Annotated in this window: 48 protein-coding genes and 2 pseudogenes (1 of these 50 cut by a window edge); 13 read left to right on the forward strand and 37 right to left on the reverse strand. The window is 69.2% G+C overall.

Translation table 11 applies throughout. From position 1 onward, the window contains the following. The 5 genes from NLI01S_RS08205 to rpsB form a co-directional block, all read right to left on the reverse strand. Window positions 1–315, reverse strand: the beginning of a protein-coding gene (locus tag NLI01S_RS08205; RefSeq protein ID WP_067601772.1) for a phosphatidate cytidylyltransferase. Its footprint begins 624 nt before the window's first position; 315 of the gene's 939 nt are visible here — the first part of the coding sequence; its start codon is at window positions 313–315; its stop codon lies off the left edge, out of view. A 3-nt stretch (window positions 316–318) separates the two neighbouring features. Then, a complete protein-coding gene (gene frr / locus NLI01S_RS08210) occupies window positions 319–876 on the reverse strand; it encodes a ribosome recycling factor (protein ID WP_067601775.1) in 558 nt (185 codons plus the stop codon). Window positions 877–962: 86 nt separating this feature from the next. Beyond that, window positions 963–1,706, reverse strand: a complete 744-nt coding sequence (gene pyrH / locus NLI01S_RS08215) for a UMP kinase (RefSeq protein ID WP_067601899.1) — start codon at window positions 1,704–1,706, stop codon at window positions 963–965. Window positions 1,707–1,880: 174 nt separating this feature from the next. Then, window positions 1,881–2,717 (reverse strand): translation elongation factor Ts, encoded by an 837-nt coding sequence (gene tsf / locus NLI01S_RS08220; protein ID WP_067601778.1) that lies wholly within the window; start codon window positions 2,715–2,717, stop codon window positions 1,881–1,883. 151 nt (window positions 2,718–2,868) lie between these two features. Next, the gene (rpsB, locus tag NLI01S_RS08225; RefSeq protein ID WP_067601902.1) at window positions 2,869–3,825 is read right to left on the reverse strand and encodes a 30S ribosomal protein S2; all 957 of its coding nucleotides are present in this window, start codon (window positions 3,823–3,825) and stop codon (window positions 2,869–2,871) included. 297 nt (window positions 3,826–4,122) lie between these two features. On the opposite strand from rpsB, the pseudogene NLI01S_RS25135 reads away from it, so the two are divergent. Beyond that, a pseudogene (locus NLI01S_RS25135) lies at window positions 4,123–4,518 on the forward strand (peptidoglycan DD-metalloendopeptidase family protein); the annotation flags it as partial. 184 nt (window positions 4,519–4,702) lie between these two features. On the opposite strand, the gene NLI01S_RS08230 reads toward NLI01S_RS25135, so the two are convergent. The 18 genes from NLI01S_RS08230 to NLI01S_RS08315 all read right to left on the reverse strand — a co-directional run bounded on the left by NLI01S_RS08230 (window position 4,703) and on the right by NLI01S_RS08315 (window position 22,223). Then, the gene (locus NLI01S_RS08230) at window positions 4,703–5,587 is read right to left on the reverse strand and encodes a tyrosine recombinase XerC (protein WP_067601781.1); all 885 of its coding nucleotides are present in this window, start codon (window positions 5,585–5,587) and stop codon (window positions 4,703–4,705) included. Next, window positions 5,584–5,943 (reverse strand): RidA family protein, encoded by a 360-nt coding sequence (locus NLI01S_RS08235; RefSeq protein WP_067601784.1) that lies wholly within the window; start codon window positions 5,941–5,943, stop codon window positions 5,584–5,586. The genes NLI01S_RS08230 and NLI01S_RS08235 overlap by 4 nt, the downstream gene beginning before the upstream one ends. 80 nt (window positions 5,944–6,023) lie before the next feature. Beyond that, the gene (gene dprA, locus NLI01S_RS08240; protein WP_067601787.1) at window positions 6,024–7,139 is read right to left on the reverse strand and encodes a DNA-processing protein DprA; all 1,116 of its coding nucleotides are present in this window, start codon (window positions 7,137–7,139) and stop codon (window positions 6,024–6,026) included. 114 nt (window positions 7,140–7,253) lie between these two features. Beyond that, window positions 7,254–8,771 carry a YifB family Mg chelatase-like AAA ATPase gene (locus NLI01S_RS08245; RefSeq protein ID WP_067601790.1) on the reverse strand — a complete coding sequence of 506 codons (1,518 nt, stop codon included), beginning with the start codon at window positions 8,769–8,771 and terminating at the stop codon, window positions 7,254–7,256. Further along, window positions 8,771–9,145 carry a YraN family protein gene (locus NLI01S_RS08250; protein WP_084392397.1) on the reverse strand — a complete coding sequence of 125 codons (375 nt, stop codon included), beginning with the start codon at window positions 9,143–9,145 and terminating at the stop codon, window positions 8,771–8,773. Before NLI01S_RS08250 ends, NLI01S_RS08245 begins: the two co-directional genes overlap by 1 nt. Window positions 9,146–9,227: 82 nt before the next feature. Beyond that, window positions 9,228–9,560: a DUF2469 domain-containing protein gene (locus NLI01S_RS08255; RefSeq protein ID WP_067601793.1), complete on the reverse strand. Its 333-nt coding sequence runs from the start codon at window positions 9,558–9,560 to the stop codon at window positions 9,228–9,230. Window positions 9,561–9,804: 244 nt separating this feature from the next. Beyond that, complete coding sequence (gene lepB, locus NLI01S_RS08260; protein WP_067601796.1) at window positions 9,805–10,674, reverse strand: signal peptidase I; 870 nt, start codon at window positions 10,672–10,674, stop codon at window positions 9,805–9,807. Between the two features lie 71 nt (window positions 10,675–10,745). After that, the gene (gene rplS / locus NLI01S_RS08265) at window positions 10,746–11,105 is read right to left on the reverse strand and encodes a 50S ribosomal protein L19 (RefSeq protein ID WP_067601799.1); all 360 of its coding nucleotides are present in this window, start codon (window positions 11,103–11,105) and stop codon (window positions 10,746–10,748) included. Between the two features lie 271 nt (window positions 11,106–11,376). Continuing rightward, window positions 11,377–12,135: a tRNA (guanosine(37)-N1)-methyltransferase TrmD gene (gene trmD, locus NLI01S_RS08270; RefSeq protein WP_067601802.1), complete on the reverse strand. Its 759-nt coding sequence runs from the start codon at window positions 12,133–12,135 to the stop codon at window positions 11,377–11,379. 46 nt (window positions 12,136–12,181) lie between these two features. Further along, the gene (gene rimM / locus NLI01S_RS08275) at window positions 12,182–12,700 is read right to left on the reverse strand and encodes a ribosome maturation factor RimM (protein ID WP_067601805.1); all 519 of its coding nucleotides are present in this window, start codon (window positions 12,698–12,700) and stop codon (window positions 12,182–12,184) included. A 160-nt stretch (window positions 12,701–12,860) separates the two neighbouring features. After that, entirely contained in the window at window positions 12,861–13,103 is a 243-nt protein-coding gene (locus tag NLI01S_RS08280; RefSeq protein WP_067601808.1) for an RNA-binding protein, read from the reverse strand. A gap of 2 nt (window positions 13,104–13,105) precedes the next feature. Then, the gene (gene rpsP / locus NLI01S_RS08285) at window positions 13,106–13,561 is read right to left on the reverse strand and encodes a 30S ribosomal protein S16 (protein WP_067601811.1); all 456 of its coding nucleotides are present in this window, start codon (window positions 13,559–13,561) and stop codon (window positions 13,106–13,108) included. 236 nt (window positions 13,562–13,797) lie between these two features. After that, window positions 13,798–15,402 (reverse strand): signal recognition particle protein, encoded by a 1,605-nt coding sequence (gene ffh, locus NLI01S_RS08290; protein ID WP_067601814.1) that lies wholly within the window; start codon window positions 15,400–15,402, stop codon window positions 13,798–13,800. A gap of 150 nt (window positions 15,403–15,552) precedes the next feature. Further along, window positions 15,553–16,776 (reverse strand): hypothetical protein, encoded by a 1,224-nt coding sequence (locus tag NLI01S_RS08295; RefSeq protein ID WP_067601816.1) that lies wholly within the window; start codon window positions 16,774–16,776, stop codon window positions 15,553–15,555. Between the two features lie 381 nt (window positions 16,777–17,157). Next, window positions 17,158–18,510: an ammonium transporter gene (locus tag NLI01S_RS08300; RefSeq protein ID WP_067601818.1), complete on the reverse strand. Its 1,353-nt coding sequence runs from the start codon at window positions 18,508–18,510 to the stop codon at window positions 17,158–17,160. A gap of 256 nt (window positions 18,511–18,766) precedes the next feature. After that, window positions 18,767–19,957 carry a signal recognition particle-docking protein FtsY gene (gene ftsY / locus NLI01S_RS08305; RefSeq protein WP_067601819.1) on the reverse strand — a complete coding sequence of 397 codons (1,191 nt, stop codon included), beginning with the start codon at window positions 19,955–19,957 and terminating at the stop codon, window positions 18,767–18,769. Window positions 19,958–20,033: 76 nt separating this feature from the next. Continuing rightward, entirely contained in the window at window positions 20,034–21,068 is a 1,035-nt protein-coding gene (locus tag NLI01S_RS08310) for a FecCD family ABC transporter permease (RefSeq protein ID WP_067601820.1), read from the reverse strand. A gap of 159 nt (window positions 21,069–21,227) precedes the next feature. After that, a complete protein-coding gene (locus NLI01S_RS08315; protein ID WP_067601822.1) occupies window positions 21,228–22,223 on the reverse strand; it encodes an ABC transporter substrate-binding protein in 996 nt (331 codons plus the stop codon). 642 nt (window positions 22,224–22,865) lie between these two features. On the opposite strand from NLI01S_RS08315, the gene NLI01S_RS08320 reads away from it, so the two are divergent. Further along, entirely contained in the window at window positions 22,866–25,520 is a 2,655-nt protein-coding gene (locus NLI01S_RS08320) for a S8 family serine peptidase (protein ID WP_067601825.1), read from the forward strand. A 140-nt stretch (window positions 25,521–25,660) separates the two neighbouring features. Then, entirely contained in the window at window positions 25,661–26,017 is a 357-nt protein-coding gene (locus NLI01S_RS08325; RefSeq protein ID WP_067601828.1) for a ribosomal protein L7/L12, read from the forward strand. Between the two features lie 24 nt (window positions 26,018–26,041). On the opposite strand, the gene smc is transcribed toward NLI01S_RS08325, so the two are convergent. The 8 genes from smc to coaD form a co-directional block, all read right to left on the reverse strand. Continuing rightward, complete coding sequence (smc, locus tag NLI01S_RS08330; protein ID WP_067601831.1) at window positions 26,042–29,590, reverse strand: chromosome segregation protein SMC; 3,549 nt, start codon at window positions 29,588–29,590, stop codon at window positions 26,042–26,044. 419 nt (window positions 29,591–30,009) lie between these two features. Further along, on the reverse strand, window positions 30,010–30,201 hold the full coding sequence (locus NLI01S_RS08335) for a hypothetical protein (RefSeq protein ID WP_067601834.1): 192 nt from the start codon (window positions 30,199–30,201) through the stop codon (window positions 30,010–30,012). A gap of 357 nt (window positions 30,202–30,558) precedes the next feature. Beyond that, window positions 30,559–30,846 carry an acylphosphatase gene (locus tag NLI01S_RS08340; RefSeq protein WP_067601838.1) on the reverse strand — a complete coding sequence of 96 codons (288 nt, stop codon included), beginning with the start codon at window positions 30,844–30,846 and terminating at the stop codon, window positions 30,559–30,561. A gap of 118 nt (window positions 30,847–30,964) precedes the next feature. Next, window positions 30,965–31,819 (reverse strand): bifunctional DNA-formamidopyrimidine glycosylase/DNA-(apurinic or apyrimidinic site) lyase, encoded by an 855-nt coding sequence (gene mutM / locus NLI01S_RS08345; RefSeq protein ID WP_067601841.1) that lies wholly within the window; start codon window positions 31,817–31,819, stop codon window positions 30,965–30,967. Between the two features lie 3 nt (window positions 31,820–31,822). Next, window positions 31,823–32,608 (reverse strand): ribonuclease III, encoded by a 786-nt coding sequence (gene rnc / locus NLI01S_RS08350; protein ID WP_067601843.1) that lies wholly within the window; start codon window positions 32,606–32,608, stop codon window positions 31,823–31,825. 350 nt (window positions 32,609–32,958) lie between these two features. Then, complete coding sequence (gene rpmF, locus NLI01S_RS08355; protein ID WP_067601846.1) at window positions 32,959–33,135, reverse strand: 50S ribosomal protein L32; 177 nt, start codon at window positions 33,133–33,135, stop codon at window positions 32,959–32,961. 131 nt (window positions 33,136–33,266) lie between these two features. Further along, window positions 33,267–33,815 (reverse strand): YceD family protein, encoded by a 549-nt coding sequence (locus tag NLI01S_RS08360; protein WP_067601849.1) that lies wholly within the window; start codon window positions 33,813–33,815, stop codon window positions 33,267–33,269. A 210-nt stretch (window positions 33,816–34,025) separates the two neighbouring features. After that, the gene (coaD, locus tag NLI01S_RS08365; RefSeq protein WP_067601852.1) at window positions 34,026–34,514 is read right to left on the reverse strand and encodes a pantetheine-phosphate adenylyltransferase; all 489 of its coding nucleotides are present in this window, start codon (window positions 34,512–34,514) and stop codon (window positions 34,026–34,028) included. A 246-nt stretch (window positions 34,515–34,760) separates the two neighbouring features. Here coaD and NLI01S_RS08370 point away from each other — a divergent pair. Beyond that, window positions 34,761–35,928 (forward strand): annotated as a pseudogene (locus tag NLI01S_RS08370) (RNA-guided endonuclease InsQ/TnpB family protein). Between the two features lie 126 nt (window positions 35,929–36,054). Here the strand turns inward: NLI01S_RS08370 and rsmD are convergent. After that, entirely contained in the window at window positions 36,055–36,621 is a 567-nt protein-coding gene (gene rsmD, locus NLI01S_RS08375; RefSeq protein ID WP_067601908.1) for a 16S rRNA (guanine(966)-N(2))-methyltransferase RsmD, read from the reverse strand. Window positions 36,622–36,685: 64 nt separating this feature from the next. Further along, window positions 36,686–38,905 carry an ATP-dependent DNA helicase RecG gene (gene recG / locus NLI01S_RS08380; RefSeq protein WP_067601855.1) on the reverse strand — a complete coding sequence of 740 codons (2,220 nt, stop codon included), beginning with the start codon at window positions 38,903–38,905 and terminating at the stop codon, window positions 36,686–36,688. 602 nt (window positions 38,906–39,507) lie between these two features. Here recG and rpmB point away from each other — a divergent pair. Beyond that, a complete protein-coding gene (gene rpmB / locus NLI01S_RS08385) occupies window positions 39,508–39,693 on the forward strand; it encodes a 50S ribosomal protein L28 (RefSeq protein ID WP_013151263.1) in 186 nt (61 codons plus the stop codon). A gap of 188 nt (window positions 39,694–39,881) precedes the next feature. Here rpmB and NLI01S_RS08390 read toward each other — a convergent pair whose 3' ends face one another. Both NLI01S_RS08390 and NLI01S_RS08395 read right to left on the reverse strand, forming a co-directional pair. Further along, window positions 39,882–40,529 carry a cellulose binding domain-containing protein gene (locus NLI01S_RS08390; protein WP_067601858.1) on the reverse strand — a complete coding sequence of 216 codons (648 nt, stop codon included), beginning with the start codon at window positions 40,527–40,529 and terminating at the stop codon, window positions 39,882–39,884. Window positions 40,530–40,669: 140 nt separating this feature from the next. After that, complete coding sequence (locus NLI01S_RS08395; RefSeq protein ID WP_067601862.1) at window positions 40,670–41,665, reverse strand: thiamine-phosphate kinase; 996 nt, start codon at window positions 41,663–41,665, stop codon at window positions 40,670–40,672. A 148-nt stretch (window positions 41,666–41,813) separates the two neighbouring features. Between NLI01S_RS08395 and NLI01S_RS08400 the strand changes: the two genes are divergently transcribed. Both NLI01S_RS08400 and NLI01S_RS08405 read left to right on the forward strand, forming a co-directional pair. Next, on the forward strand, window positions 41,814–42,047 hold the full coding sequence (locus tag NLI01S_RS08400; protein ID WP_067601865.1) for an Lrp/AsnC family transcriptional regulator: 234 nt from the start codon (window positions 41,814–41,816) through the stop codon (window positions 42,045–42,047). A gap of 32 nt (window positions 42,048–42,079) precedes the next feature. After that, a complete protein-coding gene (locus NLI01S_RS08405; RefSeq protein WP_067601868.1) occupies window positions 42,080–42,559 on the forward strand; it encodes a DUF3515 domain-containing protein in 480 nt (159 codons plus the stop codon). Between the two features lie 94 nt (window positions 42,560–42,653). On the opposite strand, the gene NLI01S_RS08410 is transcribed toward NLI01S_RS08405, so the two are convergent. Further along, on the reverse strand, window positions 42,654–43,406 hold the full coding sequence (locus tag NLI01S_RS08410) for a DUF3105 domain-containing protein (RefSeq protein WP_067601871.1): 753 nt from the start codon (window positions 43,404–43,406) through the stop codon (window positions 42,654–42,656). A 90-nt stretch (window positions 43,407–43,496) separates the two neighbouring features. Between NLI01S_RS08410 and NLI01S_RS08415 the strand changes: the two genes are divergently transcribed. The 6 genes from NLI01S_RS08415 (at window position 43,497) to NLI01S_RS08440 (ending at window position 51,520) form a co-directional block, all read left to right on the forward strand. Beyond that, window positions 43,497–44,219, forward strand: a complete 723-nt coding sequence (locus NLI01S_RS08415) for a DUF305 domain-containing protein (protein ID WP_067601874.1) — start codon at window positions 43,497–43,499, stop codon at window positions 44,217–44,219. Between the two features lie 281 nt (window positions 44,220–44,500). Then, entirely contained in the window at window positions 44,501–45,946 is a 1,446-nt protein-coding gene (locus NLI01S_RS08420) for a cytochrome ubiquinol oxidase subunit I (protein ID WP_067601876.1), read from the forward strand. Window positions 45,947–45,959: 13 nt separating this feature from the next. Then, window positions 45,960–46,994: a cytochrome d ubiquinol oxidase subunit II gene (gene cydB / locus NLI01S_RS08425; protein ID WP_067601879.1), complete on the forward strand. Its 1,035-nt coding sequence runs from the start codon at window positions 45,960–45,962 to the stop codon at window positions 46,992–46,994. Window positions 46,995–47,168: 174 nt separating this feature from the next. Further along, entirely contained in the window at window positions 47,169–48,896 is a 1,728-nt protein-coding gene (gene cydD / locus NLI01S_RS08430) for a thiol reductant ABC exporter subunit CydD (protein WP_067601882.1), read from the forward strand. Between the two features lie 98 nt (window positions 48,897–48,994). Next, window positions 48,995–50,692, forward strand: a complete 1,698-nt coding sequence (gene cydC, locus NLI01S_RS08435; protein WP_223809165.1) for a thiol reductant ABC exporter subunit CydC — start codon at window positions 48,995–48,997, stop codon at window positions 50,690–50,692. Between the two features lie 9 nt (window positions 50,693–50,701). Next, a complete protein-coding gene (locus tag NLI01S_RS08440) occupies window positions 50,702–51,520 on the forward strand; it encodes an EI24 domain-containing protein (protein WP_067601888.1) in 819 nt (272 codons plus the stop codon). A gap of 65 nt (window positions 51,521–51,585) precedes the next feature. Here NLI01S_RS08440 and NLI01S_RS08445 read toward each other — a convergent pair. Next, a partial coding sequence (locus NLI01S_RS08445; RefSeq protein WP_067601911.1) for a Uma2 family endonuclease occupies window positions 51,586–52,005 on the reverse strand: 420 nt, incomplete at its 5' end.

Below are 52,005 nucleotides of genomic sequence, written 5' to 3' on the forward strand. Positions count from 1 at the left end.
GACCACGGCCAGGGTCACGCCCTTGCCGCCGAACGCCCGGTTGAGTTCGCGGAGACCGATCAGCGTCCCGAGGGACGTGATGATCGTGAACAGCTGAGGCCAGGGGAAGACCGAGAAGAAGACGAGTGCGCCCAGGACGCACCCGCTGGCGATGGCCACCGGGAGGTTGCGACCGGTCTTGACCGGGCCACCTCCCGGCTTGTGCAGCACGAAGCGCTGCCCGGCGGACGTATCCGTCTTCGAACGAGGACGGTCGTCGGGTCTGTGCTCCGGCGAGTGGTCATCGCCTCCGGAGCCGTTCGAAGGATGGGTCACCGACTAAACCTCGAGAAGTTCCGCTTCCTTGTGCTTGAGCAGCTCGTCGACGGTGCCGACATGCTTGTGCGCAAGCTCGTCCAGTTCGGACTGGGCACGGTGGGCCTCGTCCTCACCCAGGTCACCGGACTTGACGGCCTTCTCGAAACCGTCCTTGGCGCGGCGTCGGACGTTGCGGATGGCGACCTTGCTGTCCTCGGCCTTGGTGCGAGCGACCTTCACGTACTCCTTGCGACGCTCCTCGGACAACTCCGGAAAGACCACACGGATGACCTGTCCGTCGTCGGAGGGGTTGACGCCCAGGTCACTGTTGCGGATCGCGTTGATCATCTCGGTGCGCGCGCTGACGTCGAACGGTGAGATGACGACCATGCGCGGCTCGGGCACCGAGAAGGAGGCCAGCTGGTTGATCGGCGTGCGAGCACCGTAGTAGTCGACGGTGATCTTGTTGAAGGTGGCCGGGGTGGGACGACCGGTACGGATCGTCGCGAAGTCCTCCTTCGCCACGGTCACGGCCTTCTCCATCTTCTCCTCGGCCTCAAGGAGGGTTTCTTCGATCATTGTGGGCGCTCCCGGATTGTCGGCTGGGTGTTCGTGGCTTGGAGTGCGTGGCCTCGGCCACGCCGCAGGACGGTCTCCCGCCCTCGTCAGTCGGAGGTCGGACCGACGATGGTGCCGATCTTCTCACCGCGGACGGCGCGCAGGATGTTGCCCTGGCTCATCAGGTCGAAGACGACGATGGGCAGTCCGTTGTCCATGCACAGGCTGACCGCGGTGGCGTCCATGACCTTGAGGCCGCGGGTGAGGACCTCGTTGTAGTTGAGCTTGTCGAACTTGACCGCGTCCGGGTTGCGCTGCGGGTCGGAGTCGTAGACCCCGTCGACCTGGGTTCCCTTGAGGACCGCCTGGGCGCCGATCTCCAGGGCTCGCTGGGCGGCGGTGGTGTCCGTGGAGAAGAAGGGTGCACCGAGACCGGCACCGAAGATGACCACTCGGCCCTTCTCCAGGTGACGAACGGCCCGACGCGGGATGTAGGCCTCGGCGACCTGGCTCATGTGGATCGCGGTCTGCACACGCGTGTCCACGCCCAGACGCTCGAGGAAGTCCTGGAGGGCGAGGCAGTTGATGACGGTGCCGAGCATGCCCATGTAGTCGGCGCGACCGCGCTCGATGCCGCCCTCTGTGAGCTGGGCGCCGCGGAACATGTTGCCGCCGCCGACGACCACGGCGACCTGGATGCCCTCCGACACCGCTTCGGCGATCGACTCCGCCACGTACTGGACGACCTCGGGTTCGATGCCCAGACCACCACCGCCGGCGAACGCCTCCCCCGAGAGCTTGAGCATGACACGCTTCCAACCGGAATCGTGCATGGGCGTTTCGGTGGTCATGGCTTCGTTCTCCGACACGGCCTGCGGCCTCCCTTGTTGTTCCCGAGTGGCACAGGGTCCCCCGAGTGCTCCTGCTGCGGACGGCCCGAACAAGATCTGCCCGCAACCCGCCCATATCCACCGAAAGTGCCGGGGAGATTCCGCCTCCCCGGCACTTCCATCATGTCAAAGCCCCTAGGCCTGGCCGACCTTGAAGCGGACGAAGCCCTTGACCTTCACACCGGCCTCGTCGACGACCTTCTGGACGGTCTTCTTGTTCTCCTTGACGAACGGCTGCCCGAGGAGGGTGATCTCCTTGAAGAAGCCGTTGAGACGACCCTCGACGATCTTGGGGATGGCCTGCTCGGGCTTGCCCTCACCGCGGGTGGTCTCCTCGGCGATGCGACGCTCGTTGGCGACGACGTCCTCGGGGACCTGGTCCTTGTCGACGTACTGCGGGGCCAGCGCGGCGATCTGCTGAGCGAGGTCCTTACCGACCTCCTCGTCCACCTTGTCCAGCTCGACCAGGACACCCATGGTCGGGGGCAGGTCCGGGTCGGACTTGTGCAGGTAGGAGGCGACGTAGGCACCATCGAGCTTGGCGATGCGCCGGAGCTCGAGCTTCTCACCGATGACGGCGCTCTTGCCCTCGATGAAGGACTGGAGGGTCTTGCCCGACTCGATCTCGGCGGCGGCGATGGTCGCGAGGTCATCGCCGTCCTGGGCGGCGACGAAGTCGGCGACCTCGTCGGCCAGCGCGATGAACTGGTCGTTCTTGGCGACGAAGTCGGTCTCGCAGTTGAGCTCGATCAGGGTGGCCTTGCCCTCGCCCTGGCTGCGCAGGACGACGGTGCCCTGGGCGGCGGTGCGGTCCGCGCGCTTGTCCACGGACTTGGCGCCCTTGATGCGCAGGGCCTCGACGGCCTTGTCGAAGTCGCCGTCGGCCTCGGTCAGCGCCTTCTTGCAGTCCATCATGCCCGCGCCGGTGAGGTCACGCAGCTTCTTGACGTCCGCGGCGGTGAAGTTCGCCATGACTGTTCTCGGATTCCCTAGTGAAGTCTGGTCTGGAAGTGGAGCGAGCCGGCGAACACCCCGCAGGCCGCCCCGCCGACGAAGGGCGGGGCGGCGCTCAGGCGTCGGTGCGCACCGGAAAGGTACTCAGCGGCGAACCGCTGATTCCCTACTAGGCCTCGGGGGCCTTCTCCGGGGCGTCGACCGGGGAGTCGGCGGCGGTGGCCTCGGCCGGAGCCTCGGCGGCGACCTCGTCGGCCGGGGCCTCGGTCACGGTCTCGGCCGGAGCCTCGGCCGCGGCCTCGTTCTTCTCCTCGGCGGCGGTCTCGACCGGAGCCTCGGCATCGGTCTCGCCCTTGTTGCCCTCGAGCAGCTCGCGCTCCCACTCGGGCATGGGCTCCTCGACGGCCTTCTCCTCGGTCGCGCCGGAGGCACCGGAGCGGACCAGGAGGCCCTCGGCGACGGCGTCGGCGACAACGCGGGTGAGGAGGCTGACGCTTCGGATGGCGTCGTCGTTACCCGGGATCGGGTAGTCGACCTCGTCCGGGTCACAGTTGGTGTCGAGGATGGCGACGACCGGGATGTTCAGCTTGCGAGCCTCGCTGATCGCGATGTGCTCCTTCTTGGTGTCCACGATCCACACGGCGCTGGGCACGCGGGACATGTCGCGGATACCGCCGAGGGTGCGCTCGAGCTTGTCCTTCTCACGACGAAGGTTCAGCAGTTCCTTCTTGGTGAGCGTGGAACCGGCGACGTCGTCGAAGTCGATCTCCTCGAGCTCCTTGAGGCGCTGGAGCCTCTTGTGCACGGTGGAGAAGTTGGTGAGCATGCCGCCCAGCCAGCGCTGGTTGACGAAGGGCATGCCGACACGACGAGCCTGCTCGTCGATGGCCTCCTGCGCCTGCTTCTTGGTGCCGACGAACAGGATGGTGCCACCGTGGGCGACCGTCTGCTTGACGAACTCGTAGGCGCGGTCGATGTACGCCAGCGACTTTTGGAGGTCGATGATGTAGATGCCGTTGCGCTCGGTGAAGATGAAGCGCTTCATCTTGGGGTTCCAGCGACGGGTCTGGTGCCCGAAGTGGACGCCGCTCTCCAGGAGCTGGCGAATCGTCACGACTGTGGCCATGACCTGGTCCTCCTTGCGGTGGCGGAACGCGGGTTCCGCCGTCGGTTGTACCTGACGCCCCGCCCGCACCACCACACCGCGCGAGGCGGTGTGGACCGTGGGCACAGGCCCTCCCCGAGGGAGGCAGGTGGGCGTGCGAATTATGGTTCGACCCTGGTGGGCCGAGAACGATTCTATCCTCCGCCGAGCACACCCCGGAACGGCTCCGTGTCCAGGGACGTCATCGACGTGGCGAAGGTTGTCCACAGGCTCGGATCGGCTCTGGCGGAACACGTCCGCCGCACGCACCCTGGAAACATGACAGACCCCCGGCTCTGGGTACTCCCGCTGTTCCTCACGCTCCTGCTGTTCCCCGTTTGCCCGCTCCGAACCACACCGGCCGTCGCGTCCGTCCAGGGCCCATGGCGGTGGCCATTGGATCCTCCGGTGGAGGTGCTGCGCGACTTCGATCCGCCCGAGGAGCGCTGGCTGCCCGGGCACCTGGGTGTGGACCTGGCCGCCGAGCCGGGGCAGAGCGTGTACCCGGCGGGGCCGGGCCGGGTACGGTTCGCCGGCGGTGTCGCCGGGGTGGGCGTGGTGAGTGTGACCCACGGAGAGACGCACACCACCTATTCGCCGGTGGAGGCCTCCGTCGCGCGAGGTGATCCGGTCGACGCCGAGCCGATCGGTGTGGTGGCGGCCGAACCACGTCACTGCGCGGAACGGACCTGCCTGCACTGGGGTCTACTGCGCGACCGTGCCTACCTGGATCCGCTCTCCCTGCTGGGGCGCGGTGAGGTCCGCCTCCTGCCCGTGCCGGCGGCGGCGACCCGGACCGTGTCCGTACGGGGCCGGGACGGGCGCGGGGTCGAGGGCGTACGCGAGCACTACCACAGGGTCAGGCGCGCGGGTGGGCCTGTCGGTAGGCGTCACGCAGACGATCCACCGAGACGTGCGTGTAGACCTGGGTGCTGCGCGGGCTGGCGTGGCCCAGGAACTCCTGCACGCTGCGCAGGTCGGCGCCGCCGTTGAGCAGGTGGGTGGCGGCGCTGTGCCGCAGCCCGTGCGGGCCTGCCTCCACCCCGGCCGCGCGCAGGTGTGCGTACACGTCCTCTCTGGCCTGGCGTACGCCCAGACGTCCACCGCGGGCACCGAGGAAGAGCGCGTCGGCGCTGCGGGGGCCGGCCATGTCGGGTCGACCACGGCGGATCCAGGCGTCGACCGCGTCCAGGGCGGGACCGCCGACCGGGACGGTGCGTTCCTTGTCGCCCTTGCCCAGAACCCGGACGGTGTCACGGGCACGGTCGAGGTCGGCCCGGTCCAGGGCGCACAGTTCGGCGACCCGGATCCCGGTGGCGTAGAGCAGTTCGACGACGGCGTGGCGGCGCAGCTCCACGGGGGTCTCCGGGGCGGGCCCGGACAGCGCGGAGCGCGCCTGTTCCTCGTCCAGGACCGCCGGCAGGTGTCGCTGCTGGGCAGGAGTGGAGAGCCGGACCCCCGGATCCACCGCCAGGACCCCCTCCCGGTGCAGGTACCGGGTGAGGGCGCGCACGGCCGCCACTCGACGGGCGATGGTGGAGCGGCCCGCCCCCGCCTCTCGTGCCTTGGACAGCCAGGCCCGGATCAGGGGGACGTCGAGGTCGGCCGGGCCGGCGTCGTGCTCGTCCAGGTGGGAGAGGAGGCCGCGCAGGTCGGACAGGTAGCCGCGGACGGTATGGGGTGAGCGCCCCAGTTCTCCGCTCAGGTGCCCCGCCAGCCGTTCCAGCGCCTGTGGACCGGTCAACCGCGATCCCGGGGCAGGCAGGCGACGGCGTCGATCTCCACCAGGTAGCGGGGGTGGACCAGACCGCTCACCTCCACCAGGGTCGCCGCGGGCAGGTGACCGTCGGGCAGGCATTCCAACAGCGCGGCACGGAAGTCTTCGAGGTCGGTGATGTGGCGCAGGTAGTACGTCAACTTGACCAGGTGGTCCGGCCCCGCCCCGTGCCGGTCGAGGATCTCGGTGAGGTTCTGGAAGATCTGCCGGGTCTGCCCGGTGATGTCGAGGGCGATCTCGCCGTCGGAGGCCTCCGGGATCTGTCCGGAGACGAACAGGATCGGCCCGTCGGCCAAGAGGGCGTCGCTGTACAGTTCTGCCATGTCGAAACCGTACCCGGGCGGATGCCCGAGTACCCGTCCGGGCGGGCTTCGGCCACGGCGCGGCTTCGGGCCGGGGTGACTCATCCGCCCTCCGTTCCGGTGGGCAGGCGCCAACCGTGGAGGCAGCGTTCGACCATCCCGGCCGCGGCGAGCAACCCCAGGGAACGCATCGTCCCTTCCAGACCCTCCCCGCAACGCCTGGCGACCTCGGCGGTGCCCATACCGCGTCGGTCCACCGCCGAGAGCACCCGGGCCGTCTCCGGATCGAGGTCCGCCGGACCCGGCAGTGAGGTCTCCCCCACGGGAACGATCTGCTCCACAACGTCACCGACCCCGGTGACACAGGTGGCCCTCCCCTCCTTCAGTAGCCGGTGGCAGCCCACGGAGGTCGCCGACGTGACCGGCCCCGGCACCGCCATGAGGATCCGGTGCAGATCGTTGGCGTGCGTGGCGGTGTTGAGCGCCCCGCTGCGCCGACCCGCCTCCACCACCACGGTTCCCGGGGTGAGCGCCGCGATGAGTCGGTTGCGGATCAGGAAGTCCTGCGCACGCGGTGCGCGGCCGATCGGGCGTTCGCTCACCAGCGCCCCGGCCCGGGTCACGTCCGCGAACAGGCCGGCGTGTCCGCGCGGGTAGTCCACGTCCAACCCTCCGGCCAGGACCGCGACGGTGTGTCCGGCCGCCAGCGCGGACCGGTGCGCGGCCCCGTCGATGCCGTAGGCGCCTCCGGAGACCACGGTGAAGCCGCGTTCGGCCAGCCCATAGGCGAGTTCGGAGGCCACGTGCTCCCCGTAGGGGCTGGCCGCCCTCGCGCCGACGATCGCCACCGAGCGCAGGCACAGGTTGCGCAGGTCCCCGTGGCCACGGACCCAGAGCCCGTAGCAGTCCCGGTGCCCGGGTAGGTTGTCCAACCGCCCCGGCCATTCGGGGTCTCCTGGAGCGACGAACCGCACCCCGGCCTCCGCCGAGTCCGAGAGCAGACGATCGACGTCCACACGGACCGCCCGCCGGGCCCAGACCGCCCATCGGGGCGGTGGTTCGCCGTCCCATCCCGGCGGCGGCGTCCCGGCCACCAGATCCGCCCACACCCGCTCCGCCCCGTACTCGGCCAGCAACCCTGCCAGCCAGAGGTCACCGGGCCGGGCCACCGACGTCAGTCCGGCCCGTGTTCGAGCCGCTTCCTCGTTCTCGCTCATCCCATGCCCCTCCCGCCTTCGTCCGTCCCTCGTCCACACCCGTTTCCACCGCTCTTCGTCCGTCGCCCCCCACCGCTCCTCGGTCTTCGCTTCCGCCGCCCGTGGCCGGGGCGATCACCAGGCGCGACCGGACCAGAGGGCGTACGCGTAGGCGGTCTCCTCCTCGCCCGGTCGGTCGCGACCGGCCAGGTCGGCCAGGGTCCAGGCGACTCTCAACGCGCGATCGACGCCTCGGGCGCTGATCTGTCCGCGGTCCATGGCCAGGCCCAGTACCCGCAGGGCGTCGGGGGCCGGCGGGAAGTCGCGGCGTAGTCGGGCGCCCGGGATGGTCGCGTTGGTGTTCCACGGGGTGTCGGCCAGACGGGCGCGGGCACGTGCACGGGCCGACGCGACCCGTTCGGCCACCACCTCGGAGGACTCGGCGAAGGCCCGGTCGGCGAACAGTTCGGCCCTGGCCACCGGCTGGAGTTGCACCTTGAGGTCGATCCGGTCCAGCAGGGGGCCCGAGACACGGGAGAAGTATCTCCTGCGCTCCCCCGCCGGGCAGGTGCACAGGTTGCCCGGTTTGGCGCAGGGGCAGGGGTTGGCGGCCATGATCAACTGGAAGCGGGCGGGGAAGGCGACGGTGGCGGAGGCCCGGGCGATGACCACCTCGCCTCGTTCGAGGGGTTCGCGCAGGGAGTCCAGCACCCCACGACCGAACTGTGGCGCCTCATCGACGAACAGGACGCCCCTGTGGGCCTTGGACACCCAGCCCGGCCCCGGGTTGCCGCTACCACCACCGATGATGGCCGCGCGGCTGGAGGTGTGGTGCGGCGCCGCGAAGGGCGCTCGGGTGACCATCGGGGCACCGGGCGGGAGCAGACCGGCCACCGAATGGATGGCGGTGGCCTCCAGCGCCTCGTTCCGGTCGAGTCGGGGCAGCACCGTGGGCAGCCGTTCGGCCAGCAGGCTCTTCCCCGTTCCCGGTGGTCCGAGCATCATCATGTTGTGCCCGCCCGCTGCGGCGATCTCCACCGCCCGGCGGGCCACCGGCTGGCCCAGCACGTCGGACAGGTCCGGGCCGTGGTCCTCGATGGCGGGCCCGATCTCCGCCGGTTCCTCGGGTGGGTCCAGGGCCTCACCGCGTAGCCAGGAACACACACCGGCGAGGTCGGCGACGGCGGTCACCTCCACGTCGGGGACCAGGCGGGCCTCCGCGGCGTTACCGGTGGCCACCACGAACCGGGTGAATCCCTGCCCCGCGGCGGAGACCACCGCGGGCAGGACCCCGCGGACCGGGCGGGCGCGACCGTCCAGACCGAGTTCGGCGATGAGCACCGTGTCTTCGAGTCGGTCCGCGGGCACCTCGCCGGCGGCGCACAGCACCGCACCGGCGATGGCCAGGTCGAACAGGCTGCCGGACTTGGGCAGGCTGGCCGGGGACAGGCTGATGGTGATCTGGCCGCTGGGCCAGTTCTCGGAACTGTTGACGACGGCCGCGCGGATCCGATCCCTGGCCTCGCGCAACGCCGCGTCGGGCAGGCCGACCAGGGTCACCCCGGGGTCGCCTCCGCCCAGGTGGACCTCCACCTCGACGATGTGTCCCTGCACGCCCAGCAGGGTGACGCAGTGGGTACGGGAGAGCGTCATCAGCGCAGCCCCCGCTCGTGCGACAGGAGCACCCGGCCCCGGTCGAACAGCACGCACACGCCGTCGACCCTGAGCGGCCCCGGGCGACGGCGGTGTGTCAGGGCCCAGGAGCGACCCAACGCCCGCAACCGGCGGCGTTTGCGTTCGTCGATGGCCTCCAGCGGGTGACCGTGGTGGAGGGAACCCCGGGTCTTGACCTCGGCGACCACCAACACGGGCCCTTCCCTGGCCACGATGTCGATCTCACCGGCGCCGTTCGGAGCCCGCCAGTTGCGGTCCAACAGACGCATCCCGGCCCGCTCCAGGTACCGGGCGGCGAGCTCCTCACCGCTCCGGCCCAGTGTGTGCCGGTACTCGGCCCACTGTCGTAGCAAAGCGACCACCTCCCGTTACCACGGTCGGTGATCGCTTCGCTTCGCACCAGAGGGAGTTTCCCGCCTGTGGACAACCCCGGGTTCACTCGCCGGGAGACGGTCCCTCGGTCGGAGGCATCTCCAGGTCGGACTTGGTGATCTCCTCGACATTGACGTCCTTGAACGTCACCACGCGCACGTTGCGGACGAACCGGGCCGGACGATACATGTCCCAGACCCAGGCGTCCTCCATCACGACCTCGAAGTACATCTCCCCGTTCTCCGTGGAGCGGGGTTGTAGGTCCACGTGGTTGGTGAGGTAGAAACGACGCTCGGTCTCCACCACGTAGCCGAAGAGGCCTACCACATCTCGGTATTCCCGGTAGAGCTGTAGCTCCATCTCGGCCTCGTACTTCTCCAGGTCCTCAGAACTCATCCGCTCGCTCGCTTTCGTCAGCACTCTCCGGTCGTCATGTGCCGGTTCTCCGACCGTGGACACCGCCACCCGACTCGTTCCCGTCGGGGAGGCCGGCCACGCGTTCGGAGAACGCCGATACGATCCCAGATCCATCATGCGTCACGGAACGCGCTTTTGCGCACCGTCGAACGGATTTCCTTCGACTCTTCGGTCACCCGACCCCGTCCGAAGGTCCTCTGACGTCGGGCCGGTGGGCCCGCACCTACTCGGATTCGAGTTCCTCGAAGGCCGGCGGAACGCTCAGCCCACCGGCCTGGCCGAACGGCCAGATGATGACGAACGCCCGCCCCACCACGTGGTCGATCGGGACGGAGCCGCCACCGGGGTTGTTCTGGTTGGCGCGCGAGTCGTGCGAGATGGCGCGGTGGTCGCCCATCAGCCACAGGTGGTCCTCGGGGACCTCGATGGGCCCGAACTCGGTGTGGCTCTCCACGCTGCCCGGGTAGAGGTAGGCCTCCTCATCGAGGGGCTCGCCGTTGACCAGCAGACGGTTCTGCTCGTCACAGCACTCCACCGTGTCCCCCGGCAGACCGATGACCCGCTTGATGTACTCCTTGCCGGAGGGCGCGGCCCCGAGTTGCTGCTGCACCCAGGTGAACGCGCCGCTGACCGGGTTGGTGGGCTCGGGGATCTCCACGGTGTTCGGATCGTCCCACGACCCGTCGCCGTTGAAGACGATGACCTCACCGCGCTCGATGTCCCGGATCTGGTAGACGACCTTGTTGACGAGGACACGGTCGCCGACGAGCAGGGTGTTCTCCATCGATGTGGAAGGGATGTAGAACGCCTGCATCAACCAGGTTCTGATCACGAACGCGAGGACCAACGCGATCACGATCAGAATGGGCAGTTCCTTCCAGAACGACCCCTTCTTGGCACTGCTCTGGGACTTGCTCATCGCCGCTTCCGCCCTCTCCTCCGACTCCTGGTCCTCGGCTTCGGAGACACCACTGGCTCCCAGACCATCGTGGGTCTGGGAGCCAGTGGCGGAGCCTTGCTCCTCCGGTCCGGGCCGGGCGGAATCCTCGTCTTGGACCCCGTCCGTACCGAGGCCCTTCTCGTCTTCGTCCATCGGCCGAAAGCCTATCCTGCCTCCCATCTGGGCGGCACGGTTACGGCCGGATGCGGTGACCAGAAGTGAGGTTACTTGGCGGCGGGCTCGCGACGCTCGCGGATACGAGCGGCCTTGCCGCGCAGCTCGCGCAGGTAGTACAGCTTGGCGCGACGCACGCGACCGCGGGCGGCGACCTCGTACTTCTCGATGGCCGGGGTGTGGATCGGGAAGGTACGCTCCACGCCCACGCCGTAGCTCACCTTGCGAATGGTGAAGGTCTCGCGGCTGCCCGCGCCCTGTCGGCGGATCACGACGCCCTTGAAGACCTGGACACGGGTGCGGCTGCCCTCCGTCACGCGAACGTGGACGTTGAGGGTGTCACCCGGACGGAACTCCGGGATGTCGGTGCGAAGCTGAGCCTTCTCAAGCTCCTGAATGGCGGTGTGCATCTCGCGAATCCTCATCGATAGCGCGCCGCGTCCTGCCCCCCGGCTGTTCCGAGGAGGGGGTTCGCGGGCGAGGCCCTGTTGGGTCTGAACTGTGGAACCACCCGGTGACCGACACAGAGGCCGACGTCGTACCGCCGGCATGCGGATGCCTTGGGGTCACCGAGGGGGAACCATCCCAGTTTGCCATATCCCTCGCGGCCACTCGAACCATCGGCGGTGTGGCCTTGGTGATCCTCCCGTAGACCCGCACGAATCCTCGCGGATCCGCCGCTCAGTCCTGCGTCGTCTCCTCGGCGAGCACCTCGCGGTCGCGCTTGTCGAGGTTCTCGTCGGGGGTGGCGGCGATCAGGTCGGGACGGTTGCGCCGGGTCTTGCGCAGCGCCTGGTCACGGCGCCAACGGTCCACCGCTCCGTGGTTTCCGGACAGCAGTACCGGCGGGACCTCCTGGTCGCGCCAGACGTGCGGTTTGGTGTACACCGGCCCCTCGACCAGCTGTTCCATGCCGCCCGAAGCGAAGGAGTCCTGGACATGGGACTCGCGGTTGCCGAGCACCCCCGGCAACAGCCGGGTGATCGCCTCCACGATGACCAACGTCGCGGACTCGCCCCCGTTGAGGACGTAGTCGCCGATGCTGATCTCCTCGACCGGCATCCGGTTCGCCGCGTCCACCGCCACCCGGGAGTCGATCCCCTCGTACCGGCCGCAGCCGAACACCAGGTCCTCCTCACCGGCCAGACGCTCGGCGTCGGCCTGGGTGAAGGGGCGGCCGCTGGGGGTGGGCAGGATCAGCCTGGCCGGCCGGTCCGCGATGACCTCGTCGAGCGCCTCCCCCCACGGATCGGGCTTCATCACCATGCCGGGACCGCCCCCATAGGGCGTGTCGTCGACGGTGTTGTGCCGGTCGTGGGTCCAGGAGCGCAGGTCGTGGACGCGCACGTCGAGAAGGCCCGCGGTACGGGCCTTGCCGATCAGGGACAGGTCCAAGGGGGCGAAGTAGTCGGGGAAGATGCTGATGATGTCGATGCGCACGGCGTACTCGGTCTCGTTCGCTCGGCGACCGGGCGGCTTCGGCCGCTCAGTCGTTGGTGTGGAGGTCGAGCAGGCCGGGCGGCGGGTCCAGCGTGATCCGCCCCGCGGCCACGTCCACCTCGGGGACGAGGGGGGCGACGAACGGTACGAGGACCTCGTGGCCTGCCTCCGCGGTGATCACCAGCACGTCCTGGGCGTAGTGGAGGATGTCGTCGACCCTGCCGATGGCCGTGCCGTCGGTGGTGACCGCGGTCAGACCGATGAGCTCGTGGTCGTGGAACTCGTCCGGGTCGTCCAGGGGCGCGATGTCCTCGGAGTCGACCAGCAGGGCGGTCCCACGCAGCGCCTCGGCGGCGTCGCGGTCGGCCTTGCCCTTGAATCGGACGAGCAGCCTTCCGCTGTGCCGACGGGTCGAGACGATGGTGAGCGGTCCCACCGACTCCGGGTCGGTGTTCAGGACGGCACCGTCGACGAATCGGGCATCGGGGTCGTCGGTGCGCACGTCGACGGCCACGTCGCCGCGGATTCCGTGCGCGCGGCCGATCCGGCCCACCACGAGTCGCATGAGTCCTTTTTCCTTCGATCGATACCGGCCCGGACGCTCGACCGGGCGCCTCGGTGGCGCCTCGGAGGGCTTCGGGGAAAACCGTGCCCGGACGCCCCACAGGGGTGCCCGGGCACGGGTGTGGGGCACCGGCCTCTCGGCCGGCGCCCCGGGAGGCGCGTCAGCGCACTTCGTGCAGGTCCAGCAGGTCCACACGCACGTAACGACCACCGGCGAGCGCGCCGATGATGGTACGCAGTGCCTTGGCGGTGCGGCCGTTGCGACCGATCACCTTGCCCAGGTCGTCAGGGTGGACCCGAACCTCCAGGACCTTGCCCTTGCGGAGCCGCTTGGCTCTCACCTGGACGTCCTCGGAGTTCGCAACGATCCCCTTCACGAGGTGCTCAAGCGCCTCTTCCAGCACGATCAGGCCTCGCCCTCGGACTTCTTCTCGGCCTCGGCGTCCTCAGCCGGCTTCTCGGCCGGCTTCTCCGCCTTCTTCTCGGCCTTCTTGGTCTTCTTCTCCTGGCCGGGGAGCACGAGCTCCTTCAGCGCGGCCTGGAAGGCGGCCTCCTTGGCCTCCGGGTCCTTGGCCTCGGCGACCTGGAGCGGAGCCGGAGCCTGCAGGCCCTTGAACTTCTGCCAGTCACCGGTCTTGCGCAGGAGGACCTTCACCGCGTCGGACGGCTGGGCGCCGACGGAGAGCCAGTACTGGGCCCGCTCGGAGTCGATCTCGATGAGACTCGGGTGCTCCTTGGGGTGGTACTTGCCGATCTCCTCGATCGCCTTGCCGTCCCGCTTGTTGCGGGCGTCGGCGACGATGACACGGTACTGCGGCGTACGAATCTTGCCCATACGCTTGAGCTTCAGTTTGACAGCCACTGGAGTGGTCTTCTCCCGAAAACGGTGTTAGCGCCTGACCGGCGACCCACGTGGGGTTGTGGAACCCGTCGAGGCAGGACATGAGCGGCGGACTAGTTAGAGGGCCGGTCCGCCGCCGTTAGTCGACTCCTCATTGTGCCAGACGCCGGCGGGTTCATCGGCCAGGACAACGGACGAGTCCGGTCACATTCGAAGGCGCGGCCGGTCCCCCTCGTGGGGAACGGCCGCGCCATCGATCACTTGTCGTCGTTCCTACCGAACTTGAAGTCCGAAAGGTCCGGCATGTTCGGTCCACCGAAGGCGGGCGGGAGGCTGGGCTGCTGCCCACCGCCGCCACCCAGGCCCGGGGGCAGCTGCGGTGTCTGCGGCCCCTCCTCCTGGCGGCGCTGCCGCTCGGCGGCGCGCTCGGCCTCCTGCTGACGGGCCTTCATCGGGTTGCCGCTGCGCTGCTTGCCCTTCTTCGGCTTCTTGCCCTTCTTGGCCTTCTTGCCGCCGCCCCCCGGCATGCCCGGCATCCCGGGCATCCCCGGCATGCCGCCGCCGCTCTTCATCTTGCGCATCATCTTCTGCGCCTCGAAGAAGCGGGTGACCATGCCGTTGACGTCGCCGACCTGAGTGCCCGAACCATTGGCGATGCGCAGCCGGCGCGACCCGTTGATCATCTTGGGGTTGGTGCGCTCGGCGGGGGTCATCGACTGGATGATCGCCTGGATGCGGTCCAGGGACTTGTCGTCGATGTTGTCGATCTGCTCGCGCATCTGGCCCATGCCGGGCATCATCCCGAGCAGGTTGCCGATGGGGCCGAGCTTGCGGACCATCTTCATCTGCTCGAGGAAGTCGTCGAGCGTGAAGTCCTCGTCCGAGGCCATGGTCGAGGCCATCTTCTCGACCTCGGCCTCGTCGAACGTGCGCTGTGCCTGTTCGATGAGGGTGAGGACGTCGCCCATGTCCAGGATGCGCGAGGCCATCCGGTCCGGGTGGAAGAGGTCGAAGTCCTCGAGCTTCTCGCCGGTGGAGGCGAACATGATCGGGCGACCGGTGAGGTGCCGGATGGACAGGGCCGCACCACCGCGTGCGTCACCGTCGAGCTTGGTGAGCGCGACCGCGTCATAGCCGACGCCGTCGAGGAAGGACTGCGCGGTGTTGACCGCGTCCTGACCGATCATCGCGTCGACGACGAAGATGATCTCGTCGGGCTCGACCGCGTCACGGATGTCCGCCGCCTGCTGCATCATCTCGGTGTCCACACCGAGGCGGCCGGCGGTGTCGATGATGACGACGTTGTGGTTGTTGCGCCGCGCGTGCTCGATCGACTCGCGCGCGACCCGCACCGGGTCGCCCACGCCGTTGCCGGGTTCGGGGGCGAACACCTGGGTACCCGCGCGCTCACCGACCACCTGCAACTGCGTGACGGCGTTGGGACGCTGGAGGTCGGCGGCCACCAGCAGCGGAGTGTTGCGGTCGTCCGACAACCACTTGGCGAGCTTGCCAGCCAGGGTGGTCTTACCGGCACCCTGGAGACCCGCGAGCATGATCACGGTGGGGGGCGTCTTCGCGAAGCGGATCTGCCGCGTTTGGCCACCGAGGATCTCGACCAGTTCCTCGTTGACGATCTTGATGACCTGTTGGGCCGGGTTGAGGGCCTTGGAGACCTCTTCGCCGCGGGCGCGCTCCTTGATCCGCGCGATGAACTCGCGGACCACGGGCAGTGCGACGTCCGCTTCGAGCAGCGCGAGACGGATCTCGCGCGCGGTCGCGTTGATGTCCTCTTCGGAGAGGCGCCCCTTGCCGCGCAGCGAGGAGAAGACCGATGTCAGCCGGTCGGAAAGCGTCTCGAACACGAGTTCAGCCAGTCCTTCGTCTCGGGAATGGCTTCCTAGCCTACCCGCACGTCGCCACCTGGGGCGCTGTGCGGGCGGGTGCGGCAGCCGGACGTGGGAGTGGGCGGGAACCTTCGATCCCCGCCCCGGTTCACGGGAGGGCGACGAGGGCTACTGCCCCTCCTCGCCCTCCCCGGCGCCCTCTTCCGCGCCTTCCTCGGTTCCGTCCTCGGCGCCCTCTTCGCCGGTGTCCTCACCGCCGGAGAGAGTGGCCTCACGCTGTTCGTTGACGGCGGCGATCATCTCCTCCTGCTGGGTGGAGGTCAGCCCACTGGTGGACAGGACGGCGTCGGCGTCGATGTTGTACTCCTCGGGGTCGGAGCTGGTGACGTCATAGTCGACCCCGCAGGACAGCTCCAGGGTGCCGCCGGCCTCCAGCGCGCCGGACTCCGAGCACTCCTGATCGCCGAGTTCCTCGTTGGCGAAGGTGACGTCCATGCGCACCAGCACGGTGCCGCTGCCGTTGTCACCGGCGTCGTGCACGGTGCCGGACCAGGTGCAGCTGGGCCCCTCGTCGCAGCTCATGCCGGCCTCGCCGTCCCAGGCCGCCTCGACCCGGGCGTCGCGAGAGGAACCGAGTTCTTCCTCCACGGCGGTGGCCAGGCCGGTGTAGAGCTCCTCCACCGCCGGTTCCTCGGCCTGGGCCAGGTCCAGGCGGACCTGCGGACCGCTCTCGGCTCCCTCGGGGACCAGTTCCTCGATCGCGATGCGCAGGATCTGGTCGGTCTCGGCGTCGATCCACAGCTGGTTGCGCTCACCGGCGAGGTCGACCCGGTAGGCACGCGTGCCGTCCAGGTCCTCCTCCACCGCATCGTCGCTCTCCAGCTCCATCGCCCCGAGGGTCTCGGCCAGAGAGGGCGGAGCGAGCGTGCTGGAGGGGTTGAGCCCGGCCTGCGCGGGCGAGGAACGCACCCAGTTGCCCTCGAAGGCGTCACTGTCGGGGCCGAAGACGCTGCGGTCCAGCCAGAACTCCTCGTCGGCGCGCAGGAACAGCTTGCTGTCCGCGGCGAGTACCTCGGCCTCGGCGCCGTTGACCTGGAAGGTGCCGCGGGTGGCCCCACCGTCGGCGACGGTGAGCTCGGTCTCCTGCACGTCCGCGCCGACACTGGCGGCGATCTGCCCGGTCGCGACCACGGCCGGGTAGTCGGCCAGGGCGGTCAGGGCCTCCTCCAGCAGGGGCGCGGCGTCGACGGGTTCCGCGGTCTCGGTGGCGGGCTCCTCCGCCTCGTCACCGCCACCGGAGCACGCGGCCAGTCCCAGCGCGGCGATGGTTCCCACCGCGGCGAGCGTGAACCGTCCGCCCCTGTGACCCCTATTTCGAGTAACCGGCGCCATCTTGCCTCCTGCCCCCATCGGCTGAGGGGTGCTGATACGAATCGGCGTTGAAGTGAGTCATCGGGGAGGGATCGGGCTCTTGGCGGCCCGGCCCACCGTTCCCCGGCACGTGGTGAATCGGTGCGCGTTCCATCGATGTCCCGGCGTATGCGGGAAGGGACCGTCGCACCGCTCCGAAAGGGTATCGAACCCGGACACGGGTCACTGCCAACAGTGCCACATGCTCACATACACATATCCGACGAACTGGGAGAACCGACGCCCGAAAAGCCCCGTCGCGCCCGTTTCGGCCACAGGGACGGGGCCGACGGGGTCGTGCCCGTCGGCCCCTGGACCACCTCACCGCGTCAACGGATCGAGACCACCACCTCGGCGTTGAGGTCAGGCGTCGACCCGCGGTGAGGTCGTCTCCTCTCCCGGAGGCGTCGGAGAGGAGACCGCTTGCGGCGTTTCCGTGGCCAACGCGTCGAGCTCGTCGAAGGCGTAGGCCGATTCGGCGTGCAACTCGTGATCGAGGCCGTTGGTCTCGACCTCCTCGGGAAGACGGAAGCCGATGATGAGGTCGATCACCTTGGCGATGCCCCACGTGAGGACGAACGTGTAGATCGTGACGCCGAGGACCGAGATGGTCTGGGCGGCCAGGAGGCCCGCGCCCCCGCCGGTGAACAGACCGGCGTCGCCGCCACCGGGCACCGCCGAGGAGGCGAAGAACCCGAGGGCCAGACAGCCGATCACGCCGCCGACCATGTGGAGCCCGACCACGTCCAGGGCGTCGTCGTACTTGAACCGGAACTTGAGGCTGATGGCGTACGCGCACACCGCACCGGACAGGGCACCGACCAGGATCGCGCCGACCGGGGTGACGTTGGCGGCCGACGGGGTGATCGCGACCAGACCGGCGATGGCGCCGGAGGCGAAACCGAGGGCGCTGACCCTGCCGTAGCGGAAGCGCTCGACGAGCATCCACGCGGCGGTGGCGGCGGCGGTGGCGACCTGGGTGTTGACCAGGGCCAGGGCGGCCTGCTCGTTGGCGGCGTAGGCGGAACCGCCGTTGAAACCGAACCAGCCGAACCACAGGAGCGCGACGCCCAGCAGGACGAACGGCAGGTTGTGCGGGCGCGTCGACTCCGAGCCGAAGCCCTTGCGGCGGCCCAGGACCAGGACCAACGCGAGCGCCGCGGCGCCGGCGTTGATGTGGACGGCGGTTCCACCGGCGAAGTCGATGACCTCGGGCAGCCCGGTCCACTCGTGCATACGCGCGACCCAGCCGCCGCCCCAGACCCAGTGGGCGACGGGGAAGTAGACCAGGAGCGCCCACACCGGGGCGAAGAGCAACCAGGCTCCGAACTTGGCGCGGTCTGCGATGGCCCCGCTGATCAGGGCCACGGTGATGACCGCGAACATCAGCTGGAAGCCGGCGTCGACGAGCAGCGGGTAGCCGCCCTCACCATCGGCGGCCGGCTCGACCTCGGTCATGATGTCGGTCAGGCCGGCGTGGTCGAAGCCGCCGATGAACAGGTCCAGGGCGCCGTGGCCGGGAGCGTAGGTCAGCGAGTGCCCGATGAGCACCCACAGGACGCTGACGATCGCGATGCTGCTGAAGCTCATGAGCATCATGTTGAGGACGCTCTTGGCCCGTGACATGCCTCCGTAGAAGAACGCCAGACCCGGGGTCATGAGCATCACCAGTGCGGCGCTCATCAGCAGCCACGCGGTATTGCCAGTGTCGATCATTTCGTCGCCTCCATGGGATGGACGGGGGAGGTCGTCTTTCGACGAGGGCGCCGGTCGGCGAGCGCGTCTTCGGGCACGTCTCGGATCACCACGGCGACAACGGTCCATCTCCGGTGTTTCCCATTGGAGCCCCGTGTGTTGCGCGGGCGTAAAAGGACCGCGTGCGGGGTTACGGGCCGGTGAATCGGATGCGCGAAGAGGCCGGCGCACCCGCGGGTGCGCCGGCCTCTTCGGTGGGTTCGTGCGGGTTCGGGGCTCAGCCCAGGATCGCGTCCACGAAGACCTCGGGGTCGAAGGGCGCCAGGTCGTCGGGGCCCTCCCCCAACCCGACGAGCTTGACCGGAACGCCCAGCTCACGCTGGACCTGGACGATGATGCCGCCCTTGGCGGTGCCGTCGAGCTTGGTCAGGGCGATGCCGGTGACGTTCACGACCTCGGCGAACACCCGTGCCTGGCGCAGGCCGTTCTGTCCGGTGGTCGCGTCCAGGACGAGGAGTACCTCGTCGACCTGGGACTTCTTCTCCACCACGCGCTTGACCTTGCCGAGCTCGTCCATGAGCCCGGTCTTGGTGTGCAAACGTCCGGCCGTATCGATGATGACGGTGTCGACCCCGTCCTCGATTCCACGGGCGACCGCGTCGAAGGCGACGCTGGCGGGGTCGGCGCCCTCCTCCTTGCGCACCACCGGGGCGCCCACCCGGGAACCCCAGGTCTGGAGCTGTTCGCCGGCGGCCGCACGGAAGGTGTCGGCGGCGCCCAGGACCACGCTGCGACCATCGCCGACCAGGGCACGGGCGAGTTTGCCGGTGGTGGTGGTCTTGCCGGTGCCGTTGACGCCCACGACCATGACCACGGCCGGGCGGTCGCCGTGCGGCGTGGTGCGCACGCCCCGGTCGGTGTCAGCACCGATCTGTTCGAGGAGTTCGTTGCGCAGCAGGCCCCGCACCTCCTCGGTGTCACGGGTGCCGAGCACCTTGACCCGGGTGCGCAGGTTCTCCACGATCTGGGTGGCCGAAGTCACACCGATGTCGGCGGTGATCAGCGTGTCCTCGATCTCCTCCCAGGTGTCCTCGTCGAGGTTCTTGGCGGAGAGCAGGTTGAGCAACCCCTGACCGAGGGAGCTCTGGGAGCGGGCCAATCGGGCCCGCAGACGGACCATGCGCCCCTCCGAGGGGGGCGGGGTCTCGATCTCGGGTTCGACGGGGGCGGCCGGGGCCTCTGGTTCGGTCTCCTCCACCGGAGGCGCGTGGGCGGGGGGCGTGCGTACCGTCCCCTCGTCCCGTTCCCGGTCCTCCTCCGGAGCGGGCGCCTTGGGGGTGTCGGTGACCTCGGGCTTGGTCTCCTCCTTGCCCGGCGTGACCGAGCTTCGGGTCCTGACCAGGAAGAACCCGCCGACCACCAGGAGGGCGACGACGACGATGATGCTTACGAGCAAGGTGATGTCCATAGCGTGAGCCAGTCTTCCAGAGTGTCCGACGCGTTCGCATCACGTCCGGTCCACCCGGCACGGCTCGGGACGGCTTTCAGGTGCCGCGATGACGCGTGGTGCGCAGGATGAGCACGAAGAACGGTGCTCCGAGGAAGGCGGTGACCACGCCGATCGGCAGTTCCGCGGGGGCGACGATCGTGCGCGCCACGATGTCGACGATGACGAGGAAGGCGCCGCCGGCCAACACGGTGACCGGCAGGATCGCCCGGTAGTTGGAGCCGACCAGGCGGCGCACGATGTGCGGCACGACGATGCCGACGAATCCGATGAGTCCGCTCACCGACACGGCCGCCGCGGTGGCCAGGGACGCGGCGGCGATGACGACCAGGCGCACCACGGCCGGGTTGAGGCCGAGGCTGACGGCCTTGTCGTCGCCCAGCGCCAGCATGTCCAGCAGGTACCCGGACAGCAACAGCACGGCCAGCCCCACCGCGGCGTAGGGGGCGATGAGCCGCACGTCGTCCCAGCCACCCCGACCGAGGCCGCCGAGCAGCCACGCGTAGATGCGTTGGAGCTGGTCGATGCCCATCTGTTGGACGAGGGTCTGCGCCGCGGACAGGAAGGAGGAGACGGCCACCCCGGCGAGCACGAGAGCGGCGGTGCCCCCTCCCCCGGCGGTGGAACCGAGCGCGTAGGCGGCGGCCACCCCCAGGAGCGCGCCGACGAAGGCCGCCACGGGGACCAGCGCACGGGGGTCGGCGACGAGGTCGCCGCCGAACACCATGACCATGGTGGCTCCCAGCCCGGCGCCGGCGGCGGCACCGAGCAGGAAGGGATCGGCCAGCGGGTTGCGGAAGACCCCTTGGTAGGCGCCGCCCGCGGTGGCCAGGAGCGCGCCGACGATCGCGCCCATCACCACGCGGGGCAGGCGCAGCTCCATGAGCAGCGCCTCCTGCCGTTCGGTCAGGGGTGACTCCACCCAGCCGAACGGCAGGAGGCCGACGAAGTGGCGGAGGATGTCGCCGGCGGTCAGGGAGGCCGCCCCGGCCGAGACGCCGAACACCGCGGCCGCGCACAGCACGGCCACGCCTCCCAGCAACCACCCGAACGGGACCCCGAAGCCCTTCACCGCTCTACATCCACCTTTCGCTGTTGTGTCCAGAACCTGAGCAACAGGGGGTTGTCGTTCGGGCGCCGTCAGGGTCCCGGAGGTGCCGCTGTGTTCCCTTCAACCCATTCCTGACTCCCAGGCGCCCGAACACGCCAAAGCGCCGGCGGAGGCGCAAAACTACCGATCCGCGCTCTGCTGGACGGCTTCGCCGACGGCCTCGGCGAAGTCGACCACGCGCGGCCCCCAGCGGGAGGAGGTGTCCTCGTCGAGCAGGTGCACCGCGTCGTTCTCGACCGCGGTGACGGTGTCGAAGGCGGGGCGTTCGGTCACGTCCTCTACGGCGGACTCGTCGCCGTAGGACAGGAAGATCAGGTCCGGGTTCTCCTCCACAACGAACTCGGTGGACAGTTGCGGGTAGCCGCCGCTCTCGGTGTCGTCCGTCTGGTCGGCGATGTTCACCAGGCCGAACGCGTCGTAGACCTGGCCGACGAAGGTGGCGGAGGTGACGGAGAACAGGGTGTCGTCGAGCTCGTGGTAGAAGGTGAGCTCGGTGTCGCCCAGAGCGCCGCAGGCCTCCTCGACGACGGTGTTGAACTCGGATTCGACCCGGTCGGCCTCCGCGTCGGCCTCCGCCGTCTTGCCGGTGACCTCGCCGAGCAGGCGGATCTGGGCGTAGACGTCCTCCAGGTCGGCGGCGTCGCCCAGCACGAGCGTGGGGATGTCCACGGCGTCGAGCTGCTCCACGCTGTCGATGGCGTTGTCGGAGAGGATGACCAGGTCGGGGTCGTACTCGCTGATGGCCTCGACGCTGGGGGTGTAGCCGCTGAGGTCCGTGGTGGGGGCCTCTTCGGGGTAGTAGGAGTACTCGTCGACCGCCTCGACCTGATCGCCGGCGTCGATGGCGAAGAGGGACTCAGTGGTGCTGGGGGAGAGCGAGACGATGCGCTCGGGCGCCTCTTCCAGGGTGACCTCGCCGACGGAGTCGTCGACGGTGACCGGGAAGGTGCCGTCACCGATCTCGGTGCGCTCGGCGGGCTCGGGGACACCGCACTCCGCCGACGCGGTCTCGGTGGTCTCCTCCGTGCTCTCCGGTTCGGGGTCGTCCGTACCGCAGGCGGTGAGGGCGAGCGTGGCGCCCAAGAGGGCGAGGGGAAGCTGGCGGGCGATCCGCACGGTGCTCCTTCGAGTGCGTGCGGGGAGGAACACGGCCCAGATCGGGACGGCCGGTCCTTCCCACGAGGACAGGGGACGTCGGCGTCGACGAGGCGACCTGGCTCGTCCCCGCGCTCGGCGGGGCATCACAGTTGCGGGACAGCGCCGGATCCGGCGGCCGGATGTGGCCGCCTGCCGGACTTCGCTCGATCGACACCGGCTGGTACCGGCCCGGGTGGGTCGGCACAGCGCGTCCAACTCTACTGCGCGGCACTTCGGCCCCGACTGGGGCGTGTGCACCCGCTCCGACCTGCGTGTCCTTCATTACGGAAGATCGTTTTCGTGAAACGGTCACCTTCCGACCCCGGAAACCAGCCCAACCGCTTTAATGAATATTAATACGGAATGAGCCTTACGTCCGTTTTGTAAACCATTGCAGCACCGAAGGAAACTCACGACACTTCGGCACGCCATGTGGCCATATTGAGTCCGAACGAACATTGACACCCCACATCGCACACGGAAATGATCTCGTTGCCATGCGCGCCGATCCTCCTAATACGGACACTTCCGGCGTATCCCCCGTGTGTGCACTCCATGCCCGGTGGGTCGTCGCTTCCCCCGCTGTCCTGAGGCGCGCACGAGAAGGGATGTGTTGACAAGGTGGCACCCCACCGATCACGCCTGGCCCCACTGGCCGGGTTGACACTCATCGCCGGCCTGGTGGCGGCCACACCCGCGGGCGCGGACGAGGAACAAGGGCTCGCGCCCCTGCACCCCGCCCCCACCGCGGGCAACGGCGAGCTCACCCACCAGGTCCAGGACCTGTGGTTCATCGAACTCGAGGGCCCGCCCACCACCGAGGGCGCCGCCCTCTCCCGTGTAGACGACGAACACACCGAATTCCACGCCGAGGCCCGAGAACACGGCCTCGATTACACCGAACGCCACTCCTTCACCGAATTGTGGAACGGCGTCTCCGTGGAGATGGAGGACGATCAGGTCGGAACGGCCCGGGAGATCCCCGGTGTGGCCGCCATCCACCCGGTCATGCGGCACGAGATCCCCGAGATCGCCGACAACGAACCCGAGATGGACACGGCCCTGGGCATGACCGGCGCCGACATCGCGCAGAGCGAGCTCGGTCTGACCGGCGAGGGACTGCGCGTGGCCATCATGGACACCGGAGTCGACTACACCCACCCCGACCTGGGCGGCCCCGGCGGCTTCCCGTCCGAGCGCGTGGTGACCGGCCACGACTTCGTCGGCGACGACTTCAACGCCGGCGACCCCGAGAACGCCGAACCGATCCCCGACGACGACCCACAGGACTGCAACGGGCACGGCACCCACGTCGCCGGCATCGTCGGCGCCCAGGGCCAGGTCACCGGCGTGGCTCCCGACGTGGAGTTCGGCGCCTACAAGGTGTTCGGCTGCGCCGGTTCCACCACGTCCGACATCATGATCGCCGCCATGGAGCAGGCCCTGGCCGACGACATGGACGTGCTCAACATGAGCATCGGCTCCGCGCACTCCTGGCCGCAGTACCCGACCGCCGTCGCCTCCGACCGACTGGTCGACGAGGGCATGGTCGTGGTCGCCTCCATCGGCAACGAGGGCGACACCGGCCTGTACTCCGCGGGCGCACCCGGCCTGGGCGAGAACGTCATCGGTGTGGCCGCCTACGACAACACGCACATCCGCGCGGCCGCCGCCGAGGTCACCCAGAGCGGCGAGACCGTCGCCTACATGGAGATGGACGACGCCCCGCTTCCGCCGACGTCCGGGGAGACCGACGAGATCGTGAACATCGGCCGTGGCTGTCTGGCCGCGGGCGACGAACTCGAAGGCGACCCCGAGGGCAAGACCGCGCTGATGATCCGCGGCGAGTGCACCTTCACCGAGAAGTACGACGCCGCCGTCGACGCGGGTGCCACCGGTGTCGTGGTCTACAACAACCTGCCCGGCATGTTCGCGGGCGGCGGCATCGTCGACCGCGGCGCCTTCTCCGTCGGTGTCTCCGACCAGTCCGGCGCGCACATCCTGGAGCTCCTGGAGTCCGGCGAGAGCGTCACCCTGACCTGGACCGGGGAGGAGACCACCATCCCGAACCCGACCGGCGGGCTGATCAGCGGCTTCAGCTCCTACGGCCTGGGCGCCGACCTGTCCTTGAAGCCGGACATCGGCGCACCGGGTGGTCTCATCAACTCCACCTATCCCATGGCCAAGGGCGGCTACGCCACGGTCAGCGGCACCTCGATGTCGTCCCCGCACGTCGCGGGCGGCGTCGCGTTGGTCCTGGAGTCCCGGCCCGACCTGGACGCCCACCACGTACGCGACGTGTTGCAGAACTCCGCGGACCCGACCATGTGGTGGGGCGACCCGGACATGGGCGTGCTCGACAACGTCCACCGTCAGGGCGCCGGCATGATCGACCTGCCCGGAGCCGTGGAGGCGACCACCTCGCTGTCCCCCGGCAAGCTCGGCCTGGGCGCCACCGAGGGGCCCGTGACCGAGACCGTCACCATCACCAACGACGGCGACACCGAGGCCACCTACGCGATCGAGCACGAGCCCGCGCTGGGCACCCACGGCGACACGTTCGCTCCGCAGTTCAACGACACCTACGCCGAGGCCTTGTTCAGTGAGGACGAGGTGACGGTGCCGGCCGGCGGTTCGGTCTCCGTCGACGTGACCGTCACTCCGCCCGCCGACGACCTCGACCAGATGATCTACGGCGGCTACGTCAAGGTCACCGAGGGCGAGGGCGACACGCACCGTGTGCCCTACGCCGCCTACAACGGCGACTACCAGGCGATCGACGCCATGACCCCGATCACCGACGGCGACGGCGACACGCACGAGCTTCCGTGGCTGACCAAGATCACCGAGTGCGAGGCGTTCTTCGGCCTGGACTGCGCCGGCGACGGTGGCGGGTACGAGAACCGGCCCGAGGGCGCCACCTACTCCCTGGGCTGGGTGGACGGTCTGCCGGACGTGCCGTACGTGATCGCCCACTTCGACCACCACGTCACCAAGCTGGAGATGACCGTGGTCGACGAGCGCACCGGCCGCCCGGTCCACCCGGACCGCAACATCGCCCTGTCGGTCGACCAGGTCAACCGCAGCGCGACCCCCACGGCGTTCTTCGCCTACGCCTGGGACGGCACCGTGACGGACTCGCACGGCCGGGTCACCGACGTGCGCGACGGTGACTACCGTCTGGAGGCCCGGGCGCTGAAGGCGCTCGGCGACCCGGACGATCCGGATCATTGGGAGGACTGGACCTCCCCGGTCATCACCATCGACCGAGGCTGACCCCGGTCGCCTCTTCGGGGCCGCTCTCCCACCGGGAGGGCGGCCCCTCGTGTCCACCCACGGCCGAGGCACCGGCGGGGCGTACACTGCCCGGACCGGGCGAAACCCCCCGGTTCCCCACCTTCGGTAAGGACCCACCCATGGCCGGTTTCTTCGACCGTTTCCGCGCTCCCGACCCCACCCCCTTCCGCAGGGAGCTCGACCGGGCGGGATACGAGGAAGTGCTCGGCCACATCCGGAAGGGCCACACGATCCACGCGATCAAGGTCGTCCGTGAACACACCGGCATGGGGCTGGTCGAGGCCAAGAACCTCGCCGAGGCCATCGAAGCGGGTCGTTGGAGTCCGGCCGGGCCCGCGGACGGTCAGAGCCTGGCCGACCGGACCCGCGAGCTGTTGGCACTGGACCGTGTCGCCGACGCCGTGCTGCTGGTCGCGAAGGAGACCGGCATGAGCGAGGACGAGGCCTCACGCTTCATCGGCGCCCTCGACCGCTGAGTCGGACGTGCGGACCCGCTCGGGTCATGAGGTCGGACGTACGAGCTTTTGGCTGATCACCTGGGAGATGCCATCGCCCTGCATGGTGACGCCGTACAGGGCGTCGGCCGCCTCCATCGTGCGCTTTTGGTGGGTGATCACGATGAGCTGCGACGACTCCCGCAGCTCCTCGAAGATCACCAGCAGCCGCTGCAGGTTGGTGTCGTCCAGGGCCGCCTCGACCTCGTCCATCACGTAGAAGGGCGACGGGCGCGCCTTGAAGATCGCGGCGAGGAACGCCACCGCGGTCAGTGAACGCTCACCGCCCGACAGCAGCGACAGTCGCTTGACCTTCTTGCCCGGCGGACGGGCCTCCACCTCGATCCCGGTGGTCAGCATGTCCTCCGGCGTGGTGAGCACCAGCCTGCCCTCACCACCGGGGAACAGACGGCCGAAGATCGCCGCGAACTCGCGTTCCACGTCCAGGTAGGCGGAGGAGAACACCTCCTGCACCCTGGCGTCGACCTCGGCGACGATGTCCATCAGGTCGCGACGGGTCTTCTTCAGGTCCTCCAACTGCGCGTTGAGGAACGCGTGCCGCTCCTCCAGCGCCGCGAACTCCTCCAGGGCCAGCGGGTTGATCTTGCCGAGCTGGTTGAGCCGTCGTTCGGCCGTCTTGAGGCGCTTGGCCTGCACCTCGCGCACGTACGGCAACGGGACCGCGTCCTCGTCGGCGTCCGCGGGCGGCGGCACCGGCACGCGTGGACCGTACTCGGCGACGAGCGTGGGCACGTCCACGCCCAGCTCCTCCATGGCCTTGGTCTCCATCTGCTCCAGGCGCAGCCGACGCTCGGCACGGGCCACCTCGCCACTGTGCGCGGAACTGGTGAGCTTCTCCATCTCCACGGAGAGCTCGCGCACGCGGGCCCGCACCGTCTTGAGCTCGCCGTCGCGCGCCTCGCGTTCGGCCTCGGCGGTGGCGCGTTCGGTCTCGGCGGTGGCCGCCGACACGGCGATGCGCTCCAGGGCCAAGCGGGCGCTCTCGGCGACAGCCCGGGCGACGGTGGCCTGGGCGACCCGGTCGCGACGGCGCTCGGCCTCGCGTTCGACGGCCCGACGTTCCTCCGCGGCCTGGGCGAGCAACGCGTCGGCCCGACCGGCGATGGACCTGGCGCGTTCCTCGGCGGTGCGCACCGACAGTCGGCGTTCCATTTCGGTGGCGCGGGCTCGGGAGGCCAGGTCGGCGAGTTCGTCGCGATGGTCGGCGTCGGGCGCCTCCTCCTCCACGGCGGCGGTGATCTCCTCCGCCTCGGCCAGCTCGGCCTCCATGACCTCCAGCTTCAGGACGTCCTCGTCGCGCGCGGCGCCGGCCTTGGCCGCGGCCGCCTGGTAGCGCTCGGACTCGGCCTCGGCCGAACGCGCCTGCCCGCCGAGCTTGCCCAGACGCTGGGCGGATTCGTTGCGCTTGCGATCGCTCTGCTTGCGTCGAGCGGTGAGTTCCTCGGCGGCCCGGGCGATGTCGGCGCGGTCGCGCTTGGCGGCGTCCAGGTCCACGGCCACCCGTTTGGCGGTCTCGGTGGCGGTCTCCAGGCGCTCGGCGGCCTCGTCGACCGCGGCCTGGACCTCCAACAGGCTGGGCGCCGCCGCGGTGCCTCCGTGCACCATCTCTGTGGCGAACACGTCTCCCTCGGGGGTGACGGCCCGCACCCCGGGCAGGGCGGCGACCAGGTCCAGGGCCGCGCGGGCGTCGGAGGCCAACGCCACCCGGTCCAGCAACGCGGTGACGGCACCGGTCAGGTCGTCGGGCGCGGTGACGGCGTCGGCGGCGTAGCGAACGCCCGGGGGCAGGGCGGGCCAGGCGGCGCGTTCGGTGGAGGGCACGGTGCGGGAGACGACGATTCCGGCACGTCCGGCGTCCTGGGACTTGAGCAGTTCCAGGGCGGCCATGGCGCTGTCGTGGTCGGTCACGGCCACCGCGCCGGCGGCCACCCCGAACGCGGCGGCCACGGCGGTCTCGTGTCCGGGTTCGACCTGGACCAGGGCGGCCAGGCCACCGAGCATGCCGGGAAGGTTCGCGGCCAGCAGGGTGCCCGCGCCGTCCTTGTGCGCCAGCCCCAGCTCCAGGGCCTCCTTGCGGGCGGCCAGCGCGGCGCGCTCGCCCTCGGCGGTGCGTTCGGCGTCGCGGAGCCGGTTGAGTTCGGCGTCCGCCGCGGACAGGCTCTGGGTGAACCGTTCCTGGGTCTGGTCGAGTTCGGCGTCGCCCTCGTCGAGTCCGGCGGACTCCTCGGCGGCCATCTCGTACTCGGTCTGGGCCCGGGCGGCGCGTTCGGCGGCCTGGGCGGCGGCCTCCTCCAAACGGGCGATCTCCGATCCGTGGGAGGCCAGACGACCGCGCAGACCCTCCACCCGCGCGGACAGGCGAACGAGGCCCTCACGGCGTTCGGCGGAGGCTCGGGAGGCGGCCTCCAACCGGCGTTCCTCCCGGTGCAGGGAGTCCTCCGCGGCGGCGCGTTCGGTGACGCTCGCCTCCAGGACCTCTCGCGCCTCCTCCAGACGGGTTTGCAGCTCCTCCTCCTGGGCGGCGGCCTCCTCGGCCTCCATCTCCAGTTCCTCGGGGTCGCGGCGGCCCACGACCTCACCCTGTACCGCGACCAGGTTCTGGTGGCGTTCGGTGGCCAGACCGCGCACGGCGTCGAGGCGTTCGGTGAGACGGGAGAGAGCGTGGTAGGTGTCGTTGGCCCTGACCAGGTTCGGGGCGGCGGCGGTGGACTGTGCCTCCAGCTCGGCCTCGCGTCCCTGGGCCCGTTCGAGGGAGGCCTCGGTGGCGCCGCGTCGTTGGAGGACGTCCTTCTCGTCGGCCTCCTCCTTGGCGAGCTTGTCGGTGAGGGTGACGATGTCGTCGGCGAGGAGGCGCAGGCGGGCGTCGCGCAGGTCGGCCTGGATGACGGCGGCCTTGCGGGCGAGTTCGGCCTGGCGGCCCAGGGGTTTGAGCTGGCGGCGCAGTTCGGCGGTGAGGTCGGTGACGCGGTCCAGGTTGCCCTGCATCGCGTTGAGCTTGCGGATCGCCTTCTCTTTGCGTTTGCGGTGCTTGAGGATGCCCGCGGCCTCCTCGATGAGGGCACGGCGTTCCTCGGGGCCGGCGTGCAGCACGGTGTCCAGCTGGCCCTGACCCACGATGACGTGCATCTCCCGGCCGATTCCGGAGTCGCTGAGCAGGTCCTGGATGTCCAGCAGACGACAGGTGTCGCCGTTGATCGCGTACTCGGAGCCGCCGTTGCGGAACATCGTCCGCTTGATGGTGACCTCGGTGTAGTCGATCGGCAGCGCGCCGTCGGTGTTGTCGATGGTGAGACTGACCTCGGCACGTCCCAGCGCCTGGCGGGTGGAGGTGCCCGCGAAGATCACGTCCTCCATCTTGCCGCCGCGCAGCGACTTGGCCCCCTGCTCGCCCATCACCCAGGACAGGGCGTCGACGACGTTGGACTTACCCGAACCGTTGGGCCCCACCACGCAGGTGATCCCCGGTTCGAATCGAAGGGTGGTGGCCGACGCGAACGACTTGAAGCCGCGCAACGTCAGATTCTTCAGGTACACCCACACCTCCCACGACGGTCACCGTTCTCGCCACGGGCGGTCGCCACGAGGCCGACAACAAGGGTGCCACGAAGCGGTGACCGAAGGGTGATGTTAGGTGCTTCCGACCCCGATGAACTGCGACACCGCGCGCACGGATCCGCTTACCAGTGAGGTTCTCGGGTCTGGGACACGGCCGCAGAACCGGCACGGCCGGGGGGTCGACATCCAAAGGAATGTCCGGCGGACACACAGGGTTACCCTTCGGCCCGCCGGGTACAACGCTTAAAGACGCCGCCAAGGGAAGGAAAAATTCAGCGGCGGAAGCACGGGTGGTCGATCCGGCCAGGGACGCCAGTGATGTTGTCGGCGTCCCCGTCTGTGGATCGACAGATCTCGTTCGCACCCACCCGTGCGGGCTACGAACGTGGTGTTGTGGTTCAGGCGAGCGCGGGCTCGCGGTCGGTCGCGCTGGTGGCGACGTCGGTGACGGCCATGCTGAGCTGGTCGTTCTGTGCCTGAAGACGACCGATCTCGTCCTCGAGGTCGCGTACCCGCTTCTGAAGCCGTCGCATCTCCGAAACCATTCGAGGGTCGGAGCCGCCGACGTGGCCGAACAGAGCCTTCGCCATGATGTGGGTCCTCCACGCTGAGTGACCAGTGGTTGTGCGCACGTGCGACATCCCGTGTAATGAAACGACCGTGGGTCGTGTGTCACGGGTGGTTGATGCGCGATGTGTCTTTAAGAGTCTCACCATGCGCGCCGCTGGTCAAGATTGGATTACAACAGTCCGTAACTGCCACTGCCCGGCCGTAGGGGCTCAAGGCACGTGGTTTCGCACGATCCGAATCGGTCCACCCCCGGTGCCGCGACCGGCCGGTGACGACGTGGCTCTCACACCCGGCGCCCTGGCCCGCGATCACCGTCCACGGCCATGGTGCGCCGTTCTACGGTGGATGATTCGTACCGCGTTACCCTTCCAGTCTACTCAACGCTCGACGAAACCATCGAAGGAACCCCCTGGCGGGGACCAACGTTCGATCACGGAATCCACACGACCGGGTGTTCCACCGCCTCTGAGGTGCTCCAGAAGGCGTTCACAGTCGGTCCGGGAACCCTCCGCCACGACCTCCACGCGACCGTCGTCGAGGTTGGTCGCGGCTCCGGTCAGTCCGATCTCCAGCGCCCGAGACCGCGTCCACCAGCGGAAACCCACCCCCTGCACCCGACCGCGCACCCACGCGGTCAGCCGGACGGATTCACTGCGTTCTCCCATGGCCGGGCAACCCCCTTACCTCGCGGCGACAGTTTCCTCACCGACACGCCCCATCACCCTCCCCTGAGGCGACGCGGACCGCTTTCCGCCCCTGAACAGGGGACTTCTCCAGAGAAGCTCAGGCCCCGGAACGGGGCGCCCGCTGACAGCTCGGGCAGCTGAACGAGGAACGGTTCATGAACGCCTCGCGCACGATCGCGGTCCCACAACGTCCGCACGGCCGGTCCCGCCGGCCGTACGCGTTCAGCCCGCGCTCGAAGTAGCCGCTCTCCCCGTTGACGTCGACGTACAACCCGTCGAACGTGGTGCCGCCGACCTCCAGCGCCTCCGTCATCACCTCGGTGACGTGTCCGAGCAGCTCCAACGCCTGGGCGTTGGTCAACCCCCGGGTCGATCGCGCCCAGTGCAGACGGGAACGCCACAGCGCCTCGTCGGCGTAGATGTTTCCCACACCGCTGATCAGCGACTGGTCGAGCAGGGCCCGCTTGACCTCGGTCCGTTTGGCCCGCAGCGCCCGCACGAACGCCTCGGGGACGAACTCCGGGTCCAGGGGGTCCAGGGCGATGTGGTCCACCGAGACCGGCACGTCGACCCGTTCCCCCGGCTCGTCCACCAGCAGGTGGCCGAAGGTGCGCTGGTCGACGAAGCGCAGCTCCTGCCCGTCGGACAGCGGCAACCGCACGCGCAGGTGCTTCTCGTCCGGTTTTCCCCGTGGCTGCACCAGCATCTGTCCACTCATGCCCAAGTGGGTCAGCAGCATCTCGCCGCTGTCCAGCACCAGCCACATGTACTTGCCGCGTCGACGCACCGCCGTCGGGGTGCGATCCGCCAGCCGGCCGACGAAGTCCGCGGGCCCGGGCACGTGGCGGCGGATCGAACGCGGGTGCAGCACCTCCACGGCACCGATCCGACGACCCACCGCGTGCTCGTCGAGACCACGCCGTACGACCTCGACCTCGGGAAGTTCGGGCACGGGTCAACCACGCCCCTTCGTCTTGTTGGTCTGTACCTTGCCGCCCTGGGACCTGGCGGGGACCTCCCCGTCCTGGGCGGCGCCCTGATCCGAGCGGGCGCGGATGGCCTTCCAGGCCGACTCCGCGGCCTGCTGCTCGGCCTCCTTCTTGCTGCGCCCCTCACCCAGCCCGTGGCTCTCCCCGGCCACTCGCACGGTGGCGCGGAAGGTCTTCTGGTGGTCGGGGCCGCTCTCGTCCACGTGGTACTCGGGCACGCCGAGCATCTCCGCGGCGGTGAGCTCCTGCAAAGACGTCTTCCAGTCCAGACCGGCACCCAGCCCCGACGCGGTCGCGATGAGCGGATCGAAGAGGCGGTGCACGAACTCCGAGGCCACGTCCAGGCCACGGTCCAGGTAGACCGCGCCGATGATGGCCTCCAGGGTGTCGGCGAGGATCGAGGACTTGTCCCGGCCCCCGGTGCCCTCCTCACCTCGGCCCAGGCGGATGTACTGACCGATGCCCAATCCGCGGGCCACGTCGGCGAGGGCGCGCATGTTCACCACCGCCGCGCGCAGCTTGGCGAGCTGGCCCTCCGGCAGGTCCGGGTGCTTGCGGAACAGGGTGTCGGTGACCACCAGGCCCAGAACGGAGTCACCGAGGAACTCCAGTCGCTCGTTGGTGGGCAGGCCGCCCTTCTCATAGGCGTAGGAACGGTGGGTGAGGGCTCGAAGCAGGATCTTGGGGTCGACCTCGACCCCGATCGCCCTGTGGAACGACTTCGTCTCGGATGCGGAGAGTTGACTGGCCACGCGGGTTCGCTTCCCTGGTTCGGGCGCGCCGGAGCGCGCGGATGCTGTGGGGATCCCTCGGCCCGTCCTGGACGCTCGAAAACGAGGTGATCGTCGCGGGAGCACGCGCTCCCCCGGCGGCCACCACGATCTCGGGAGCCACTGCGGACCCGGAACCCTCCGGTGTCGAGGGTGCCACGGAAGAGGACTTCCTCGGCCGTACGAGATCACTCTACAAAGACCGGACGACACCGAGGCTCCCAATCCCCTCCTGGACAGCACAACGGGGCGGATCCCCGATGGGTTCCGCCCCGTTCGCGTGTTCGTCGAAGACCGGGATCGGGCGCATGCCGCCCGGGGCCGGTACATCGTTACGCCGGGTTCGTGACCTGGCGGTTGTTGTAGGTACCGCAGCTCGGGCACGCGATGTGGGGCTGCTTCGGGTCACGGCAGCGCGGGCAGTTGACCAGCACCGGGCGCGACGCCTTCCACTGGGAACGGCGGGTCCGGGTGTTGCTCCGCGACATCTTCCGCTTCGGGACGGCCACTTCAATCCTCCTGGGTCACCCCCGCGCGGTCGCGGGAGGTCGCTTATCTGGTCACCCCGCGCGCTGTGGCGGGGAATGGTGTGCTCCGGTCGGTCGGGCCCTGGGGCACCGTGGGCGACCGGTTCACGAGCTCATCGCTCGCCGGGGTCCTCCGTGATTCCACGGAGTGCGTCCCAGCGCGGATCGATGCCGTCGCCGTGCCCGTGATCGGGCTCGGCCTCGGCGAGCTTGACGCCACACTCGGAGCACAGGCCGGGGCAGTCCGGTCCGCACAGCGGTGAGAGTGGGAGCGCGAGCACGACGGCGTCTCGGACCACCGGTTCGAGGTCGAGCAGGTCGCCCTCTAGATAGTAGTCCTCATCCTCGTCGCCCGAGTCCTCGCCATCGGCCGCGGTGACGTCGTCATCGTCCCCGGGGTAACGGAACATCTCCTGGAAGCGGGCTTCCAGCCCCTCGGACAGGGGGTCGAGGCAGCGGGAGCACTCGGCGGTCAGGTTGCCACTGACGGTCCCGGTGACCAGGACCCCCTCCATGACGGCCTCCAAGCGCAGGTCCAGCTCGATCTCCTGCCCTCTGGGCACGCCTGCCATCGCCGTCTCGAACCCTTCGGTGAGGGTCACGATACGGTTGACGGTCCGCATCGACCCCGGCTGGCGGCCCAGCGGGCGGGTGTCGACCACGTACGGGCCACGGGCATCTAGACGAGACAGAGTGATCGCGCTTTCAAAAGAGGTTCCGAGGGCCGGGCACGAGCTCGCCGACGCTTGCGCGTCGGTCGTTCACGGTGGTGCTGACCGGCCTGAGCGCACGCCGAAGACCGGCGACGCCTATGGTCGAACCAGGATTCTACCTACCATGCCCCCGCGTACCCAAATCAGGGCCCGAGGATCCTACTCCGCGCGCTTCTCCTCGTACTTGTCCTTGAGCCGCCCCTGGACGTAGGGCGTGACCAGGCTGGAGACGTCGCCGCGGTGCAGGGCGATCTCGCGGACCAGACTGGACGACAGGAACGAGTACTGGGGGTTGGCCGTCATGAAGACGGTCTCCACGCCGGAGAGCCGATAGTTCATCTGCGCGATCTGCAACTCGTAGTCGAAGTCGCTGACCGAGCGCAGGCTGCGCACGATGGTCCCGATGTCGTTCTCGCGACAGAAGTCGACGAGCATCCCGTCGAACTCGCTGACACGCACGTTGCCGAACTCGGACGTGCCCTCGCGGAGCATGTCGAGCTTCTCGGGGACGGTGAAGAGACCCCGCTTGTTGACGTTGTTCAGTACGGCGGCGATGACCTCGTCGTACTGTTTGGCGGCTCGACCGATGATGTCGATGTGGCCGTAGGTGACCGGGTCGAAGGAACCCGGACAGACAGCTCTGCGCACGGTGGATCGCCCCTCTCCTGAACTACTCGCGGGTACCGCGATCGTAGGGGTTGGACTCCACGCCGATTCGGGCAACTCCCCCTTAGTATCCACATTCACCCCGTTTTGAGTGTGGAAACCCGGCCCTTCAGGGCCGGGAGGAAACACCCCCGCACACCCTTCCCGGCCATCCAAGACCGGAAAAACACCGAGAAGTTCTCTGATTCGCCCCCACCTCCTGGTCGGGGGTGGTTAGCGTATTGGACCATGAAGCTGGTGGTGCGGGTCAAGCTGCTGCCTTCGCCGGAGACAGGCGCAGGCACTGAAAGCGACCCTGCGCGCCTGTAACCAGGCCGCCGACCACGCCTCCCGCATCGCTCAGGCCACCGGGGCTCGCGACAAGTACGCCCTGCAACGGGCCGTCTACCACGAGCTGAAAACCAGGTTCGCCTTGTCGGCGCAGCCCACGGTGCGGGTCATCGGCAAGGTGTGTGATGCCTACACCACCCGGCAGGCGAACCTGAAAGCCGGCAACCTGGGCAGGAAGGGCTCCCCACGCCGTCAGCGGGCCACCTCCACCCCCATTTCCTTTCGCCTCGATGCGGCCCAACCCTTCGATGATCGGTGTCTGTCCTGGCAGATGGACGCCCGCACCGTATCGATCTGGACCGTGTCCGGGCGGATGAAGAACCTGGACTTCACCACCTCCCCCGAACAGCTCAAACTCCTGACCGAGTACCGCCAGGGTGAGAGCGACCTGCTCTGCCAGGACGGGCAGTGGTTCCTGGCGTCTACTTGTGAGGTGCCCGAACGGGTGGAGAACCCGGATCCTGCCGGGTGGGTGGGGGTGGATCTGGGGATCGTGGAGATCGCCACCACCTCCACCGGGGACCGCTTCGCCGGACGCCACCTGAACCGGCAGCGCAGGCAACAGAGTGAGCTTCGCGCCAAACTCCAGGCCAAGAACACCAAGAGCGCCAAACGCGTCTTGAAGCGCCTGCGCCGCCGGGAAGCACGGCGGGCGCGGGATGTGAACCATCGGATTTCCAAACGCATCGTGGAGCGGGCCGAACGCACCGATCACGGCATCGTCCTTGAAGACCTTCGGGGCATCCGTGGCCGGGTACGGCAGGCCAAACAACAGCGTTCCATGCTGCATGCGTGGGGTTTCGCGCAGTTGCGGGACTTCATCGCCTATAAGGCTCGCAGGGTGGGGGTGCCGGTCCTGGTGGTGGATCCGGCCTACACCTCCCAGACCTGCTCGGAGTGCGACCACACCTCCAGACGCAACCGGCCCACCCGGAACCGGTTCGTGTGCCGAAGTTGTGGTGTGGTGTTGCACGCCGATGTGAACGCCGCACGCAACCTCGCCCACCGAGGCGGAGTGGCGTGGGCTGCGGGGCGTCGATCAACCGCCCCAGCACCCACCAGATGAGTGGGTGTCGGACGCGGGAGGAGGGATCCATCCACCAGATGGGCACCTACCCGCAAGCCCGTGAGCGTCAGCCACGGGTAGTTGACACGCAGTACGGACTCAGGGGACACGCTCCCTTGACCCCGCCTAACCGGTGGCGCGGGCGTACCAGAGGATGGCCTCGCCGTACTTTCGGCTGCGGTCGAGTTCGATGCCCTTGGGCCAGGTCGGTTCCGGACTGCGCTTGGAGCGCTCCATCACCACGACCGTGTCCTGGGTCGACCAACCGTGCTCGACCAGGTCGGCGAGGACCCCGGCGATCTCCTCCTCGGTGACCGGGTAGGGCGGGTCGGCCACCACCAGGTCGTAGGGGGATCCGGTGTTGCCGCGCGCCAGGACTCGTTCCACGCGATCCGCGACCAGTTCGGCCCCGGCCAGCCTCAGCGTCGAGATGTTGCCGCGCACCACCTGGGCCGCCTTGCGGTCGGCCTCCACCATCAGGGCGTGGGACGCGCCACGTGAGAGGGCCTCCAGGCCGATGGCGCCCGATCCGGCGTACAGGTCCATCACCCGGATCCCGTCGAGGGAGCCGAGGTCGGACTGGACGGAGGCGAACAACGCCTCGCGGGCACGGTCACTGGTGGGCCTGGTGGTGCGGCCGTCGGGGGCGTTGATGCGTCGACCGCCCGCCGCCCCGGCGATGATGCGGGTCATGGCCACCACGGTAGTGCGCTCACGGAGTCGGGTGAGGGGCAGGGCTTCTCGGCCACCCGGAAGGTCAGGTCTTCTCCAGGTACTCGGCGCGTTCCTCCGGGAGCAGGGCGGTCAGTGCCTGCGCCAAGGGCGGGTGGCCGTCCAGGGACGGGTCCTTCGCCACGTACCGGGTCGCCGCCTCGCGGGCCTGTCCGATGAGCTTCTCGTCGTAGACCAGGGTGAGCATGCGCAGGCTGGAACGGGCACCCGACTGGGCGTCGCCCAGGACGTCGCCCTCACGGCGCATCTCCAGGTCGGCGCGGGAGAGCTCGAATCCGTCGGTGGTGGACGCCACCGTGGCCAGCCGCTCGCGTGCGGGGGCGCCCTCCTCCGACTCGGTGACCAGCAGGCAGAGTCCGGGCAGCCGCCCACGGCCGACCCGTCCGCGCAGCTGGTGCAGCTGGGAGACACCGAACCGGTCCGCGTCCATGATCGCCATGACGGTGGCGTTGGGCACGTCCACTCCGACCTCGATGACGGTGGTGGAGACCACCACGTCGGTCTCCCCCGCGTTCAGCCGGCGCATGACCGCGTCCTTGTCCTCGGGCGTCATACGGCCGTGCAGGGCCTCCACCCGCACGTCCGCCAACGGTCCCTCCTTCAGCCGGGCCAGCACGTCCAGCACGGCCAACGGCGGACGAGCGCCCTGGGGCGACTCCTCCCGCGGTGCGTCGACCTCGTCGCCGACCTCACCACCACCGGAACCGTCGGTGCCGTCACCGATCCGGGGACACACCACGAACGCCTGCCGTCCCCGACCGACCTCTTCGCGGATCCGCTCCCAGGCCCGGGACAGGAAGTGGGGTTTCTCCGCCGCCGGGACCACGTGCGTGGACACCGATGCGCGCCCCTTGGGCAGCTGGGTCAGCGCCACCACGTCCAGGTCCCCGTACACGGTCATCGCGACGGTGCGCGGAATGGGGGTGGCGGTCATCACCAGAACGTGCGGGCGGCCGTCGACGGCCTTCTCCCGCAGGGCGTCGCGCTGCTCCACGCCGAAGCGATGCTGTTCATCCACCACCACCAGACCCAGGTCGGCGAAGGACACGTGTTCCTGGAGGAGGGCATGCGTGCCCACGACGATCCCGGCCGCGCCCGAGGCGGCGTCCAGCAACGCCTCCCGACGGGCTGCGGCACCCATGGAACCGGTGAGCAGCGCCACCCTGGTGGCGTGTTCGGCGCCGTCGATCTGCCCCGCGCGGCCGAGCGCACCGAGCATCGCGCTGATGGAGCGGTGGTGCTGCTGGGCGAGGACCTCGGTGGGGGCGAGCATCACGGCCTGGCCCCCCGAGTCCACGACCCGCAACATCGCGCGCAGGGCCACGAGGGTCTTGCCCGCGCCCACGTCGCCCTGTAGGAGACAGTGCATGGGGTTGGTCGCCTCGAGTCGTTCGGCCAGGGCGTCGCCGACCTCGCGCTGCCCGTCGGTGAGGGTGAAGGGAAGTCGGGCGTCGAACGCGTCGAGGATGCCGTCGCTCGCCCCGGGGCGAGGCTTGGCGGGCAGTTCCTCGGCCTTGTGCCGACGTTGGGCCAGGGCGATCTGCACCACGAACGCCTCGTCCCACTTCAGCCTGCGCCGGGCGGGCTTGAGATCGTCCATGTCCTTGGGCCGGTGGATCCGGGTCAGGGCGTCGTGCACGTCGAGCAGCCGCTGTTCGGAGCGCAGCTCCGGGGGGAGCGGGTCGGGGATGTCGACGGCGTAGTCCAAGGCCACGCCCACCGACCGGGCGATGGTCGCCGAGTCCAGCCCCTTGACCGCCGGATAGACCGGGATGACCTCGTCGGCGTAGGCCCGCGCCGCCTCTCCGTCCAGACCTTCCTCGTCGAGCAGCACGTACTCGGGATGGTCGAGCTGTCGGCGCCCCTTGAACGTGGAGACCCTGCCGGAGAACATGGCCAGTCGCCCCGGGACCAGGGCACCCTGGTGGTAGGAACCCCGGTTGAAGAAGGTCAGGTGCAGGCGGCCGGTCCCGTCGGTGACGACGGCCTCCATCATGTCCAGGCGGCGGCGCCCCTGACGGGCCGGGATGGTCTTGCGCCGGGCGTCGAGCACCTTGGCCTGCACGGTCACGTCCTCGCCCTCGCGCAGCAGCGCGAGGTCGGTCAGGTCACCACGGCGGTCGTAGCGGCGCGGGTAGTAGCGCAGCAGGTCGCCGAGGGTGCGCAGGTCGAGTTTCTCGGCCAGTGCCTTGGCCGTCCTGCCGCCGAGCGGTCCCTTGCTCAGCGGCTCGTCCCAGGTGCTCACTGTCGTCCCCGTCCTGGACTCGTGCGTCGATCCACCCGCCACGTTAGACAGTATCTTTCAGCGCCTCCGCTTCGCTTCGGCGTGTTCAGACGCCTGCAAGTCAGGAACCTTCGGCACCTACGGCGTGACCCTCGTTCCTCGGATCCCACCTACGGCACCTCCCCCGGCCACCAGGAAACAGGGCCTGACGGCGCCCGAACGGGAAACCCCCCGTGGCTCGCAGGACAGACCTTAGACCTCGGGTATGACGGGTGGGCCCCGATGTGGTCGGTCACCCGTGTCGGAGGTGCCGCCCCGGGACATGGGGTGTGGGCGAGCGGCACTCTCAACCGGGGTATACTCGTCAGAGTTCATCGCGTTTTCGCCATGCCTGTGTGGCTGATCTCGATGCTCCGGTGGTGGTGCTCCAGGCTTCGGCCGCACCTGTTCCACCGTTGCGCGAACGGATGCCGTCCAGTGGTCTTGTTCCACTTTCGGGTAGCACCCTCGTGTACTCTTCCAAGGTTGGCGTCTTCGCCGACCTGTCCGCCCGACCTCTCCCGGTCGGATGAACCTTCGCGTGCGGCGACGTGCGCGATCCCGAGCGCTTGAATGGAGTTACCGTGGCTTCCGTCTGCGACGTCTGCGGCAAGGGACCAGGGTTCGGTAACAGTGTTTCCCACTCGCACCGTCGCACCCGCCGCCGCTGGAACCCCAACATCCAGACCGTTCGCACCCGCGTGGGCGGCACGCCCAAGCGTGTGAACGCATGCACCTCGTGCATCAAGGCCGGCAAGGTGACCCGCTAAGGGAACCCGCCCCTGTCTGTTTCGTCGAAGGCCCTCCGGCTCCGGTCGGGGGGCCTTCGTCATGCCCGCTTCCGTTCGCGTGCGTCGTGGAACGGAGGGCGCTGTGGGATCGGTGGCCGTGTGACCGATGTGGGCCGTGTCGGGTCATGGGGCGCCCGGTGGGCTTCGAGGTGTTCGAGGTCGGCGGATCAGAGTTGGCAGACGTGCCCGTTGAGCGAGCAGCGGATCGGGCTCTGGGCGACCCCGACCGCGTCGAAGGTGAGTTCGGCCGACTCTCCCGGTTCCAGTGCCGCCTCGGTACCGGACCGACCGGCCAGGATGCCGTCGTCCAAGGGCTCCCAGTCGGCGTCTCGGACGTCGGTGACCTCGGCGCTCTCGAACGCCAACGCCAGTTCCCACGCGTTCAGCGTGCTGTTGGAGGTGTTGGTGACGGTGACCTCTCCGGTGAACCCCATGGAGGAGGACTCCAGGACCCGGTAGACGACCGTGGTGGGTTCGGTCCCGGCCTGGGTCTGGGGCCCCGAGTCGCCCTCTTCCGGGCTCTCCCCCTCGGGATCGGCGGAGGTCTCCTCATCGGGTTCGGCCCCGTCCTGGGTCCCTGGCGCCTCGGTCGCGCCGGGAGCGCCGCCGAATTGCAGGTAGATCTGGGTGGTGCTGTACCCGAACAGGATCAGACCGAGGATGACGCCGGAGACGATGAGGATGTTGAGCAACCTCGGAGGTTCGACACGTTTGGGGACAGTGCTCTCGATGAGGCCGCCGAACCTCCGCAGGGGACCGGCGTTCTCCGGTTCGCTGCGGTGGGCTCCCCGGCGAGGACCACGCCTCCTAGCCATACCGCCTCATCAACCGCCTCTCGACACTGCTCCGCTTCCCTGCCGTGACCCCCGGTCCGCGTCCCGACCGGCCGCCGGCCGACGCCGGTCGCGATGGCAAAGCCTAGCGTGATCGCCAAACAGGACAAATCCAATCGGGCTCACGCCCGACGGAAATGATCCCATCCCCCGCCCTCCACCACGTTCCCGTCCACGGTGACGGAGGGACCGGTGTCCTCCCCCGAGGAAACGGCGGTCGCCACGACGGCCCCCACCGAATACCAGTGTTCCGGAAGGTCGACCTCGGCGGGAAAGACAGCTGCCAACGAGTGGTCCTCCCCGCCCATGAGCATCAGCCCACGGGCGGCCTCTTCGATCTTCCCCTCCGCGACACCGAGTATTCCCATGGCTTCGAGGAGTGCCGGATCGGGGCGCAGTGCCTTCGAGTCCAGATCGATACACACCCCGCTGCGCGCGGCGATGTGTCCGAGGTCCTGTAGAAAACCATCGCTGACGTCGAGCATGGCGGTGGCGCCGAGTCGGGCCGCCTCCGGCCCCGCCGCGTAGGGAGGGCTCGGCCTGCGGTGTTCGTCCAGGCAGACCGCGGGACCGTCGATCCCCCGTTCCAGTAGGGCCAGCCCCGCGGCGGAGAGTCCCAGATTGCCCGCGTAGGCGACCACGTCTCCGGGCCGGGCGCCGTCGCGTCGTACCGGCGACCTCCCCTCCAGGTCTCCCAAGGCCGTGACCGCGATGGTCAGCACCTCCGAGCCCACCATGTCGCCGCCGACCACGGCTCCCCCGGCGAGCGCGCACTCGTCGCGCACGCCCGCGGTGAACTCCTCCGCCCACACGACCGGCAGGTCGGGCGGTGCGGCGAACCCGATGAGCATGCCGGTGGGACGTGCGCCCATGGCGACCACGTCCGCGTAGTTCTGCGCCACGGCGCGATGCCCGACGTCACGGGCGCTGGACCATTCTCGTTTGAAGTGGCGGCCCTCGACCAGCAGATCCGTGGTCGCGACCGTACGCCCGTCGGGCGCGGCAACGATCGCGGCGTCATCGCCGGGTCCGAGGATTACATCGTCCGTCCCGGGGAATTGGCTCGTCACACGTGTGATCAGAGCGAACTCACCCAGGCCCCCAATGGTGCTCAACACGAAGATCAGGGTACGGTGACGCTCCGGTTCAGGGGCCCGGATCCGGTGGTCGGGCCTCGATGTCGGTCATCCGTTCGTCATCGGCTGCGCCCCGGCTCGGGCGATTTCCCTCTTGGTACACACCAGCACGGTACGAAGGAGTAGACACATGGTGCAGGCGTACATCCTGGTTCAGACCGAGGTCGGTCAGGCCGCCGAGGTCGCGGAGCGCATCCGGGCGATCGACGGGGTCGAGAAGGCGAACGACGTCACGGGTCCCTACGATGTGATCGTGCAGGCCGAGGCCGACGACATCGACGCCCTGGGCACCCTCGTGGTCGCCCGCATTCAACGGCTCGACGGCATCGCCCGTACCCTGACCTGTCCCATCGTCAACATCTGAGTGTCGACCGCGTCGACGGAGCGAGGTTGCTTGTGCTGAAACGGTACTTGGGCGCGGCCGGTGCCGTCGTCCTGCTGGCCGCCGGCTGTGGGCAGACCGTGCAGATGCAGCCCTTCGAAGCACAAGCGAACACCGAAGAGGCCTGCGCCGCCCTCGTCGCGGACCTTCCGGACACCCTCCTCGACGCCGATCGCGCCACGGTCCGCCCCGAGTCGAACGTGATGGCCGCCTGGGGCGACCCTCCCATCGGTCTTCGCTGCGGTGTCCCTCGCCCCTCCGACCTGAAGAGGGACTCCGCCCTGACCGTGGTCGGCGACGAGGACGCTGGTGAGGAGACCGTCTCCTGGCTGCCGCAGTCGGGGAACTCTTCGACCGTGTACGTCTCGGTGTATCGAGAGGCCTACGTGGAGCTGAGCGTTCCCAGCGCCCACGGCAATCCCGCCGCCGCGCTGGCCCAGGTGAGCGAGCTGATCGAGCGGCACCTGGAGGAGCGCCCCGACAGCGGCGTGTGACCACCGATGCCTCGGGGGCGCGGACGACGGTGGTTCCGTCATCCGCGCCCCCGTTCGTGTACCGCATCGCCGAGGTCCGAAGTGAGGTCCGTGCCTACTCGGATTCCTCTTCGCCACCGTCCCCGGTGGTGTCCTCGTTGTCGGGGTCGGACCCCTCCTCGTCGCTGTCGGCGCCCTCGATGACCTCGGCCTGTTCGCCCTGTGCGGCGATCTGTTCCTCGACCTCGGTGGCGCTCTCGGCGATGCCACCCGAGCAGGCGGCACCCGGCTCGGGGACGTCCGTGCCACGCTCGTACAGCTGCACGTAGCGGCTCAGGTTCTCGTCGTCGGCGGAGTCCACGGCGATCTGACGTTCCCAGCTGGAGGCCACGATCGGGGCTTCCATCTCGCCCTCGTAGGGGGTGACCAGGACGTAGTCGCCCGGGTTGTAGAAGCTCTCCAGAGTGTCCACCTCGTCCTGGGGCAGCTCCGGGTCGTAGTTGATCCACACGGCGCCGTGTTCCAGGGCGTGGACACCGAACTCCGGGGTGATCGGGTCGGGGTAGACCCCGCAGTTCTGCCACTGCGGCCAGTGCTGACCGCCGACCGGCGGGGACTGCTCGTAGTCCACCCGCTCGCCGACGGTCACGTGGCTGTACTCGTCGATCGTGTACTCCGCGACGCCCTCGATATCGTGGCTGCGCAGCTCCATGAAGACGGCCGTGCCCAGTAGCCCCAGGACCGCGACTCCGGCCACGGAGACACCCGTGACCTTGAGGGCTTTGGCGCGCCGCTCCTTCTTGCGCTGTTCCTCACGCAACGCGGCCGCTCTGGCGCGGCGCTCCTCCGCCTTCGACTTCTTGGCCACGGGGACTCCTGGGGATGCGAGTGGTCGGACAGAACTTTCCTATCCTCTACTTTGTCAGCAGAGTTGGGCGATTTGACCAAGGTGGTTCGAATGGGGCGATTGGCCGGGCCCGCCTCCGGCGACGGCGGCGACAGCGAGACGGACGGGCACGAGGACGACGATCCCTTGCCCCAGGGGTTCTCCCTCGCGTCCGAACGCACCGGGTCCACACCCTTGACACAACGGTCCGTGCCGCTGTGGACGTCCGTGATCCTGGTCGCGTTGGCGCTGGTCGCGGGCTTCTTCCTGGGGCGCCCCTCCTACCCGTTGGACACCGGGGCCGACGCCGGGTTCCTGCGCGACATGAGTTCGCACCACGCTCAGGCCGTGGACATGTCGATGATCGTCCTCGACAAGACCGATGACGTGGAGCTGTACACCGTGGCCATGGACATGGCCAGGACCCAGCAGGCACAGATCGGCATCATGCAGGGCTGGTTGTCGGCGTGGGGGTTGACCGCGCGCGCGTCCGAGCCGCCGATGACCTGGATGGAGGGCCACGACCACGGCGGTGGCGAGGGCGAGGTGCCCGAGACCATGCCGGGGTTGGCCACCGACGAGCAGATGGTGCAGCTGGAGGAGGCCGAGGGCGAGGAGGCCGAGGTCATGTTCTTGAACCTGATGATCGCCCATCACCTGGGCGGCATCGAGATGGCCGACGCCGAGGTGGAGTTGGGCGGCGAGGACCTCGTCGTCCAGCTCGCCCAGGGCATGGTCGACGCTCAGACGGTCGAGGTGGAGAACATGGAGAGGATGCTGGAGCGGTACGAGTGACGCGTCCTCGGTGAGTGTGCTCAAGGACACCGGTGGCCACGAAGAGCCGCCTTCAGCCCCATCCCTCACACCACCGATGAGCTGACCGAACACCATCGAAAACGAAGACCGTTCCCCGGCGGAGCGCCCTCGGCCCGAGGGCGCTCCGCCGTTTCGCGGGCCTTCCACCCGAGGTGAGGGCCGTCACGAGCTCCGTTTCACAGGGGGCCTCTCCGACTACGACCGAAAGTAGCACTACAGTTTGTAGTACTACCGGCGGTCGGTATATGTGAGAGGCGTACATGGAAGCTCTAGACCTGGCGCGATGGCAGTTCGGGGTCACCACGATCTACCACTTCCTGTTCGTGCCCCTGACCATCGGACTGTCGTTCATCGTGGCCGTACTCCAGACGTTCTGGTACAAGACCGGACGTCACGAGTACCTCCAGGCGACGCAGTTCTTCGGCAAGTTGTTCCTGATCAACTTCGCCATGGGTGTGGTCACCGGGATCGTGCAGGAGTTCCAGTTCGGCATGAACTGGAGCGAGTACTCCCGCTTCGTCGGTGACGTCTTCGGCGCTCCCCTGGCGATGGAGGCGCTCCTGGCCTTCTTCCTGGAGTCCACCTTCATCGGACTGTGGATCTTCGGCTGGCACCGGCTCCCACGCGGGATCCACCTGACCTGCATCTGGTTGGTCGCCATCGGCACCAACCTGTCGGCCTACTTCATCCTCGCCGCCAACGCCTGGATGCGCCGTCCCGTCGGATTCGAGGTGAACCCCGAGAACGGCCGCGCCGAACTCAACGACATCTGGGCCGTGCTCAGCAACGACCAGGCCTGGTCCACCTACCTGCACACCGTCTCGGCGGCCTTCATCACCGCCGGACTGTTCGTGGTGGCGGTCAGCGCCTTCAAGCTGTGGCGCAACCTGAAGCACGACGACACCGGCGAAGTCGGTGTCACACCGCCCAAGCGGGACTTCGCGCTGTTCCGGTCCACCCTGAAGGTCGGTCTGGTCTTCACCCTCCTCGCCGGAGCGCTCACCATCTTCTCCGGCGATCACCAGGCCAAGCTCGCCGCCGAGTACGAACCCATGAAGCTGGCCGCCGCCGAGGCCCTCTGGGACACCGAGGAAGGCGCCGCGTTCTCCACCTTCGCGGTCGGCGACACCGAGGCCCGCCACAACCCGATCGACGTCACCGTCCCCAACGTCCTCAGCTTCCTGGCCACCGGGCACTTCGACGGCGAGGTGCACGGCATGAACAACCTCCAGGAGGCCTACGAGGAGTTCTACGGGCCCGGTGACTACATCCCCAACGTGTTCGTCGTCTACTGGTCCTTCCGCCTCATGATCGGCCTGGGCCTGTTCGGTGTGGCGGTGGCGGCCCTGGGGTTGTGGCTCACCCGTGGACGGGAACGCGTGCCCCGGACCAAGTGGTTCTACCTCGCCGGCGTCCTCGCGTTGCCCGCCGCCCTGCTCGCCAACGTCTTCGGCTGGGTGCTCACCGAGATGGGCCGTCAGCCCTGGACCGTGCACGGCGAACTCCTCACCGCGAACAGTGTCTCGCCGGGGGTGAGCCTGGGAACCGTGGCGATGAGCCTGGGCATCTTCACCGCCGTCTACGGACTCCTCTTCGTGGTGGAGGTCGGGCTGCTCTGGAAGTACGTCAAGAAGGGCCCCACCCACCTCGTTCCCGACCTGGAGAACGACGAGGACGAGTCCCAGATCCCGCACTTCAGCTACTAGGAGCAGCAAGACCATGGAACTGGCCGTCATCTGGTTCATCGCCATCGCCGTCCTGTGGATCGGCTACTTCGTCCTGGAGGGGTTCGACTTCGGGGTGGGCGCCCTTCTGCCCTTCATGGGCGAGCGCAACTCCGTCGACCGCAGGGTCGCCATCAACTCGATCGGCCCGGTCTGGGACGGCAACGAGGTGTGGGTCATCACCGCGGGCGGCGCCATGTTCGCCGCGTTCCCCGCCTGGTACGCGTCCCTGTTCAGCGGGTTCTACGTGCCGCTGTTCCTCATCCTCATCGCGCTGATCCTGCGCGGTGTCGCGTTCGAGTACCGGGGCAAGCGCGATGACCCGCGCTGGCAGGACTGGTGGGACCGGGCGATCTTCTTCGGCAGCGTCGTCCCCGCGTTCCTGTGGGGCGTGGCCTTCGCCAACATCGTGCGCGGTGTGGCCATGGACGCCGACCAGATCGTCACCGCGTCCCTGCTCGACCTGCTCAACCCGTACGCCCTGCTCGGCGGGTTGACGACCCTGTCGCTGTTCATCCTGCACGGCGCCGTCTTCCTCACCCTCAAGACCGACGGTCCGGTCCGGATCCGCGCTCGGCGGGCAGCGATGTACTCCGCCTGCGTCGCCCTTCCCGTCGGGGCCGGGTTCCTGCTGTGGACGCAGTTCTCCCACGGGAGGCCGTGGACCCTGCCGCTGGTCCTGACCGCCGCGGTGGCCCTGGTGATCGGTGTCGCGGCGGCGTACCGTCGCATGGAGGGATGGTCCTTCGTGGCCACCGCCGTCACCATCCTGACCGCGGTGACGGCACTGTTCGGGTCGCTGTTCCCGAACGTGCTGCCCTCCACCACCGACCCGGCGTTCAGCCTGACCGTCACCAACGCCTCCTCGGCCGACTACACGCTGACCGTCATGTCGTGGGTGGCGTTGATCGCCCTGCCGGTGGTCATCGGCTACCAGTCCTGGAGCTACTGGGTGTTCCGCAAGCGGGTCACCGGCGAGCAGATCACCCCGGCTTCGGTCGGCGGGGGTGAACCCGAGAAGGTCGCCTAGTTCGCGGCCCATCGACGCCCGTACCCCCGCCCCCGTATCGCCCCGGGGACGGGGGTACGGCGCCGCTCGGCCTCCGTCCGGCGACACCGGGTCCGCACCGTGCCCGTCCCGCCCGGCCCTCCACGGTCCCGCCCACCCGGGACCGTCACGACGATCACACGAGGTCCTTCGCGCATGAAACCGCTCGATCCGCGCCTGGTCCGCACCGCGAGCGCGGTCCGCGTCCACCTGGCCGTCACCGTCGTCAGCGGTGTGTTGATCACCGGCCTGATCCTCCTCCAGGCATGGCTGCTGTCCCGCGTCATCACCGGAGTCCGGGCCGGAGACGGCATGGACGTGCTCGGACCCCTGATCGTCCTGGTCGCCGTCGTCGCCCTGACCCGCGCCCTGCTGTCCTACCTCGCCGAGACCTCCGCGCTGCACAGCGCCGCCCGCACCAAGTCACAGCTGCGGCGCAGACTCATCGCGCACGTGACCGGATCCGGCACGGTGTGGCCGGCCGAAGGCGGCGACGGGCGGGACGGATCGCCCAAGGTCGGTGAACTCGTCACCCTGGCCACCCGCGGCCTGGACGCGCTCGACGAGTACTTCGCGCGTTACCTGCCCCAGTTGGTGCTGTCGGCGATCGTGCCGCTCGCCGTGCTCTCCGTGGTGTTCTGGGCCGACTGGATCTCCGGGGTCGTCATCCTGGTGACGTTGCCGCTCATCCCGATCTTCATGGCGTTGATCGGCATGCACACCCAACAGCGCACCGATCGACAGTGGAAACTGCTGAGCCGGTTGGGCGGCCACTTCCTCGACGTGGTGGAGGGGCTGCCCACCCTGGCGATCTTCCGTCGCGCCAAGGCCCAGGCCGCCATCATCCGCGAGGTCGGGGAGGACCACCGCAAGGCCACCATGGGCACGCTGCGGATCGCCTTCCTGTCCGCGTTCGCCCTCGAACTGCTCGCCACCCTCGCCGTCGCCCTGGTCGCCGTCGAGGTCGGGCTACGGCTGTTGGGCGGCCACATGGACTATCAGACCGCCCTGCTCGTGCTGATCCTGGCGCCCGAGGCGTACCTGCCGCTGCGCGAGGTGGGTGCCCGCTTCCACGCGAGCATGGAGGGGGTCGCCGCGGCCGACCAGGTGTTCACCGAACTCGACCGCCGCCGCGACGACGGAGCCGAGCGCCCCTCGCCCGCGCCGACCGGACGCCCCTCCCCCGCCACCGGCGGCGACCTGCGACTGCGCGGGATCGGGTTGCGCTACCCCGGACGGGACACACCCGCCCTGTCCGAGCTGGACCTGACCCTCGAAGCCGGTGAACACCTGCTGCTGACCGGCCCCAGCGGTTCGGGCAAGACCACCCTGCTGTCCCTGCTGCTGCGCCTACGCGAACCCACCGAGGGCCGGATCGAGGTCCGGGCCCCCGACGGCGAGTGGACACCCCTGTGGGACGTGCCCGTCGAGGACTGGCGCGCCGGCATCGCGTGGGTGCCACAGCACCCCTACCTGTTCGACGTGTCGGTGGCCGACAACATCCGGCTCGGCTCCCCCGACGCCGGCCTCGACCGGGTCCGGGAGGCCGCGCGGCTGGCCGAGGCCGACGGGTTCGTCCAGGCCCTGCCCGACGGCTACGAAACCCGGCTCGGCGAACGCGGCACCCGCCTGTCCGCGGGACAGCGCCAACGCATCGCCCTGGCCCGCGCCCTGTGCCGTGACGCTCCGTTGGTCCTGCTGGACGAGCCCACCGCCCACCTGGACCCGGAGAACGCCACAGCCGTGCGTACCGCCGTGGCCCGCCTCCTGGAGGGACGCACCGCCGTGATCGTCGCGCACGACACCGGTTGGGCCGAGTCCGTCTCCGGCGACCGCCTGCGCACCGCCCACCTGCCGTTGCCCACCGAGAGGGTGTCCCCATGAGTGCCCCCGTCACCGGCCGTGACGTCGACTCCGAGGCCGACCCCGTGATCGGGTCCGTCGTCGACGAACGCGGGCGCCGCAAGGACCCGTTGCGCCGAATGATCGCGCTGGCCCGGCCGCGCAGCGCCCGCTTCGCCCTCGGTGTGCTGTTGGGCGGTGCCGCCACCGGTTCGGGGGTCGCGCTGCTGGGCGTGGCCGCGTGGATGCTGGCCACCGCCGCGAACCATCCCTCCATCACCGCGTTGAGCGTGGCCGTGGTCGCCACCCGCGCGTTGGGCGTGAGCAAGGGCGTGACCCGCTACCTGGAGCGTCTGGTCACCCACGACGCCGCGTTCCGCACCCTGGCCCAGGTGCGGGTACGGGTGTACGAACGACTGGCACGGACCGAGCCGTTCGTCCGATTCCGCTCCGGTGACCTGGTGTCCCGCCTGGTCAACGATACCGAGGCGACCCTCGACCTGTTGGTGCGCGGACTCACCCCTCCGCTGGTGTCGGTGGTGACCGGTGGTGCCACCGTGCTGGTCCTGACCGCGGTGTACGCGCCGGGCGGTCTGCTGCTCGCCGCGGGCCTGTTGCTCGCCGGGCTCGCCGTCCCACTGATGGCCGCCGCGCTGAACCGCAAGCCCGGGCTACGCGAGGCCGAGGCGCGCGGAACCCTGTCCACCGCCCTGGTCGACACCCTCCATGGCGCACCGGACCTGGTGGCCTACGGGGCGATGGACCGCCACGTCGCACGGGTGAACGAGGCCGACGCCGAACTCACCCGGGTGGCCCGCCGCGACGCCGCCACCCTGGGGCTGAGCGAGGGCGTCAACACGTTGATCACCGGCCTGACCGTGTGGGGCGCCCTGTTCTCGGGGGTGCTGGCCGTGGAGGAGGGCACCATCGGCCCCACCGCCTTGGCCGTGCTGGTGCTGGTCACACTCGCCGCCTTCGAGATCGTCGCGCCGTTGCCCGCCGTCGCCTCCCGGCTGGGGGCGATCCGGGCGAGCGGTGTCCGCCTGTTCGGTGTCCTGGACGCTCCTGCGGCGATCGCGCCGCCCGCTCAGGAGGGGCTGGAGATCGATCCGGACGTCGACGCCCCCGTCCACATCCGCGACCTGCGGGTCCGGTACGGTCCCGAGGAACCCTGGGCCTTGGACGGGGTGGATCTGGAGATCCCCGCCGGGGCGACCGTGGCCGTGGTCGGGCCGAGCGGCGCGGGCAAGAGCACACTGGCTTCGGTCCTACTGCGGTTGCGCGACCCCGACGGGGGCCGGGTGGAGATCGGCGGCACCGACATCACCGCCTACCCCGCCGACGAGGTGCGCCGTGTGGTCTCCGGGGTGCCGGAGGACCCGCACGTGTTCGGGTCGACCCTGCGCGAGAACCTGCGCCTGGCCAAGCCCGGCGCCGGGGACGACGAACTCTGCGCCGCGCTGCGCGGCGCACGCCTGGCCCACGACGTCGAGGCGATGCCCCAGGGGTTGGACACCCGGGTGGGGTCCCACGGTCTGGGGCTGAGCGGCGGAATGGTGCGGCGGCTGGCCCTTGCGCGCGCGGTGCTGGCCGCGCCCCGGGTCCTGGTGCTGGACGAGCCCACCGCGCACCTGGACCCCGACACTCGTGACGCCGTGGTGGCGGACCTGCTCGCCGCGGCCGAGGGCTTCTCCACCCTGCTCATCACCCACGACCTCACCGGGCTGGACCGGGTGGATCGGATCTACGTGGTCCGTGACGGCCGTGTGTTGCAGTCGGGCACCCACACCGAGCTGCTGGCGGAGGACGGATGGTACAGACGGGTGCACGAACGCTAGTGTTCGCCTGTGAATCCCATACGTGAGGCCCTCTCCGGGGTCGGCACCCTGTTCCATGGTCTGGCCATCGTCGTGCGCAGACCCCGTCTGTTCCTCCTCGGCGCCCTACCGGCGCTGATCACGTCGCTGCTGTTCCTGGCGGCGCTGGTCACGCTGATCCTCAACATGGAGGATCTGGTCGCCTGGGCCACCCCCTTCGCGGCCGGCTGGGACTCCCCCTGGCGGGGGCTGGTGCGCGGTTCCCTGGCCCTGGGGGTGTTGGTCGGGTCGATCCTGGTGATGGTGGTGGCCTTCACCACGGTGACCCTGACCCTGGGCGCCCCGATCTACGACAAGATCGCCGAGATGGTCGAGGAGGAGATGGGCGGGGCACCCGAGGCCTTCGAAGAGCCCCTGATCGCCTCGATCATCCGCGCCACCCGCCAGGCGGTGGCCCTGGTGCTGGTCTCCCTGGTCGTGACGCTCTGCGCGTTCCTGCTCGGGCTGATCCCCGTGGTGGGTTGGGTCCTGGGACCGGTACTGACCGCCGTGATGGGCGGCTGGCTGCTCTGTATCGAGCTCGTCGCCGGCGCCTTCGACCGCCGAGGGCTGCTGCGGCTCCGGGACCGCCGGCATCACATGGGAGGGCGCCGCTGGCGGGTTCTGGGTTTCTCGATCCCCACGTACTTCCTGCTGGCCGTGCCGTTCGTGGCGGTGGTGGTGTTCCCGGCCGCGACCGCCGGTGGAACCATCCTCGCCCGCGAGCTCCTTCCCGAGCAGTCCCCATCCCCGCAGACACCGGACCCGCAGACGCCGGACCCGCGGACTCCCCTTCCGCCCACTACCTGAACCACGCCACGAAAAGGGCGGGCGACCACGTGGTCGCCCGCTCCCGGACTCACCTCTTGCGTCATTCAGGCGCCGAAGAGCAGTAGATCGGCGGCATCCAACTTCAGGTCGAACGGCTGCGGGAACCGCACCGATCCGTTCTTTCGGGTTCGGGTCACTTCCTGGTACTCCGATCCCTCCGGCTCCTGGAACAGGGCGATCTCTTCCCGTGCCGGATCGATCACCAGGTACAGGGGGACCCCTGCCTGGGCGTACCCCTTCGCCTTGTCGATCCAGTCGTAGTGCCGGCTGCTCGGAGAGACGACCTCCACGACCAGCTCGACCTCCTCCGCGGGCCGAACCCGGTCCGGCCCATCCCAGCCCTCTCCCCTCGCCAGGGGGATCGGCATGACGACCAGATCGGGAACATAACGGTCACCCGTCTTGGCGATCTCCAGAGTGATCATCTGCATCGCACGTAGGCCTTTGCCCTTGAGACCGATCTC

The sequence above is a fragment of the Nocardiopsis listeri NBRC 13360 genome (genome assembly GCF_001570765.1).
GTDB lineage: Bacteria > Actinomycetota > Actinomycetes > Streptosporangiales > Streptosporangiaceae > Nocardiopsis > Nocardiopsis listeri.

Bases quoted from the DNA above. Each gene is read 5' to 3' on its own strand.
- ftsY (WP_067601819.1), bottom strand. From the start codon at position 19,957: ATGGACATCACCTTGCTCGTAAGCATCATCGTCGTCGTCGCCCTCCTG.
- frr (WP_067601775.1), bottom strand. From the start codon at position 876: ATGATCGAAGAAACCCTCCTTGAGGCCGAGGAGAAGATGGAGAAGGCC.
- NLI01S_RS08255 (WP_067601793.1), bottom strand. From the start codon at position 9,560: ATGAGTTCTGAGGACCTGGAGAAGTACGAGGCCGAGATGGAGCTACAG.
- NLI01S_RS08300 (WP_067601818.1), bottom strand. From the start codon at position 18,510: ATGATCGACACTGGCAATACCGCGTGGCTGCTGATGAGCGCCGCACTG.
- NLI01S_RS08415 (WP_067601874.1), top strand. From the start codon at position 43,497: ATGGGGCGATTGGCCGGGCCCGCCTCCGGCGACGGCGGCGACAGCGAG.
- NLI01S_RS08400 (WP_067601865.1), top strand. From the start codon at position 41,814: ATGGTGCAGGCGTACATCCTGGTTCAGACCGAGGTCGGTCAGGCCGCC.
- NLI01S_RS08295 (WP_067601816.1), bottom strand. From the start codon at position 16,776: ATGGCGCCGGTTACTCGAAATAGGGGTCACAGGGGCGGACGGTTCACG.
- NLI01S_RS08245 (WP_067601790.1), bottom strand. From the start codon at position 8,771: ATGACGCTCTCCCGTACCCACTGCGTCACCCTGCTGGGCGTGCAGGGA.
- rplS (WP_067601799.1), bottom strand. From the start codon at position 11,105: ATGCACACCGCCATTCAGGAGCTTGAGAAGGCTCAGCTTCGCACCGAC.
- NLI01S_RS08390 (WP_067601858.1), bottom strand. From the start codon at position 40,529: ATGGCTAGGAGGCGTGGTCCTCGCCGGGGAGCCCACCGCAGCGAACCG.
- NLI01S_RS08235 (WP_067601784.1), bottom strand. From the start codon at position 5,943: ATGGCAGAACTGTACAGCGACGCCCTCTTGGCCGACGGGCCGATCCTG.
- pyrH (WP_067601899.1), bottom strand. From the start codon at position 1,706: ATGACCACCGAAACGCCCATGCACGATTCCGGTTGGAAGCGTGTCATG.
- NLI01S_RS08335 (WP_067601834.1), bottom strand. From the start codon at position 30,201: ATGGCGAAGGCTCTGTTCGGCCACGTCGGCGGCTCCGACCCTCGAATG.
- dprA (WP_067601787.1), bottom strand. From the start codon at position 7,139: ATGAGCGAGAACGAGGAAGCGGCTCGAACACGGGCCGGACTGACGTCG.
- cydC (WP_223809165.1), top strand. From the start codon at position 48,995: ATGATCGCGCTGGCCCGGCCGCGCAGCGCCCGCTTCGCCCTCGGTGTG.
- lepB (WP_067601796.1), bottom strand. From the start codon at position 10,674: ATGGACGAAGACGAGAAGGGCCTCGGTACGGACGGGGTCCAAGACGAG.
- tsf (WP_067601778.1), bottom strand. From the start codon at position 2,717: ATGGCGAACTTCACCGCCGCGGACGTCAAGAAGCTGCGTGACCTCACC.
- rsmD (WP_067601908.1), bottom strand. From the start codon at position 36,621: ATGACCCGCATCATCGCCGGGGCGGCGGGCGGTCGACGCATCAACGCC.
- cydB (WP_067601879.1), top strand. From the start codon at position 45,960: ATGGAACTGGCCGTCATCTGGTTCATCGCCATCGCCGTCCTGTGGATC.
- cydD (WP_067601882.1), top strand. From the start codon at position 47,169: ATGAAACCGCTCGATCCGCGCCTGGTCCGCACCGCGAGCGCGGTCCGC.
- NLI01S_RS08325 (WP_067601828.1), top strand. From the start codon at position 25,661: ATGGCCGGTTTCTTCGACCGTTTCCGCGCTCCCGACCCCACCCCCTTC.
- rimM (WP_067601805.1), bottom strand. From the start codon at position 12,700: ATGCGACTCGTGGTGGGCCGGATCGGCCGCGCGCACGGAATCCGCGGC.
- NLI01S_RS08420 (WP_067601876.1), top strand. From the start codon at position 44,501: ATGGAAGCTCTAGACCTGGCGCGATGGCAGTTCGGGGTCACCACGATC.
- rpsB (WP_067601902.1), bottom strand. From the start codon at position 3,825: ATGGCCACAGTCGTGACGATTCGCCAGCTCCTGGAGAGCGGCGTCCAC.
- NLI01S_RS08340 (WP_067601838.1), bottom strand. From the start codon at position 30,846: ATGGGAGAACGCAGTGAATCCGTCCGGCTGACCGCGTGGGTGCGCGGT.